The sequence below is a fragment of the Amycolatopsis orientalis DSM 40040 = KCTC 9412 genome, from assembly GCF_000478275.1.
Taxonomy (GTDB): Bacteria; Actinomycetota; Actinomycetes; order Mycobacteriales; family Pseudonocardiaceae; genus Amycolatopsis; species Amycolatopsis orientalis.
This window is the reverse complement of the sequence record NZ_ASJB01000099.1, coordinates 167,832-222,315: the sequence shown is the minus strand read 5'-3', so window position 1 is coordinate 222,315 and position 54,484 is coordinate 167,832. Positions and strand designations below refer to the sequence as shown.

The window sequence follows — 54,484 nt, the reverse complement described above, 5'->3', positions numbered from 1 at the left end:
CGGTGCCGATACCGCCGCCGAGCACGATCAGTTCGGGGTCGATCACCGCGGCCACCGACGCCACGGTGTAGGCCAGCCTGTCCGCTTCGGCTTCGACCGCGCGCAGGGCGAGTTCGTCGCCGTCGCGGGCGAGGCGGAACACTTCGCGGGCCGATTTCGCCGTGCCCAGGCCGAGTTCGCGGGCGCCGCGGACCACGGACTGCGCCGCCGTCGCCTCTTCGAGATGGCCGCGGACCGGGGGAGCGTCCTCGCCGTCGCTTCCCGCGTGCGACTGGCCGTACGGGAGGTAGCCGATTTCGCCCGCCGCGCCCGTCGCGCCGCGGAAGACCTCGCCGTTGACCATCACGCCCATGCCGACACCGGTGCCGATGGTGATGCAGCCGAACACGGACGCGCCGCGCGCGGCACCGCGTTCCCATTCGCCGACGGCGGTGAGGTTCGCGTCGTTCTCCACCATGAGGTCCGGGCCGAGGACGGCTTCGAGTTCGTCGAGCAGGCCCGCCTTGCCCCAGCCGGGCAGGTTCGGCGCGTGCCGGAAGCAGCGTTTGGCCGGGTCGGCGACCCCGGGCGAGCCGAGGACGCGCACGACGATGTCCGCCTGGCTCAGCCCCGCTTCGCGGACCGTCGCCGCGGCGAGCGCGCCCACGGCGCTGACGAGCGCGGTGCCCGAACGCGAGGTGTTCCGCTCGTCACGGCGGGCGACGACGGTGTGGCCGAGGTCCGAAACGGCGACGCGGAGGTGCTCGCGTCCGATGTCGACACCGAGGACGTAACCGGCCGTGGGATCCGCTTCGTAGAGGACGGCGGACCGGCCGGTCCCGGTCGAGGTGTGCCCGGTCGCCCTGGCGAGACCGGCCGCTTCGAGGGCCAGTAACGCTTGGCTCACCGTGGGTTTCGAAAGACCGGTGTCCTTGGCGACCTGCGGCCGGGTGGCGGGGCCGCTGCGGCGCAGGAGGTCCAGCACGGCGCGCTGATTGATCTTCCGCATCCCGGCGGGGGTGCCGACGGGCGGACTTTTTGCGCCAACCACGAGCTTCGCCTCCTGTCGAACCAAGGTGTTCCCACCAAAGTTATCCGGGTCCGGCCCGAAATGGGCAAGAAGGTTTACATTCGGTGGTTCCCGGTGACGATAAACGTGTCCGCGCCGCGAATCGCGCACGCCGCGCGCGAAAACCCGGTGATTCACCCGGTGTCCGGACGGAAGCTCCCAGTGACCGGGAGTGGTCTAGACCAAGTGGTTCCGCTGTGGATCAGGCGGCGTGGCGGCTCGCCGGTCGCCGGAATCCCCTGTGCTGGCGGGGGCGTTGGGGGGTTTCGCCGGTTTCGTGGTCCGTTTCCGTGCCGGTGAAGTCCGCGGTGTCGGCCGTCGTCGCCGGGCTGGGGCGGTTGCGCAGGCGGTGCTGGCGGTTGACCACGAACAGCAGGACCAGGCCCGCCACGACCAGGCCGTGGGTGAGCACCCGCCCGGCGGTGACCTGTCCCGCGACGAGGTCGCCCGCGGACAACGCCAGGAGCAGCGCGACGAACCCGGTCAGCGCCGGGAGCTGTCCCGCCGCCGCCTTCGTGCGCACGGCCGCCCAGCCGAGTCCGACGCCGACCGCGAGATTCCACGCGCTGCTCTCGTGCGAAAGGTGCCCGACCAGGGATTCCGCGCCGTGGCCCGCGGCGTGGTCCTCGACGCCCAGCAGCTGGGCGAAGGCGAGGCCGAGCTGGGCGATCGCGACCATGGCGAGCGCGATCCGGGCAGGCCAGCCGTCGCGGGGCGGGGCCGGGGTGCGTTCCAGGATGACGGCGGTGAGGTCCGGGACCGGCGGCGCGGGGCGCAGGAGGATCGTCCGGTGCAGCCGTTCGGCACGGGCGAGCCAGGAACGGCAGGCGGTGCAGCCGGTCACATGCCGGTCGACCGCCTCGGGCGGGGCGGGTTCGGTTTCGCCGTCGAGCCGGGCCGACAGGGCCTCGCGGCAGGTCTCGCACTTCACGTCTCACTTGTCGGGCGCGGGCCTGCCCCGGTTCCCGGGGCGCTGCTACGTTTCTCGTATGGCCGGGCCGCGCAACCACGACGACGAGCGGGTGACCGCGCTCGCTCTCGCCGCCGCCCGCGGTGACCGGCGGGCGCTCGAGGACTGGGTGCGGGCCACCCAGGCCGACGTCTGGCGCTTCGTCGCGCACCTCGCCGACGTCGGCGCCGCCGACGATCTCACCCAGGAGACGTACCTGCGCGCGTTCGGCAGCCTGCGCCGGTTCGCCGGCCGGTCGTCGTCGCGGACCTGGCTGTTGTCCATCGCCCGGCGCGTGGTCGTCGACCGCATCCGGGCGGCTTCGGCGCGCCCGAAACTCGCCGACGTCGACTGGGAAGCCACCGCCGAACGCCGCGGTGCCCGTCAGGCGGAGGGTGTCGCGGGGTTCGAAGACCTGGTGGAGCTGCGGATGCTGCTCGACGGGCTCGATCCGGAACGCCGCGAGGTCCTCGTCCTCACCCAGGTGCTGGGGCTTTCGTACGCCGAGGCCGCCGAGATCTGCGGCTGCCCGGTCGGCACCGTGCGCTCGCGGATCGCCCGCGCCCGTGAAGACCTGCTCGAAGCCGGCCGGGAGCGCGACTCCATCTAGAACGCGTTTCGTCCTCTGGAGTGTGGCGCGGCACACAAATGAGGCCTTTCGCTGTCACCTCGTCACACAGATGAGCCGACACGACTACTCCGCGTTGACTAGGCCGAATGCCGCTGCCTAGCGTGTCGCCATCCAACCCCAGGCCGCGCGAGGGTCCCCGCCTTCTCCGCGCGCTCTCGAAGGGATCTTCCCGATGGCCAGTCCCACCACTGGAACCCAAGGCGAGGCTCCGGATTCCGGCGGCCTCGGCCGTCGCCGGTTCCTGAGCTTCCTCGTCGCCGCGCCCACCCTCACGATCGCGACGAAGCTCGGTATCGACGGCTTCGCTCCCGAAGAAGCCGAAGCCGTCATCCCGACCCTGCCCGGTCCGGCCGAGATCCTCGACCTCGGTGACGTCCTGATCCTCTCGAACGCCCCCACCGCCAACCTGCTCGTGCTCGAAGTCCGCGAAGACGGCCGCGTACGGCTGGAACTTCCGCGGACCGAGGTCGGCCAGGGCATCACGACGGCGAACGCGATGCTGGTCGCCGAGGAGCTGGACCTGCCGCTCGACCGCGTCGACGTCGTGCTCTCCGACGCCCGCGCCGAACTGCTGTTCAACCAGCTGACCGGCGGCTCCAACACGATGCGCTCGCTCTACACGCCGGTGCGGACCGCGGCCGCCGCCGCTCGTACCCGCCTGGTCGCGACGGCCGCGCGCGAATGGGGCGTCAACGCCGAACGTCTGTCCACAAGGGATGGTGCGGTGCTCGCGCCGGACGGACGGCGGATGAGCTACGGCGCGCTGTCCAAGCCCGCCGCCCGCGCCGATCTGGGCAAGCTCACGGTGACCCCGAAGGCGGAGTCCGAGCACAAGCTGGTCGGCACGCCGCAGTCGCGCAAGGACGCCCGCGCGATGGTCACCGGGCAGCTCAAGTACACCCTCGACCTGGACATCCCCGGTGCGAAACCGGTGATGGTCCGCCGTCCGCCGACGATCAACGGCACGGTCGGGAAGGTCAACAACGAGGCCGCCGTGCGCGCGATGCCCGGCATCATCGACATCGCCGTGATCCAGACCGGGGTCGCGGTGATGGCGGAGACCTTCGGCCAGGCGCTCGACGGCAAGAACGCGCTCGACGTCACCTGGAACGCCGGCACCGTCGACGGCGAGAACAACGCGACGATCAAGAAGAAGCTGCGGGCCGCGGCGCTGCCGTTCGCCGTACCGCCGCTGCTGACCCAGTACGTCGACGGCGAATTCGACTTCGCCTTCGCCAGCCACGCGCCGCTGGAGACCAACTCCGCAGTCGCCGACGTCCGGGAGGACAGCGCGACCATCTGGTCCGGGATGAAGGTGCCGATCCTCGCGAAGCAGAACATCGCGCGGGAACTCGGCCTGCCGGAGAACAAGGTCACCGTGCACGTCCAGCAGGCGGGCGGTTCGTTCGGGCGCAGGCTCTTCTCCGACGGCGCGATCGAGGCCGCGCGTATCTCGAAGGCGATGAAGCGGCCGGTGCGGCTGATGTGGAGCCGGATCGACGACATGCGCCACGGCCGCGCCCGCGCCGCGAGCCACCACAAGATCCGCGCCACCTTCGCGCTCGGCCAGGTCCTCAGCTTCGAGCACCGGGTCGCCAGCGTGGAGACCGACTGGGGCCACGGGCTCGGCGAGGTCCTCACCGCCTTCGCCGCGGAGCTGCCGGTCGGCGGCAACCTGAGCTTCGCGCAGACGGTGTTCCTCCTGACCGTGAAGTCGCCGTACAACTTCGGTGTCACCACGCAGCTGCTCAACGAGGTCCCGGTGGATTTCCACACCGGCGCCTGGCGATCGGTGTACTCGTCGAGCACGCGCGGGGCGGAAGAGATCATGGTCGACGAGATCGCCGCGAAGCTCGGGAAGGATCCGGTGGCGTTCCGGCGCGAGTTCATCAAGAACGAGCGGCAGCGCGCCGTGCTGGACAAGGTCGCCGAACTCGGCGAATGGGGCAAGAAGATGCCCAGGGGTTTCGCGCAGGGCGTCGCCGTGCACGGCGAGTACAAGTCCTACACGGCCTGCCTCGTCGAAATGGACGCCCGCGACCCGAAGAAACCGCGCGTCACCAAGGCGACCATCGCGGTGGACGTCGGCAAGCCGATCAACCCGCGCGGGATCGAGGCGCAGATGCTCGGCGGTCTGACCGACGGCATCTCCACGACGCTGACCGCCGGGCTGCACATCGACAAGGGCCTGCCGCTGGAGGGCAGCTACTCGCAGTTCCATTACGCGCGTCAGAAGAACTCGCCGATGGACGTCAAGGTGTTCGTGATGCCGGAGACGGGCGAGATCGGTGGGGCCGGCGAACTCGGTGTACCGGCGCCGGTCGGCGCGATCGCAAACGCATACGCGCGGGCAACCGGCATCAAGCCGCGTAGTTTCCCGATCAACTTCCCCGTCGACTTCGAGCCGTTCCCCCGCTGACTTTCCTTCCCCGCCAAGGAGTTCCGATGCCCAACTACACCTTCACGGTGAACGGGAAGACCGTCACCGTCGACGCGCCCGCGGATCTGCCCATGCTGTGGGCGCTGCGGGACAAGCTCGGCGTCCGCGGCCCGAAATACGGCTGCGGGATCAACGTCTGCAAGGCCTGCACCAGTCACCTCGACGGCGAGGCGTTCAACCCGTGCGTGACGCCGGTGTCCGACTGTTCCGGCAAGGAGGTCACCACGATCGAAGGTCTCGCCGACGGTGAGGATCTGCACCCGGTGCAGGAGGCCTGGCTGGAACAGGACGTCGCGCAGTGCGGCTACTGCCAGCCCGGGCAGATCATGGCCGCGGTGGCCTTGCTGAAGAAGACGAAGAACCCGACGGACGCCGAGATCGACGCGATCCAGAACGTCTGCCGGTGCGGTACCTATTTCCGGATCCGCGAGGCCATCAAGAGCGCGGCCGCGAAGATGTGAAACCCCGCCGGTGCGGTGAAAAACTCGCGTTTTCGCCGCACCGGCGGAGCCTTTCGGCTTCGACGGGCCACGTTCGGGGAAGTCGTGTTAGATGACGTCCCCAGGGACTCGACGAGGAGTCCCTGCCCCGGAGGACGTCCATGCACTATCGAACTGTGCTCCGCGAAGGCTCGCCCGCCGTCGTCGCCGAACTGGCCGTCGAGGTCGAGAAGCAGCTTCCCGGGCTCATCGACAGCACTGTCGAGCAGATCCGTGCCGAGATGCCGGTGTACCGCGACGCGCAGTTCGTCTCGCTCGCCGAACTGCGGAAGTCGGTGCGGGACAACCTCGAGTACGTCATGCGGACCCTGCGCGGTACGGAGGAGCCAGACCTCGCGCAGGCGCGGGCGACCGGACGGGCGCGGGCCCTGCAGGGCGCTCCACTCCCGGAACTGTTGCGCGCGTACCGGATCGGGCTCACCGAGGTGTGGAACCGGTTCGTCGAACTGACCGCTTCGGAAGAGCATCAGGACCTTCGCGGGCTCGTCGCCGCGACGGCGGCGATCTGGGCGCTGATCGACGACTACGCCGAGGCGCTGACGACGAGCTATCGCGACACCACCGCCGAAGTCATGCTGGCGCACCAAAGCAGACGGTCCGCGTTGGTCGAAGCGCTGTTCGCCGGTGGCGCCGCCACCGAGGGGACGTTGTGGGACATCGCGCGGGTGCTCGAACTCGCGCTCGACGGGACGTACGTGGTGGTCGCCGCGGAAACCCCGCGTGTCGGTCACGAACCTTTGCCACAGATCGAAAACCGGCTCCGCGACCGGCATCACGCGTCCGCCTGGCGGCTCACCCCGGACCTGCAGGTCGGTGTCGTGTCGATGCGGGATCCGTCGGCTTCACAGGTGATCATCGAGCTGCTGCGGGACAATTCGAGCGGCCGCATCGGGGTCAGCCCGGTGTTCACCGGCCTCGGGAACACCTCCCGCGCGCTGCACCTGGCGCGGGTCGCGCTCTCCAGCATGCTGCAGGGGACGACGGGAATGGTGCAGTTCAACGAATCCCCGCTCGCCGGTCTGGTCGCCAGCGCGCCGGAGGCGTCGGTGCAGCTCGCGCACCACGTGCTGCGGCCGATCCTCGACCTGCCCGGCGACGACCGCAACGTGCTGCTGCTGACGTTGCGGGCGTGGTTCGAATGCCAGGGCTCCACGAAACTGACGTCGGAGCGGATGTTCTGTCACCCCAACACGATCCGGCACCGCCTGAAGCGGATCACCGAGGAACTCGGCCGTTCGCTGACCGATCCGGCCGACATCGCCGAACTCGGCGCCGCCCTGCGCGCGCTCCACATGTTCCCCGACACCTCGCATCTGCCTTCGCCGCGGGATCCGCTGCGCTAGGTTTCCTCCATGAACGAATTCGCGATCGGCGGAGATCTGACCGTGCACCGTCTCGGCTTCGGCGCCATGCGTTTGCCGACCGAACCCGGTCCCGGACGAGAGGCCTCGATCGCCCTCGCACGGCGTGCCGTCGAACTGGGCATCACGCTGATCGACACCGCGCACCTGTACGGCGGTGGCGCCAACGAGGAACTGCTCGCCGAAGCACTCCATCCGTATCCGGACGACCTGGTGGTCACCACCAAGGTCGGCGTCGTGCGGACCGGGGACGACTGGAAGTACGACGCACGGCCGGAATCGCTGCGGGTGCAGGTCGACGAGGGGCTGCGGCGGCTGCGGGTGGAGCGGATCGAACTGCTGCAGCTGCACCGCGTCGATCCGGAGACTCCGCTGGCCGATCAGCTCGGCGCGCTGCGGGACCTGCGTGACGAGGGCAAGATCGGCCGGATCGGGCTGTCCGAAGTCACCGTGGACGAACTCGCGCGGGCCCGCGAGATCGTGGACATCGCGAGTGTCCAGAACCGCTACAGCCTCTTCGACCGCTCGTACGAGGCGGTGGTGGACGCGTGCGAGGCGGCGGGGATCGCTTTCCTGCCTTGGCGTCCCGTGCTCGGCGCCGCGTCGGAGGCCACCGCCGGGATCGCCTCCGTCGCGAAGGAACTCGGCGTGACCACGGCGCAGGTCGGGCTCGCGTGGCTGCTCGCGCGGTCGCCGGTGATCCTGCCGATCCCGGGTACGACGAAGATCGCGCACCTGGAGGAGAACTTCGCCGCCGCGGAGATCAAGCTGACGGCGGAGCAGCTGGAGCGCCTGGACTCGTGAGTGGTAATGACGGTTCTAACCGTCATTACCACTCACGAGGCTTTGGTGGCTTCCACCAGCACCCGCCGCGAGTGCGCGACGAACTTCCCGTCGGTCTCGATGATCCGGTGGAGTTCCGCGAGTTCGTCGCGATGACCGTCCACAGTGAACCCGGGGACGATCCAGATCACCTTTCGCAGGAAATGCACGACCGCGGCAAGGTCGAAGAACTCCATCCGCAGTTTCGCCGGTTCCAGCCGTTCGACCCGCAGCCCGACGGCTTCCGCCTCGTCCCGCAGCACCTCGGGAGTCCAGCCGCCGTAGTCCTGCGGGCCGAGGAAGAACTCCTTCAGTTCCCGGACGGTCCCGGCGCCGATCTGTTGCGAGAGAAAGATTCCGCCCGGCCTCAGGACACGCGCGATCTCTCGCCACGGATTCTCGATCGGATGACGGCTGCTCACCACGTCGAAGGATTCGTCGGGAAACGGCAGCGGCGCGTCGTAGGCCGCCTCGACCACCTCACCGCCGAGGGGCGCGAGGGTCTTCCGGGCGACCTCGACGTTCGGCGGCCAGCCTTCGGTCGCGGCGAGGACCGGCGGCGGCTTCGGGATGCCCGCGAGCACCTCGCCGCCGCCGGTCTGCAGGTCGAGACCGGCTTCCGCGGTCGCCATCCGCTCGCCGAGCAGCCGCGAGTAACCCCACGGCGGCCGTTCCTCCGTGGCCCGGCCTTCGAACCAGGAGAAGTCCCAGCCTTCGACCGGGACGGCCTCCCCTTCGGCGAGCAGCTCTTCGAACGTCATGTCCGCAGTCTCGGCGCTACGGCCGGGTGGGGCAACGCGATTTCGGGTGGTCTGACAAATATGGCGTACCCCGGCGCGGGTCCGGACTGGCTGACGGAAGCCGGCCGCGACTCCAGGTGTCCACAAGAGACACCTTTTCGGATACAGGTGTCCAACTTAAGCCGTTTGCGTGGCTTCGGGATGTGGTCGTGAGTGATAAGTAGCGTTCTATTTGAGAGGTAAGGCGAACATGGCTGGGTGGTGCGCCCTGGGCCTGGTGGGGTTTTCGTGGCCTGGGGTGTCCTGAAGGCCCCCTTTCGGACGTGGAACGTCTCGAAGGTTCCCTTCAGAACGGGATCCGGGCCCGTGTTTCGGAGCCGGTGTCCCCAATGTGGCATTGGAGACCTTGAACGTCTCCAGTGCCACATTGGGGACACATTTGCCCCTACCCCTCAATAACGCTCTTTATCACTCACGACCCCCTTCAGGGCCTGCCATCAAGGTGACCTTCACAGCAGCGAGCCGATCACGCGTCCGTGGACCGCTTCCACAGGTTGATGTCGGCCTCGGTGGCGTAGCGGTCGATCTCGGCCAGTTCTTCGTTGGTGAAATGCAGGTTCTTCAAGGCGCCGACGTTGTCCTCCAGTTGCGCGACACTGCTCGCACCGATCAGTACCGACGTCATCCGCGGGTCACGCAGGCCCCACGCGAGCGCGAGCTGCGCCAGCGTCTGGCCGCGCCGCCCGGCGATCTCGTTCAATGCCCGGATCTTGCCGAGGGTGCTCTCGGTGATCGTGTCCGGGTTCAGCGATTTGCCTTGCGCGGCACGGGAATCCTCCGGGATCCCGTCGAGATAACGGCTGGTCAGCATGCCTTGTGCCAGGGGCGAGAACGCGATGCAACCCGCACCCTCGGCTTCGAGGGTGTCGAGCAGCTTGTCGCCTTCGAGCCACCGGTTGAACATCGAGTACGACGGCTGGTGGATCAACAGCGGCGTACCCAGTTCCCGCAGGAGCCGCGCGGCTTCGGCGGTCTTCTCCGACGAGTACGACGAGATGCCGACGTACAGCGCACGCCCCGAACGGACGGCGGTGTCCAGCGCGCCGACGGTCTCTTCGAGCGGCGTCTCCGGGTCGAACCGGTGTGAGTAGAAGATGTCGACGTAGTCCAGGCCCATCCGCGCGAGCGATTGGTCCAAAGAGGACAGGAGGTACTTGCGTGAGCCCCATTCGCCGTACGGGCCGGGCCACATGTCGTAGCCCGCCTTGGTCGAAACGACGAGTTCGTCGCGGTACGGCTTGAAATCCGACGCCAGCAGCCTGCCGAAGTTCTCCTCGGCCGAGCCGTAGGGCGGGCCGTAGTTGTTGGCGAGGTCGAAATGGGTGATGCCCAGATCGAACGCCCGCCGCGCGATGGCCCGTTGCGTGCCCAGCGGTTTGTCGTGCCCGAAGTTGTGCCACAGGCCCAGCGAGATCGCGGGCAGCTTCAGGCCACTGCGCCCGGTGCGGCGGTAGGGGATGCTCTCGTATCGGCCCTCGGCCGCGACATAGGTGCTCACGCGCCCGATGCTAGCTGTCCGGACGCCTGCGCGAAGAGCGCGGCGACAGAGCCGAGGTGATCCTTGAAGGCCGACGGCCGCTCGACCTCGAAGGGCGCGCCGATGGCGGCCAGGATCAGCACGGGCCAGTCGAAGGTGTCGACGTTCATCGTCAGACGGCAGCTCCGCTCGTCGATCGCTTCGAGCGCGCCGCCGAGATACCGCACCGCCGCCTCGACCCGCGCTTTCGGCGCGTCGACCCGGACGACCAGGGTATGCGTGGTCGGCCTGGCCTTGATCTGGGCCTCGACGAACTTGACCGCGTCCCCGCCCGGGATCTCCCTCGGCCGGTAGCGGGCGCCGGTGGTGCGCGGATCGGTGAGCCTGTCGACGCGGAAGGTGCGCCAGTCGACCCGGTCGAGGTCCCACGCCACCAGGTACCACCGGCGGCCGAGCGAGACGAGCCGGTGCGGTTCGACCAGCCGCGCGGACTCCTCACCACCGCGTGCCGCGTAGTCGAACTTCAGCCGCTCGTCGTCCCGGCAGGCCTGCGCGATCACCGTCAGGCTGGCCGCGTTGACCCGCGGCCCCGTGACGGCAGCCGGCGTCGTGTACGCCTGGAGCGCGTCGACGCGTCTGCGCAGCCGTGGCGGCATCACCTGGACGACCTTCGTCAGCGCCCGGACCGAAGTCTCCTCGATACCCTCGACCGAGCCGCTCGCCGCCGTCCGCAGGCCGACCGCGATCGCCACGGCCTCCTCGTCGTCCAGCAGCAGCGGCGGCATGACCGTGCCCGACCGCAGCTGGTAGCCGCCCGCGACGCCGCGGCTCGCGTTGACCGGATAGCCCAGCTCGCGGAGCCGTTCGACGTCGCGTCTCAGCGTCCGCTCGCTCACCTCGAGTTTGTCGCTCAGTTCCGTTCCCGACCAGAAGCGGTGTGTCTGCAGCAGGGACAGCAACCGCAGCATCCGCGCACTCGTGTTCGCCATGAATCCAGATTCGCTCCGATTCCGGTCAGAAAGTGGCCGGAATCGACTTTAGCGTTGGTCCCATGACGATGACAGTGGACACCCCGAGCGTCGTGACCTCGGAAAACACCCTCGCGGAGACGCCGTACCGCTGGCGCTGGCCCGCCCTGTTCGTGATCCTGACCGGTTCGATCATGGAGCTGCTCGACATGACGGTCACGAGCATCGCCGGGCCGGTCATGCGCGCCTCGCTCGGCGGCGGGACGGCGATGATCCAGTGGCTCGGCGTGGCCTACACCCTCGCGATGGTGTCCGGTCTGCTCACCGGCGGACGGCTCGGCGACATCTTCGGCCGCAAGCGCATGTTCCTGATCGGCGCGATCGGCTTCGTCGTCGGTTCGCTGTTCTGCGCGATCGCCGTGAGCCCCGAAATGATCATCACCGCGCGGGTGGTGCAAGGCCTCTTCGGCGCCGCGATGGTCCCGCAGGGCCTCGGCATGATGAAGGAGATGTTCACCGGCAAGGAACTGCAGTCCGCGTTCGGCATGTTCGGCCCGGTCATGGGGCTGGCCGCGATCGGCGGCCCGATCCTCGCCGGCTGGCTGGTCGACGCCGACCTCTTCGGCACCGGCTGGCGGATGATCTTCCTGATCAACCTCCCGATCGGCGCGCTGGCCGTGCTGGCCGCGCTGAAGTTCCTGCCCGCGTCCCGGACCGGCGGTTCGCTCACCCTCGACATCCCCGGTGCGCTGCTCGCCACGACCGGAGCGCTGCTGATCGTCTTCCCGCTGGTGCAGGGCCGTGAATACGGCTGGCCGCTGTGGACGTTCGCGATGATGGCCGCCTCGGTCGCGGTCTTCGCGGTCTTCGCCTGGTTCGAGAAGCGCAAGAGCCGCCGCGGCGGTGCCCCGCTGGTCGAACCGAGCCTGTTCCGCAAGCGCAGCTTCCTCGCCGGGATGGCGACCGGGACGATCTACTTCGCGGCGTTCTCCGGTTTCGGTCTGGTCTTCACGCTGTACCTGCAGCTCGGGCTCGGTTTCTCGCCGCTCAAGGCCGGGCTGACCGGGGTGCCGATGTCGCTGGGGATGATCGTCGGGATGGGCCTGGTGCAGGCGGTGCGCAAGCACGGGCGCAAGGTGCTGCACACCGGCGCGCTGATCATGACCGCCGGGGTGGTCGCGTTGCTGCTGCTCCTCGGCCCGGAGACCGGCCCGTGGCAGATCGCGCCCGCGTTGCTGGTGGTCGGGATCGGCTCGGGGCTGATCATGGGTCCGTACTTCGAGATCGCCCTGTCCGGGGTGGAACCTGCCGAGGCCGGATCGGCGTCCGGCGCGCTGACCTCGCTCCAGCAGGTCGGCGGCGCGCTGGGGCTCGCGCTGCTGGGCACGGTGTTCTTCGACGCCGGGACCGCCGATCCCACGGCCGCCGCCCAGCGAACGTTCTGGGTGGTCGCGGTGATGGTGATGCTCACCTTCGCGGTCGGTTTCCTGCTGCCCAAGCGGATCCGCGACGTAGAGTCGGCCGGGTAGGCGATCGAGCTGGGAGGCCGCGTGGCTGGGACCGGGTACTTCACTTCCGTCGAAGACGTCACGGCGAAGCTCGCCGACACCGGGTACCTGGCTTCGGCGGCCGTCGCCACCACGGTGTTCCTCGCGGACGCCCTCGGCAAGCCGTTGCTGATCGAGGGCCCCGCGGGGGTCGGCAAGACCGAGCTGGCGAAGGCGGTCGCGCAGGCCAGCGGCTCCCGGCTCGTGCGGCTGCAGTGCTACGAAGGCGTCGACGAGTCCCGCGCGCTGTACGAGTGGAACCACGCGAAGCAGCTTCTCCGGATCACCGCGGGCAAGGACGAGACATGGGACGAAGCCCGCAACGACATCTTCGGTGAGGAGTTCCTGCTGGCCCGGCCGCTGCTGACGGCCATCAAGGGCGACGAGCCGACGGTCCTGCTCATCGACGAGACCGACAAGGCCGACGTCGAGATCGAGGGCCTGCTGCTGGAGGTCCTCGGCGACTTCCAGATCACCGTCCCGGAACTCGGCACGATCACCGCCGGGCGCAAACCGTTCGTGGTGCTGACCTCGAACGCGACGCGGGAGCTTTCCGAGGCGCTGCGGCGGCGCTGCCTGTTCCTGCACATCGATTTCCCCGACGCGGCACTGGAGCAGCGCATCGTGCGGCTCAAGGTGCCCGGCGTCGACGACGCGCTCGCGGCGTCGGTGATCAAGGTGATCACCGCGCTGCGGGCGATGGAACTGCGGAAGGCGCCGTCGGTCGCGGAGACCATCGACTGGGCCAGGACGCTGCTCGCCCTCGGCGCCGACACCCTCGGCGAGGACGTCGTCCGCGCGAGCCTCGGCGTCATCCTCAAACATCAGGACGACGTCGTGAAGGCGGACGCGCGGCTGGAACTCGGCAAGGTCCTCGACTCGTGAGCGGCGTGCCGGGCAGGCTCGTCGAATTCGTGGAAGCGTTGCGGGAACACGGGATCCCGGCGGGTCCCAGTGAGACGGTCGACGCCGCCGCGGCACTCGAAGTGCTGGGCCTCGCCTCACGCGAGCAGATGCGGGAGGGGCTCGCGGCGGCACTGGTCCGGCGCGGCGGTCAGCGCGCGGTGTTCGACGCGACGTTCGACCTCTACTTCCCGCTCGGCGTCGGCGCGCCGTCGCAGGACCCTGTCGACGACCTGGCCTCGTTGCGCGATCGCCTCGCCACCGCGCTGGCCGACAACGACCAGACCGAACTGACTCAATTGGCCGGGCTCGCCGTCGACATGCTGGGGGAGTACGGCAGCGGCACGGCGGGGACCGGCGGCTGGTCTGCACACCAGACGCTGGAACGGCTTCAGCCGCAGACGCTCGTCGTCCGGGTGCTCGAAGCGATCCGCGCGGGAACTTCGGACGACTTCACCGACAGATTGGACCGGGACGACGTCCGCCGCCGGGTCGAAGGGTTCCGCGGCCTCGTCCGGACCGAGGCCCGCCGCCGGGTCGCGGAAGTCCGTGGCCGGGAAAGGGTTTCGCGGCACGCCGTCCCGCCCTCCGCCGACCGCGTCGACTTCCTGCTCGCCAGCCGCGCGCAGCTCGCCGAACTCCGCCGCGTCGTGCAGCCCTTGTCGCGCAAGCTCGCCACCCGGCTGGCCGCCCGGCGCCGCCGTCACGCGCGCGGGCAGATCGACCTTCGCCGGACGCTGCGGCGTTCGCTGTCCACCGGCGGCGTCCCGATGCGGCCGTCGTACCGGCGGCACCGGCCGGGAAGGCCGGAAATCGTGCTGCTGTGCGACATGTCGGGTTCGGTGGCCGGCTTCGCCAACTTCACCATGCTGCTCGTCCAGGCACTGCGCGATCAGTTCAGCAAGGTGCGGGTGTTCGCGTTCATCGACGCGTGCGACGAGATCACCCACCTCGTCGACACCGGCGCCGCGGATCCGGAGGATCTGGGCGCGCGCATCCTCGCTGACGCCGAGCTGACCAGGTGGGACGGGCACAGCGATTACGGGCACGCGCTGGGGGAATTCGCCGAGCGCTACGCGGACGCCGTGGGCCCCAGGACATCCATGCTCATCCTCGGCGACGCCAGGACCAACGGCGGAGACCCGAACCTCGACGCCGTGCGCGGAATCGCCGCCGCGGCGAGGCATACGTACTGGCTCAATCCCGAGCGGACCGCGCTGTGGTCCACCGGGGACTCCGAGGCGCACGCCTACGCGGAGGTCGTCGAAATGCACGAATGCCGGAACGTGCACCAGCTGACCCGGCTGGTGACCAGGTTGGTCTCGTGAGTGGTGATGACGGTTAGAACCGTCATCACCACTCACGAGACTTCAGGGCTTGAGTGCGGCTTTCCCGTAGGCGTCGGCGTTGCTGAACACTTCCTGCCCGTACTGGGTGGAGTTGTTGTAGGTCAGCACCGCGCTCCACCAGCCGGCGGGCTTGCCGAGGTCGCCGCCCCGCGCGCACATGTACCGCGCTGTCGTCAGCGCGGCGTCGTCGATGTTCTGCGGATCCGGCGCGGCGCCGTCACCGTTCGCGCGGACGCCGTACCGCTTCCAGGTGGCGGGCAGGAACTGCATCGGCCCGACCGCGCGATCCCATTTCGGGTCGCCGTCGAGGGCACCCTTGTCGGTGTCGACCACCGCGAGCACCCCGGGGGAGCCATCGAGCGGGATGCCGATGATCGGCGGCGTCACGACGCCGTCCTCGCCGGCGCGGGAACCGTCGTGCCGGGCGTGCTGGGATTCGGTCCGGCCGATCCCGGCGATGGTCGCCCAGGTGATCTCGCAACGCGGAGTGGCCTTCGCGGTCTTCTCGGCCGCGTTCACGTACGCCCGAAGCGTGCGTGAAGGGATATCCGTGTTCTCCGACACCTTCGCGATCCAGGCGTCCTTCGTGGCCTCCGCGGGCAGCGGTCCGGCGTCACCGGGGATCGCGGAACGCGGGGCGGGCTGAAGCGCGGGGACGACGAACTCCGGTTTGACCGGCACCGGCTCGCGGTCGCCGAGGCTGACCGCCACCCACACGACTCCGGCCATCAAGGCGCCCACCACCAGCAGCGTGAGCATCACGCAGCCACGAGGACCACGTTTCCGGGGCGGCGGTTGCCACTGGCCCACGAGGTCCAGGGTCGAAGGGGACGAAGCGGTCACCGGTTCCACGGTACGTGACGCTTGTGGAGAAGTTGTGAAGCCCGCCGTCCGCTCTGCGTTTCGTCCTCTGGATGCGGTAGTTGCACGCGCAACTACCGCATCCAGAGGACGAAACGCGGGGCTCGACGCCCGAAGCGCCCAGTTCACGCCGTTCACCCGGTTGACAGCGGTTCGGCCGGATGGTGACACTAGTCCGCGTTAGGAAGGTTTCTTAACGAGGGCTCGCCGCGCCCGGCTCCACGGAATGCATCGCAGCATCTGAAGGAGGCACAAAGTGGTACGCCCAAGATGGCGCGCGGCGCTGGTCACGGTCCTCGCGGCCGCCTCGCTCCCGCTCTCCGCCCAGTCCGCTCCCGCGGCTCCCGTCCAGTACGAAGCCGAGAACGCGCTGATCTCGCAAGGTGTGGTCGAAGCGAACCACGCGGGATTCACCGGCAGCGGTTTCGTCAACTACGACAACGTCACCGGCAGCTACGTCGAATACACCGTCACCGCCGCGCAGGCGGGACAGCACACGCTGACCTTCCGCTACGCGAACGGAACCACGGCCAACCGCCCGCTCGACGTCACCGTCAACGGAACACTGGCTGTCGACGACCTCGCGTTCGCGGGCACCGGCGCGTGGACGACCTGGCGCACCGTCGCCGCGACGGTGAACCTCGCCGCGGGCACCAACAAGATCCGCACCACCGCCGTCACGGTGAACGGCGGGCCCAACGCCGACTCCCTGTCCGTCGACGGCGGCGGTGGCGGCCCGATCGCCGGGACCCCGGTGGAGATCAACGGAAAGCTCCACGTCTGCGGCGTCAAACTGTGCAATCAGTACGGCAAGCCCATCCAGCTGCGCGGGATGAGCACGCACGGGATCCAGTGGTACAGCCAATGCGTCAAGACCGCTTCGCTGGACGCGCTGGCCACCGACTGGAAGGCCGACATCCTGCGGGTCGCCATGTACATCCAGGAAGGCGGCTACGAGAGCGATCCGCGCAAGTACACCGACATGATGCACAACTACATCGAAGAGGCCACGAAACGCGGGATGTACGTCCTCGTCGACTGGCATCAGCTCGACCCGGGCGACCCCAACGCGAACCTGAGTCTCGCCAAGACGTTCTTCACCGAGATCGCCCAGCGGCACAAGGACAAGGTCAACATCATCTACGACGTCGCCAACGAGCCGAACAACGTCACGTGGGCACGGGTGAAGAGCTACGCCGAGCAGATCATCCCGGTGATCCGCGCGCAGGACCCCGACAGCGTCGTCTTCCTCGGTACCCATGGCTGGTCGACGTTCGGCATCTCCGACGGGCGCGACGAGACCGACATCCTGAACAACCCGGTCAACGCCACCAACATCATGTACACCTTCCACTTCTACGCGGCGTCGCACCAGGACGAGCACTACGACGCGCTGGCGCGGACCGCCGACCGGATCCCGGTGTTCATCACGGAATTCGGCACCCAGACCTACACGGGTGACGGCGGGAACGACTTCACCTACTCGCAGAAGTACCTCGATCTGCTGGCCGCCAAGAAGATCGGCTGGACCAACTGGAACTTCTCCGACGACTTCCGCTCCGGCGCGGTGTTCAAGAGCGGGACCTGTGCCGGGAGTTCGTTCACCGGCACGTCGATGCTGAAGCCCGCCGGTGTCTGGGTGCGGGACCGCATCCGCACGCCGGACGACTTCCCGACCGGCTGATCCCTTGCGTTTCGTCCTCTGCTTGCGGTCCTTGCGTGTGCAACTACCGCAAGCAGAGGACGAAATGCGTCAGGTGAGCCAGGCGTCGATGCCGGCGTGGATCGAACGCTTGAGGTCCGGGGGCGCGAAGGACGCGTCGACGGACGCCCTCGCGAGGCCGGCGAGCGCGAGATCGTCGTAGGCGAACGCCTCCCGGGTGCGCAGGAACTCGTCGGTCAGCGTGGTCCCGGTGACCGACGGGACGTCGGTGCTGAGGGTGACCACGAGCCCGGCGTCGACCAGCCGGGGGAGCGGGTGCTCCTCGAACGACGGCACGAGCCCGAGCGTCACGTTCGACGACGGGCAGACCTCCAGCGCGATACCGCGTTCCCGCACCTCGGCGACCAGCGCGACGTCCTCCAGGATCCGGATGCCGTGGCCGATCCGTTCGCTGTGCCCGAGGTCGAGCGCTTCGCGGATGCTGTCCGGGCCCGCGTCCTCCCCGGCGTGGTGGATCAGGTGCAGCCCGGCCTCGTCGGCCTCGTCGCAGATCTCCGCGAAAGGTGCGAGCGGGTACTTCTCCTCGCCCGCCAGTCCGATGGCGATCACCCCGTCCGGCGCGTACCGGCGCGCGAGGTCGAGGGTGAGCCGGGCGCGGTCGACCGGTCGGCGGCGCGAGTGGTCCAGGATCACCCGGGTGACGAGCCCGTATTCGGCCGCGCCCGTCGAGAGTCCTTTGAGGACGGACGCGAGCGGCATGTCCGGCTCGCCGAGCCGTTCGCCGTGTGCCGCCGCCGTGAAGGTGACCTCGGCGTAGCGGACGCCGTCCGCGACCTGGTCCTCGCAGAACTCGCGCGCCACCCGTTCGAAGTCCTCCGGCCGCCGCAGACAGGAGCGGAGCAGTCCGTTGTAGTCACCGAACGCGCGGAATCCGTCGAAAACGGGTTGTTCGGCCGGGACGGCGACGCCGTTGGCCTCGCCGAGGTCACGGAGCGTGTCCGGCCGGATGGTGCTTTCGAGATGGACGTGCAGATGCGCCTTGGGCAGCAGCGAAAGATCCCGCATGGGCCCGAACTTAGTGCCACCGGCCCCCTGGCGCGCCCCGTTTTCCGGGGGCCTGACCGGTGTCGCCACCCGAAATGAGTGATTTGGCGCGCTACGGGGAACCCGATGACCACTACCGGTCGTTGAGCAGGACACCAGACGACCCCGAGGAAAGGGACCACAGTGCCTCTACTGCGGAAGTTGACCGCCCTGGCCGGCACCGCCGGGGCCGTGCGCGCCTACGTGCGGAAGAACCCTGAGAAGGTTTCCAAGGTCGTGAACAAGGCCGCGACCTTCGTCGACCACAAGACGAAGGGCAAGTACCACAGCCAGATCGACGGCGCGGTGCGCAAAGTCGACGGGATGACCGGACGGCCGCCCCGTCGCCCCTACGAGCACTGAGCCGCTCTGAACCGGCTTCTGAGCTAGCTCTGAGCTGAAAGCGTCTCGAGGATCTGCTCGCCGTACTTCGCGAGCTTGTTCTCACCGACGCCGCTGACCGTACCCAGCTCCTGCAGCGTGGCGGGCCGTTTGGTGGCGATCTGGCGCAGGGTCGCGTCGTGGAAGATCACGTACGCGGGCACCCCCTGCTCCTTCGCCGCCGCGGCTCGCCACGAACGCAGCAGCTCGAACACCGGCGCCGCCTCGGCCGGCATGTCGGCGGCCGCCGCCTTCTTCGCGCTGGACCGGGCCGCCGCCTTGGCCGCCCGCTCCGGCTCACGCCGCAGCTGGACCTTCCGCTGGCCGTTCAGGACCTCGGCGCTGCCCTCCGTGAGCACGAGCGAGCCGTAGTCACCCTCGACCGCGGCGAGCCCCTGCGCCAGCAGCTGCCGGACGACGGCCCGCCACTCCTGCTCCTTCAGCTCCGTGCCGATCCCGAAGACCTTCAGCGAATCGTGGCGGTGCTGGGTCACCTTCGGTGTCGACTTGCCGAGCAGGATGTCGATGATCTGCCCCGCGCCGAACTTCTGCCGCCGCTCGTTCTGCAGCCGGACGATGGTGGAGAGGAGTTTCTGCGCCGGGATCGTGCCGTCCCAGGTCTCCGGCGGCGCGAGGCAGGTATCGCAGTTCCCGCACGGCTCACTGCGCTGCCCGAAGTAGGTCAGCACCTGCACCCGACGGCATTCGACCGTCTCACACAGCGCGAGCATCGCGTTGAGGTGGGCACTCTGCTGCCGCTTGTGCGCCTCGGAGCCCTCCGACATGTCGATCATCTTGCGCTGCTGCACGACGTCCTGGAGGCCGTACGCCAGCCACGCCGTCGACGGCAGCCCGTCCCGGCCCGCGCGCCCTGTCTCCTGGTAGTAGCCCTCGACGGACTTCGGCAGGTCCAGATGCGCGACGAACCGCACGTCCGGCTTGTCGATGCCCATACCGAACGCGATCGTCGCGACGACGATCAGTCCGTCCTCGCGCAGGAACCGCGACTGGTGCTTCGCCCTCGTCCGCGCGTCCAGCCCCGCGTGATAGGGCACCGCCGGAATCCCGTTCTCCACCAGGAAGTCCGCGGTCTTCTCCACCGAGTTCCGCGACAGGCAGTAGACGATCCCCGCGTCACCCTTGTGCTCGGTGCGCAGCAGTTCCAGCAACTGGCGCTGCGGTGAGTTCTTGCCGACGATCCGGTACTGGATGTTCGGCCGGTCGAAGCTCGCGACGAAGTGCCGCGCGTCCTCGAGGTTGAGCCGGGACGCGATCTCGGCGTGCGTCGTCTTCGTGGCGGTGGCGGTGAGCGCGATCCTCGGCACGTCCGGCCAGCGTTCGTGCACCGCGGACAGCATCAGGTAGTCGGGCCGGAAGTCGTGCCCCCACTGGGAGACGCAGTGCGCCTCGTCGATCGCGAACAGCGAGATCTTGCCGCGGTCGAGCAGCCGTACCGTCGATTCGACCGACAGCCGTTCCGGCGCCAGGTACAGCAGATCGAGATCACCGGAGAGGAACGCGGCTTCGACCCGGTTGCGCTCGGTGTAGTCCTGCGTCGAGTTGAGGAAACCCGCGCGCACGCCGAGGTTGCGCAGCGCGTCGACCTGGTCCTGCATCAACGCGATCAGCGGCGAGATCACCACCCCGACACCCGGCCGGACCAGCGCCGGGATCTGGTAGCACAGCGATTTCCCGCCGCCGGTGGGCATGAGGACGAGCGCGTCACCACCTGCGATGACGTGTTCGACGATGGCCTGCTGGTCACCGCGGAAGCTGTCGTAGCCGAAGACGCGGTTCAGCGTTTCGAGGGCTTCCGAGGTACCGATGTCGGGGGCTGCCACCCGGAGGATTCTAGGGGCGGGGTCCGACACGTTTTCCGGCGACATCGCGGCGGCCGCGCGCGATCTCGGTGGCGAGCGCGTCGAGCGGCCCCGTCCAGAACCGGCGGTACTGGTCGAGCCAGCCGTCGATCTCCTTGAGCGGGCCGGGATCCACCGAGTACAGCCGGCGCGCGCCTTCGGCCCGGACGGTGGTGAAACCGTTCTCGCGCAGGACACGCAGATGCTGCGAGACGGCGGGCTGCGAGATCCCGAACTCGGCGCGGACCACCGCGGTCACGTCGCCGGAACTCTGTTCCCCGTCCACCAGCAGTTCCAGGATCCGGCGGCGCACCGGATCCCCGAGGACGTCGAACGCGTGCATCCGGCAACTATCACGGCCCGAACTTATATAAGTCAAGGTTGCCAGGTCTTGGTCACCTTGTGGTGGCATCGTTTCCGGTGGACGGCGTGCGGGTAGTCCGCACCGGGAAACGCCGGAAGGGGAAGCGATGAAACTCGCCGAGGTGCTGGCCGACGGGTTCGGCCGTGTCCAGGAGGTCGTGCACGAGGCCGTCAAGGAGTTGAGCGCCGAGCAGCTGACCGAGAGCCCGGGGCCTGGTGCGAACACGATCGCCTGGCTGGTCTGGCATCTGACCAGGGTCCAGGACGATCACGTCGCCGACCTCATGGGTACCGAGCAGATCTGGACCTCGGGAGGCTGGCTGGACCGGTTCGAGCTGCCGTTCCCGGCGGCCGACATCGGGTACGGGCACCGGCCGGAGGACGTCGAAGCGGTGCGTGTCGACTCCGCCGACCTGCTGACGGGGTACTACGACGCGGTGCACGAGGCGACGACGGCCTGGATCGCGGGTCTGGACGAAGCCGCTCTCGACCGTATCGTCGACGACGCGTGGGATCCGCCCGTCACCCTCGGGGTACGCCTGGTCAGCGTGCTTTCCGACGATCTCCAGCACGCCGGGCAGGCCGCGTTCGTCCGGGGACTCGTACTCCGCGCTACGTAGGGCAGGTGCCGCTCCACGACGGACGACGGGGGCTCGGCGCGCGGAAACACTGGTCGCATGAGTACTCCCGCAGTGCGGCGACGGCCGAAGACGCTCACCCCGCGGTGGCGGAAGCCCGTCCTCGTCGTGCACGTCGTCTCGTCCCTCGGCTGGCTCGGGATCACGCTGGTGAACGCGGTACTGACCTTCACCTCAGTGTTCACCGACGACCCCCGGCGCCAGCACGCGGCCATCCTGATGATGGACCAGATCGGCGGTTCCCTGCTGCTGCCGGTGAGCCTGGTCGCCCTGGTCAGCGGGATCGTGCTCAGCGTCGGCACGAAATGGGGGCTGATCCGGTACCACTGGGTCGCGATCAAACTGGTGCTGACGCTGATCGCGACGGGGCTGACCCTGTTCTCGCTGTTGCCGGGTCTCCGGGAGCTGGCCGCGCTCACCGTGTCCACTGTGGACGGAGTGTTCGTCGAGGCCGGGCGACGCCCGGACGGGTTCTACCCGATCATCGTGTCCACGACGATGTACCTGACCATGACCGTGCTGTCGGTGTACAAGCCGGGCGGGAAGACACCGTACGGCCGGCGGATGACCGCCGCGCGGGTCCGTGAACCGGTCGCGTCCTAGAACTCTTCGAGGGCCTCGTCGATCCGCTTCGCTTCGGAACGCAGATCGTCCAGGGTGGCTTGGGCGGCGGTGGTCTCACCGTTCGCCGCCTCTTCCTCGAGTTCGGCGTCGGCGAGCCGCCGCCGGAGTTCGTTCGCCTTCTCCGTGCTCTTCTCGGCGCGGCGTTCGGCACGGGCGAGATCGATTTCGGCCTGCTTGCAGGCTTTCGCGAGATCGGCGGCCTCACGCCGGAGCCGGTTGAACTCCGCCACCCGCTTGTGCTCGCGCTCGGCTTCCTCGCGGGCCTTCGCGATCCGCTCCTGCTCGGCCTTCGACGCGGCGGCGTCGGCGGCTTCCCGCTTCGCCTTCCGCCGATCGTCCAAATGCGACACGGTGGCGGGTTTCTCCCGTTCCGGGGCGGGTTCCCGCTTCGGGCGCGGAATGAATCCGCTCGTCAGCCACTGGTCGCCCGCGCTGTCCGCGCCGGTGCTCAGGCGTCCGGCCAAGGCCAGCGCCGCCACCTCGGGATCGGCCACGATGGCTTCGAGGGTCGCCTCGACCTCTCGGGCGACCGGCTCGCTCATGGAGCGTTCGGCCTGCAGGACCTGGTTCACCAGTTCCTGTCGTCGCCGGGTGAGCTTGCGCAGGTCCGCACCGGCCAGCGCCGAATGCGCCTTCCGCAGGTCTTCGCCCAGCCTGGCCAGTTCCTCCAGTTCGGGGGAACCGGCCCGGCGGTTGAGGATCGTGGCCGCGAGCGTGGGTTTCCGGAGCGCGCGGATACGTTCGGCCAAGGCGGCGTCACCCGCCGCCTTGGCCTCTTTCGCCCGCTGGTTGCGCACCGCGACGAACTCCGCCGGATCACCGGCGTAGAGCTCGTCCGCGACCTCGTCGAAGTCCATCGTCCTCCGCGGATCCGGTGCTCAGCTGTCGGTCAGGCTCGGGATCAGGTGGCCGTGCTCGCGTTTGGCCTCCAGGTATTCGCGAGCCGCGTCACTCACCGGCACGATCGACGGCTCGCGTTTGACGATGATCCCACGGGACTCCAGCGCGTTCACCTTTTCGGGGTTGTTGGTCAGCAGCTTGACCCTGCTCAGGCCCAGGCTTTCCAGCAGATCGGCGGCGGCGGCGTAGTCGCGGGAGTCGTCGGGGAGGTGCAGCGCGCGGTAGCTGGTGAAAGTGTCCGCCTGGTGCAGCTGGCTGTATTCGTACCCGCGTGCCTTGGCGAGCAGTCCGGAGCCGCGGCCCTCCTGGTCGAGGTAGACGATCACGCCGGAGCCTTCGGCGGTGATCATCGCTTTCGCCTGCTGCACCTGGTCGTGGCAGTCGCAGTCGACCGAGCCGAGGATCTCGGAGTAGACGCAGCGCGAATGGATCCGCACCAGGCAGTCGTTCACCGGCTCGCCGTAGATCGCGGCCACCGGGGGGTTGCCGGTGGCCAGCGCGTCGTCGAGGACGCGGACACGGAAGGCACCCTCGATCCGGCGAAGCGAATGTTCGACGAAAAGCTGTTCAGTCATGGTCTTGCTCCGGGGTGACCTTGAGAACGCGGTCGACCTGCTGGGCGACCGGCATGGAGTCGGCGACGCCGCCGAAGGATTGCGCTGCGGTCATCGCGGCGGTCGCCCATTCGAGGTCGGACCGGTCGATCTTCCTGTCCTTCAACAGGAGACGGTGGATCAGGGCGGCGCTGAACGCTTCGCGCGCGCCCGGGGTGTCCCGCAAGGCGGTCGGGAAGCGGGCGATGTCCACCCGTGTGTGCTCGGACCGCACCATGCAGCCGAACTCCTCGGTGATGCAGACGCCGTGCACGCCGAGCAGGAGAAGGCTCGACGCCAGTGCTTCCATGGTGATCTCGTCGGTCGCACCCGACAGCAGTTCCCGGAGCTCCCACTGCGTACCGACGAGGTAGTCGATGTCGGCGAAGTGCTCGTACAGGAACTGAGGACTTGCGATCGGTGGCGAGGGCCGGACCACGACCAGCGGCTTCTTCTCCAGCGTGCTCACCACGCGCAGCACCTCACGGGTGGCCACCATGGGCTGCTCGAAGGTGATCACGACGGCGTCGGACGATTCGAGCACGCTGCGCAGGGAATGGGTGTGGAAGTCGGCCGGGTCGAGCCGGATCTCGCCTTCGTTCATCCACGGCAGCAGGACCGCACCGCCGTTGCGGGTCATGAACACCCCGACCACCGGTGTCTTGGCGTTCGGCACCACCTTGACCAGGTTCAGCCGGAGCCCCTCGGAAGCCATGTAGTCCAGCAACATCTGCCCGGGCTGGTCGTCGCCGACCGCGGTGACCATGTGCACGTCCATGCCGAGACGCGCGTTCGCCACCGCGTGGTTGAGGCCCTTCCCGCCGGGATGGGTCTCGTAGGAGATCAGCGGGGTCGACGATCCGGGGGAGGGGATGTGGTCGACAACGTAGATGTGGTCGACCACGGCCGAGCCGATCACGCTCACGGTCGCGGCGCGGGTCGCCGGGTCCGTCGTGGTGCTGGGTTCGGGGAGGGCGACGTCGAGAACGGAACTGCTGACACAGAGTTCGGCCAGCTTGGCGAGTGCGGAGCTTTCCAAAGTGGACCGGAGCGCCCGTACGGTCAGATGCCGCTCCGGAAGGCTCACGCCGAGTAGCCGGTGAATCGGTTCCCACAGCTCCACGAGACGCTCACGGCGTTCGCCGACATCGGCCGCGTACAGGGTCTCGATCTCGGGCTCGTCGGGGAACCGCTGCGCGAGCAGGCCGAGGGAGAGCGCCATGTCGACGATCACGAGGTCTTCGGTCGGGAGCTGGCCGGCGATCCGCCGCACCGCTTCCAGCGCGGCCTCGGGGGCCGCTTTGTCCGTGGTGCTGACGATCTGCCGGACCACCGGGAGATCCAGGATCGGCCGGACCCCGACTTCGGTGGAGCGCAGCCTTTCGGCGCTCAATCCGGTCCGCGTGCGCAGTCTCACCAGAGCACTGCGGACGCCGTCCACGCCGGGCACCGGACCACTCATCGGAATAGATTACTCCGTTCGCATCGGCAGTTGCCATCGCGCTGGGTCTGTTCCGTGGCTATTGCCGCCACGTTACTCCTTGTAGCTACTGCGCGGGGAGCATACCGCCGCGCCCTGGTGGACCGGTCGCGACTCCCTGCACGGGTCATTCACTCATTCGAACCAGTGTGACTCGGGGATGGGCTGGGTATCTCTCAAGTTCGTATCTGCCAACTGCCTATATCGATTGGCAATTGACGCTTGTTACCGGCAACTGCCACACTGGGCTTGCCTTCAAAGTCGGGGAGGTCGTCATGAAGCGTTCGCAAGCCGCACCACCGATCTTTTTGCTCCTCGCCGCGCTGGTGACGTCGCTGGTCAGCGCCTGCGGACACCGGGCGGGAGCGGCCGCTGGCGACGGCGATCGGATCGTCATCCTCGCCTCGGCGACCTCGAACGAACCTCGCCCGTCGCTGCCCTCGGCGATCGAAAGCCTGCTCGCGGAGACCGCGAACAGCCGGGACGCCACGGACGGGAAGAACGGCAAGGGCGCCCTCGCCATCGTGACCACGGCCGACGGCGACAGCGCGCGGACGTTGCCGCTGACCCCTCGCCGGGCCAATGGCGCCGTCGAGCACGGGTTGCAGCGCGAAAACCTGATCGAGGGCAACGTCCGGCGGGTCACCGAGGCCGTCGCCGGACTGGCCGCCACCAAGCCCGGCCTCGACCTCCTGGCGGGTATCGACAACGCCGTCCGCGGCGTCGGCCCCGGCACGCTGGTCGTGCTCAGCAGCGGGTTGTCGACCGCGGGCGGTTTCGACCTGCGGCGCACCGGATGGCAGCTCGAACCTGGCGCGCTGGCGGCCGAACTGAAGTCGCGCGGTCTCCTGCCGCGACTGGACGGCCGCCGGTTCGTGATGACCGGGATCGGTGCCACCGCGGGCCTTCAGGCGCCACTCTCCTTGCCGACCAGGGAACGGCTTGTCGCGTACTGGCGCGAGATCTGCCGTGCGGCGGGCGCCGCCGAATGTCTCATCGACGACGCGAGGCCCGACCTCCGGCCGCCGAACGGGAACGTCCCCACCCCGGAGGTCCCGGTACCCGGGATCATCTCGGTCAGCGGACCGGACGGGACGACGAAGACGACGTTGTCCAACGACGTGCTCGGTTTCGCCGGGGACTCCGCCGCTCTTTCCCCTGCGGCACAAGGAGTTCTGACGGAGCTGGCGTCGAGGATCGACGCGGAACGGGAGGGCCGGACCGCGGCGAAGATCGTCGTCCGCGGGTTCACGGCGGATCCGCCGGGCTCGACCGAACAGGGCAGGGCCGAACTGTCCGCCGCGCGGGCGAACGCGGTGGCAGGCGCGCTGCGGGCGGCCGGGGTGGACGGTCCGATCGAAGCGAGTGGAGGGGGGACCGCGCCAGGGATGACGGCGATGTCCGGCGGCGTCTTCGACGAGGGTGCCGCCGTGAAGATGCGCCGGGTCGACATCACGTACTGAGAAAAGAGGGAGGCACAGTCATGGACGGCTTGGACCGGATCACGCCCCGTCTGCCCCTGCCACGGGCGGCGGCGGAGGAGTACCACGACGACTACCAGCGGGCGGCCGCCGGGACCCGGGGAAGGCTGGGCGCGCGGATCACGGAGCTGAAGCTCGCCGCCGACCGTGTCCTGCGCACCCCGGTGATCGGGCCCCGCGGACAGTTCATGACCGTGCACGAGGCCAAGCACCGCGCGGAGATGCTGACCGAGCAGATCGACACCGACGAACTGCGCGGCAGCCTGCGGCACTACCGGGTGTCGCGGTCGGCGAAGGTGCTCACCCTCTTCGGACTGGTGGTCGTCGACTTCCCGGTGATGCTCTGGCTGGCGAGTTCGGTGTTCAACGTCGACTGGACGAATCCGCTCGGCCTGCAACTGGTGATCAGCTTCGTGATCTCGGTGCTGGCCACCGGCGGCGCGGCGACGGCGCTGTATCACCTCGGGCACAACCAGCGGGAGAACAAGGACGACCGGCGACGGCTCACCTGGCGCACGCTGTCCCGCGGCTCGAAGCTGAGCATGCTGGCCGCGGTGACGCTGGTGGGGCTGATCGCGGCGGTGATGTTCGTCCGGGTCTACACCGAAGGGGAGCTGAGCGGGCTCGACAGTCTCGCCTTCCTGCTGGCGGTCCTCGTCGCCTTCGTGATGCTCATTTCGGCCGCGCTGGTGTTCTGGACCGCGTTCCGCGACGGCTCGCTCGAACAGGACGATCTCCGGTGCTACAGCGCGATGATCATGCGCTGCGAATCGCTGCGCCGCGAGTACGAGGTCCGCATCGGCGAGCTGACGGCGCAACTGCAGCGGCTCGAAGGCGAGTATCCGTTCCACGCCACGGTCGACACGACCTAACGCCACGCGGGGGCCGCCGTAGCGGATCGAGTCGCTCGGTGGCACCCGCCGGACCGGTGAATCTTGATTACCCGGAGCCGGTCGGACCAAACGAGGATCGGCACTTTGGAGGTGGCGCGCCCCCGGTGGCGGAACGACGATGAGCACGAGGGATCCCGGATCCCGGGGGAAGTCATCTGCCGCTGGAGGTCCGAATGTCCGTCACCGAACGCGTTCCCGTTACCGCGCAAGCGAATTTCCTCGGTTCCGGACCCTATCCGGAGCACCGCTGGCGGGTGGTCCTCTGGTCCGTCCTCGCCGGTTTCGCACTGACGGTGATCTGGTCCGCGCCCTTTGTGGACAGTGTGATCGGCGACAGCGTGGCCAACACCCTCCTGGGGCACAACGCCAAGGAGACCCCGATCGGCGGTGTACTCGCCGGGACGTTCTTCGCGTTCGTTTCGGGACTCGCCGGAACCTTCACCGCGTGCAACATCGCCGCCTTCGGCGCCGTCGCCCCGCTCGTCGGAGGCGAAACCGCCGGACGGCCGAAATTCGTCAACACGCTGAAGCCGCTCGGCTGGATCGCGGCGGGCATGCTGACCGTTTCCGTGGTGTACGGCGTCATCGTCGCGCTCGTCGGCACGCGGATGCCCCAGTTCTCGACCGTGTCCTCACCGGGCGGGCTCACCCCGCGCAACATCCAGTCGATGATCGTCTACGGCGTGATCGGGATCGTGTTCATCGTGCTGGGCCTCGCTTCCGTCGGTATCGTGCGCAATCCGATCGCCGGGCTCGCGCGCCGCTTCCCGCCCGCCCCGCTCGTCCTGATGGGCGCGCTCATCGGCGGGTTCCTCATCGGCCGTCCGTTCCCCCTGTTCCGGATCATGTTCCGCAGTGCGGCCGAAAGCCACAATGTCTTCTACGGCGCCGCCGCGTTCGCCCTGCAGTCTGTCGGCAACATCCTGGTGATGGCGTTGTTGTTCCTCTTGCTCACGCATGGCACGGGCGGACGGCTGCAGCGGTGGATGCTCGCGAAGCCGGCCAGGATCGCCGTGGTGACCGGCGCCGCGCTGCTCGTCGCCGGCACCTTCACGTTGCTGTACTGGGATCTCCGGGTGCTGGGCCGCACCGGCGTCATCTGGTATCCGACCATCAAGTGGTGAAGATCCGCTCCAGGACCTGCTCGACCGAATGCCGAAGGCACCTCGCCGCGTCTTCCCGGCCGGCGAGGTGTTTCAGCAGGCCTTGCTGGAACAGGCCGTCGAAAAGCGCGTACGCCGTCGACGGAGCGAGATCCAGCGGACGGCCGAGCAGTTCCGCGTACCGGGAGACGATCCGCCAGATCATCCGTTCGAGTGTCTCGTCGATGGCGAGGACGTCGGCCCGGAACACCTTTTCGAACAGGCTCTGATTACGAAGGTCGTACCAGAGCCGGTGCAGCGGAGCGTCTTCGCACAACGTGGTGGCCATCGCGGCACCGAAGGCCAGCTTCAGTTCTTCCGCCGTTTTCGCGGTTTCGGCTATCCGGTCGTACCGGGTGACGCATTCGGTCTTGTACTGCTTGACGCAATAGGTGATCAGCTCGACCTTGTCACGGAAGTAATAGTGCAGTACCCCATGGGAGAACTCGGAGTTCTGCGCGATCTCCCGCAGACTCGTCCTGGCATAGCCCAGTTCCGACAACGTGACCAGCGCGGATCTCGCCAGCTGCGCCCGTCGTTGGTCGAACCTGTCCACCTGTCGGGTTTGGTCACCGCTGCGGTCCGCCACGTCGGTCACAGTTCCCCGGTCCCGTCGCCTAGAGTGCCCGCCCGCCGCCGGCACGTCGTGGGATTCTAGCCCGGGAAAGGGTTTTCTTGCGTACGACAGAATTTATTCGAGCCACTCGGTGATGAAATGGTCGCTTTCGTGGATGTGGACGGCTTCGTAGACTTCCGGTCCGATCACGGCGAACTTGTGCGGGGTGTCCGCGGGCACGACCAGGACGTCGCCCGCCGAGCCTTCGCGTTCGACGGCTCCGATGGTGAACCTGGCCCGGCCGTGGATGATGACGAACGTTTCGCCGTACGGATGCTTGTGCAGCCTCGGTCCGGAACCGTCGACGTCGGTCCGCTCGCGGATGATCGAGATCCCGGAGCCGATGTCGCGGCCTTCGACGTTTTCCAGGGTTTCGGTACTCATCCGGCCACCTTAACCCCGGCACCGGGGTCAGAAGGGCGGTTCCGGGCTCCCGGCCGCCACCGGTGTTCGCTCCCACGCGCCGTCCGACGGCGTGCCGCCCGAACTTCGGCCCGCTTTGTTCACCTTCGCCGTGGCATAGCGCAGTGAGGGGCCGATCTCGTCGACGTCGAGTTCCACCACCGTCCGTTTCTCGCCTTCCTTGGTTTCGAACGATCGCTGCTTCAGCCTGCCCTGAACGATCACCCTGGTGCCCCGGGTGAGTGATTCGGTCAGGTTCTCCGCGGCCTGTTTCCACAGCGTGCAGCGCAGGAACAGCGGGTCGCCGTCACGCCATTCCCCGCTCGCGCGGTCCAGCACTCGCGGTGTCGACGCGACGGTGAAGTTCGCGACCGCCGCACCTGACGGGGTGAACCTCAACTCGGGATCGGTCGTCAGGTTGCCGATCACCGTGAGCACCGTTTCTCCGGCCATGGGACTTCCTCCTCGCTTCCGCGCGCGGGCCCCGGACGGGCCCGCTGTCGCCTGGGAAGAGGAGACCACCGGGGTACGACAGTTTCTCCACGCCCCGCGGCGCTCGGACGTCGTGAGAGGGAGGTTCAAGCCGGAAAGTGCCGTGAAGTTCCCTCTCACGACTCCTGTGCGGCCGAGACGCTCGCGCCGAGCCGGGCGAGCCCTTCGTCGAGCCGATCGGGGCCGACCAGCCCGTAACCGATCACCAGCCCGCCTCGCGTTCCCCCATACGTGGAAAGGCTTTCGACGGCCACCCCGGCGCGCGCCGCCGCCGCGATCACACCGTCCACAGTGACCGTCGCGTGTGGAGTGACCGGCGCGCACAGATGAAGTCCGGCACTGGAAGGAACGATTTCCAGCACGTCCCGCAGCTCGTCGCGAACGAAGGCCAGGATCCGGTCGCGCCGCACCGCGTACTCCCGGGTGGCCTTGCGTACGTGGCGGGCCAGGAGGCCCTCGTCGATGAAACTCGCCATCGCCGACTGGGTGACGAGGTCACCGTGCCAGTCCATCAGCTGTTTCGCCTGCCGCAGGGCCGGGCGCAGTGAGGCGGGGGCGACCAGGAAACCGAGACGCAACAAGGGAAGCAGGGTCTTCGAGAAGGAGCCGACGTAGAGCACCCGCCCGTGGTGGTCCAGGCTTTGGAGCGGCTCGAGCGGGCGATCCGAGAACCGGTACTCGCTGTCGTAATCGTCCTCGACGATCACCGCGTCGTTCCGCTCGGCCCACGCCAGCAACGCCGTCCTCCTGGCGAGGGACATCGCCGTGCCGAGCGGGAACTGGTGCGACGGTGTCGTGTAGATCAGCCGGGTGCCCTTGGGGAGCGCGGTGACGTCGAGTCCCTCGGCGTCCACGGGGACCTTCACGACCCGGGCGCCGAGCGAGGCGAACAGCCGCGCGGCGGGCGGATAGCCGGGGTCTTCGACGGCGACGGGTGTACCGGGCTCGATCAGGACCCGGCCGATCAGGTCGAGAGCCTGCTGCGCCCCTTGCGTGACCAGGACGTCCTCTCCGCTCGCCCGCACCGACCGCGCGGCGCCGATGTGCCGGGCGATCGCCACCCGCAGCGTTTCGAGCCCGGCCGGATCGGCGTAGCCCGACCGCGGCGGCAACGAGGGCCGCAGCGCTTGGCTCACCAGCCGTCGCCAGGTCCGCAGCGGGAACAGGGCCGGATCCGGGACGCCGACGCGGAAGTCGAAGGCGGGCACGGACCGGTCGGCGCCGAGCGGGGGCGGGAGCGAACGCCACCGCGCCACGGGCCGGACCCCGGCACCCGCGGGGGCGGCACGATCCGCCCGCGCCACGGGATCGGCGCTGACGAACGTCCCCCGCCCGACGTGCCCGCTGAGGAAACCCTCCGCGGTGAGCCGCTCGTACGCGACCGCGACGGTGTTGCGTGAGACGTCGAGTTCGCGGGCCAGTTCCCTGGTCGGCGGCAGGCGTTCCCCGGCGCGCAGGCGTCCGTCGAGGATGCCGTCGCGGAGCTGCCGGTAGATCCGCGCCGCCAGGTCGGTGTGACCGTCGAGGCTGATGTGGAACGGCACGCCGCGAGCCTACATTGGCCCAATCAAAGTGTCGTGTAATGGAGCTGGGATGTGGCCAATGCGGTGCCTAACTTGAGACCATGGAGTCCACGAAACGACTGGCACTGGCCCAGCTGATCAGCTCCGTCGGCGACGGCGCCTACTACGTCAGCTCAGCCCTGTACTTCACGCTGATCGTCGGGTTGTCGCCCGCGCAGGTCGGCCTCGGGCTCACCGTGGGCTGGGCGATCGGCTCGGTGGCCGGGGTGGCGCTGGGGCATCTGGCCGACCGGCGCGGGCCGAGGGGGACCGCCGTGCTGCTGGGCCTGGGGACGGCGGCGTCCGTCACCGCGTTCCTCTTCGTCGGTTCGGCCGTCGCCTTCGTGCTCGCGGCCTGCGTCTACGCCTGCTTCCAATGCGGACTCGGCGCGGCGCGGCAGGCGCTGCTCGCCGGGCTGGTCGACCCGGCCGGGCGCACGACGTTCCGCGCCCGGCTGCAGGCGATGTCCAACGCGGGGATCGCGACCGGCGCGGCCCTCGGCGGGATCGCGCTGGCCATCGGTACGCGGGAGGCATTCCTGACCGTCTTCGTCATCGACGCGCTCAGTTTCGTCGCGGCGGCCCTCATCCTCCGCGAGGTGCCTTCGGTGGCACCGGCGCCCGTGCGGACCGGCGAGCCGTCCGTGGCCGTGCTCCGCGATCGTCCGTACGCGCTGTTGGCCCTGCTCAACATGATCATGTTGCTGTACATGCCGCTGTTCAGCCTCGTCCTGCCGCTGTGGATCTCGACCCGCACGGCTGCCCCGAGCTGGCTGGTTTCGGCGATGCTGGTGCTGAACACCGCCAGTGTCGTGGTCTTCCAGGTCCGGGTGGCACGGGGGGTGACCGGTCTGCGCAGCGCTTCCCGCTACGCCCGGCACGCCGGAGCGCTGCTTTTCGTCTCCTGTCTCGTCTTCTCGTTCTCCGCCATGAGCAGTTCGGCATGGACGGCGGCGCTGGTCCTGCTCGCGGGGGCCGCGTTGCAGGTGGTGGGGGAGATGGCCCAGGCGGCGGGCTCGTGGGAGATCGGCTTCGGTCTCGCGCCCGAGGGCAGGCAGGGCCAGTACCAAGGACTTTTCGGGGCCGGGACGGCCATCGCCCGGATGCTCGGCCCGGTGCTGCTGACCAGCCTGATCCTGGTCGGCGGGGCGCTGGGCTGGGTTGTGCTGGGCGGGCTGTTCCTGCTGGCAGGCGCGCTCATCGGCCCTGTCGTCCGCTGGGCCGAACGGACCAGGCCGGGTCAGTCCTCGAGTGACTGCCGGAAATGGGAGGCGAGGTCGAGTACCGCGGCCTCTTCCGGGGTGTACCAGGCGAAGGCGTCGTGTTCTTCGGGATTGAGCACGACTTCGCCCGGCTCGTCCTCGGCGAGCGCGTAGACCCTCGCGTGGATCCGCATCGGCCTGCCCTCGACGTCGTCCCAGCTGTGGGCACCGCGTTCGCCGGTGATCCGCACGGTCAGCCCGGTCTCCTCGGCGAACTCGCGGACCGCGGTTTCCGGTGGCGGCTCGCCCGGCTCGACGGTCCCTCCCGGCAGTTCCCAGTGGCCGCCGAGGAAGGAGCCCGGCCGTCGCCGGAGGAACAGGATCTTCCCACCGCGGATGAGCCTGCCGTAGGCCAAGTACTTGTCCGTCACCAGCGCATCTTCCCGTATCCGGAGGACTTTTCCGATCGAGGACCGAACCTGTCCGCAATGGCTCGTAGCGTAAGCGTCATGGACAACACGGAGATCCGCCCCTTCCGCCTCGACATCCCCCAGGACCAGCTGGACGAACTGCACGCGAAGCTCGACAGCGTGCGCTGGCCCGCCCCGCTCCCCGGCGACGGCTGGGACGCCGGGGTGCCGGTGGCCTGGCTGCGCGGACTCGCCGAATACTGGCGCGACGGCTACGACTGGCGCGCCGCCGAACGCGAGATCAACGGTTTTCCGCAGTACACCACGGAGATCGACGGGCAGCGCATCCACTTCCTGCACGTCCGCTCGCCCGAAGCCGACGCGACACCGCTGATCCTCACGCACGGCTGGCCGGGTTCGGTGGTGGAATTCCTCGACGTCATCGGCCCGCTCACGGACCCGAAGGCGCACGGCGGCGACCCCCGGGACGCGTTCCATCTGGTGATCCCGTCGCTGCCGGGGTTCGGTTTCTCGGGCCCCGTCTCGGATTCCGGCTGGACGATGCCGAGGATCGGCCGTGCCTGGGCGGAGCTGATGCGCCGGCTCGGTTACGAACGCTACGGCGTGCAGGGCGGTGACCTCGGTGCTTCCGTGTCGCCGGAGGTCGGCCGCGCCGAGCCGGACAAGGTGATCGGGGTACACGTCAACGGCGGCCTGACGCCGATGCCGCCGATGTCGCTGCCCGAGGAGGAACTCGCGTCGCTGACCGACATCGAACGTGATCGCATCCGGCGGATCGCGGCCTTCATGCGGGAAGAGGCCGGATACATCGCCATCCAGTCGACGCGGCCGCAGACCCTCGGCTACGGGCTCGTGGACTCGCCGGTGGCTCAGCTGGCCTGGATCATGGACAAGTTCCGCGAGTGGACGCATCCGCGCCCGACGCTGCCGGAAGAGATCATCGACCGTGACCGGTTGCTGACCAACGTCATGTTCACCTGGCTCACCGGCACGGCGGCTTCGTCCGCGTACGTCGGCTACGCGCAGGCGGAAACCTGGGGAGCCGTCGAGAAGAACTCAGGCGTGCCGACGGCGGCGCTGATCTTCGCGCACGACGTCGGGATCCGGCGGTATTCGGAAGCCGCGCACACCATCGTGCGGTGGACCGACGTCGACCGTGGCGGGCACTTCGCGGCTCTGGAAGAGCCCGAGATCCTGGTCAATGATGTGCGAGAGTTCTTCCGGTCCCTCAAATGACGAGGACGGCCGCTTCCCCGAGGAAGCGGCCGTAATCGTCCACTTCGGACTCGAGCCCGGAGATAGTGGACCGCGAAAGCGCGGCGAAGGGTTCGACGACGACCTTCGTTTGCTTCGCGGCTCGCTTGACACGCCAGGTTCCGGCGATCCGGCCGTCCACCAGTACGGTGGGCGCGATCATCCCGCCGCCGGAGTTGACGCGTTTCGCGTGTGCCGGGTCGAGAAGCAGATCGCGGTCGGTGTAGCCCAGCAGGTACGGGTCGAAAGCGCCGAGCAGGCGAGGGGGACAGCGGGGAGCGGAGAGATCGGTTTCCCGGAGTGCGAAGCCGACGCCGGCGGGCACGAGATCCAGTACGTCGAAGGCCTTGCGGCAGAGACCGAGCGGGAGCCCGGACCAGGTAGCGAAGTCTCCGGCCGTCGCGATGCCATACGCGGTCAGATAGCGGTGGGCCAGTTCCGCGTGAGGGTCGGGCGGATCGTTTCCCTCGGTGGTCCACTCGTCGAGGAGGACGTACGTCGGCTCCGCCCCGTCGTCCGGGCCTCGGCAGAGCAAACCGCGATTGGCCGCGTACGCCAGCAGATGAGGCGGCGCCTGTGACGTCGCGTCGAGCACGATCCCGGCGGCCGCCAAGCCTTTCAGGATCTCTTGCCGGGTGAGTGCCTTGCCGGGCAAGAGATCCTGGAGGTGCTTCAGCGCGCGTTCGCAGAGTTCGTCGGTGAGGTCGAGTTGTCTGCGCCGTCCCTTGCCCGCCTGGGCGTTACGTGGGCCGAACAGCCGGTTCAACCAGCGGAGATCCGCTGTCGGCACCAGATGGAGCGTCTTGCGCATCAGCCAGGTGCGGGCCACCTCACGGGAGGTGTCGACGTCCTGCGGGGTCAGGCCCCGGCCGCGGACCCGGACCGCGAGCCTCGCCGCGGGACTCGACTGTGCCTGGATCGCGGCGACCGCCCTGGTCACGGAGAGTACGTCCGGGGCGGGGGCGGAGAGCAGTTGAGCGCGGGCGCGGATCGCCCGGATGTCGTCGTCGGACAGCGTCACCCGTTGACGATCTCATGGGCGTGCACGGGTTCCGTGTGCACGACCGCTTCCGCGAGCCGCGGCAGGACCTGGCGCAGCCGCTGTTCGACTTCGTGGGCCAGATGGTGCGCCTCCGTGACGGTCAGTCCGGGCTCGACCGAAACCGCCAGCTCCGCGCGCTGGCTGTGGCCGATCCAGCGCATCCGCAGATCCCGCGTGCCGAGTACTCCAGGGACTTCGGCGGCCGCGCGCTCGGCGCGATCGACGTCGGCCGGGTCCACCGCGTCCATCAGGCGGCGGAAGACCTCCTTGGCGGCGTCGCGCAGGACGAACAGGATCGCGACCGTGATGGCGAGGCCGATGATCGGGTCGGCCTGCGGGAACCCGAACGCGACGCCGGCGGCCCCGAGTACCACCGCGAGCGACGTGAACCCGTCCGTCCGCGCGTGCAGCCCGTCGGCGACCAGCGCGGCGGACCCGATCTCCCGGCCGACCGTGATCCGGTACCTGGCCACGAGTTCGTTCCCCGCGAAGCCGATGACCCCCGCCGCCGCGACCACCCACAGATGCCGGACCGGCCGCGGGTCCAGCAGCCGCTCGATCGACTCGTATCCGGCGAGGAAGGCCGAGGCCGCGATCAACAGGACGACGAGCACCCCGGCGAGGTCTTCGGCGCGCCCGAGTCCGTAGGTGTAGCGGCGGGTGGCGGCGCGACGGCCGAGCACGAAGGCGATCCCGAGCGGGACGGCGGTCAGCGCGTCGGCGAAGTTGTGGATCGTGTCGCCGAGCAACGCCACCGAACCGGTGACCAGCACCAGCGCGAGCTGCGCGACGGCGGTGACGAACAGCGCGGCGAATGACCAGATCAGCGTGCGGACGCCGCGTTTGCTGGTCTCCAGCGCGGTGTCGACGCGGTCGGCGCTGTCATGACTGTGCGGGGTCAGGAGATGGCGGAGGCGGCTTTTCGCCGGCTGGTGGCCGTGGCTGTGTCCATGGCCGTGCCCATGCCCGTGTCCGGTCATCGCTCACCTCGTTGTCGTGCTGCCTGCGTATTCGTTGTCATGCTACCTGCGCAGTCATGCAGATACGCAGGCAGAAGGGTAACCGGTACCCTGCGGGTATGCACGAGTCGGTCCCGGATTTCGAGATGCCCACCGAGGAACAGGTCCACCTGGCCGCGGAGACCTTCCGGCTGCTCGCCGATCCGACGCGGATCAAGGTGCTCTGGGCGCTCCTGCAGGGCGAGTCCTCGGTCGCCTGTCTCGCGGACCTGGCGGGCGCGGCGCCGACCGCGGTCAGTCAGCATCTCGCGAAACTGCGGCTCGCCGGGCTGGTCAAGGGGCGCCGCGAGGGAACGTTCGTCTACTACTCCGCGGCCAACGACCACGTCCGCGGCCTGCTCGCGCAGGCGTTGTTCCACGCCGACCACATCGATCGCGACATCCCCGCGCTGCACACCGCGGCGAAACCCCACCGTCCGGCGGCCCGCTGAATCCGGCTACGGTGGAGCCGTGACCCAGTCCTCGTACCCGGCCGCCCTGCGGTGGCTGTTGTTGTGCGTGGTGGCACTGGGTCTGGTCGGGATGCATCACGTCACCGCCGAGTCCGGCCACGGCGCCGGGCACGGGACAGCCGCGGTCGCGATGGCGGATCCCTGCTGCCAGGACGTTCCTGCGCACCACGACGACGGTGACCACAGTGGACTGCACCTGTGTCTCGCGGTACTCGCCGCGGCCGTGCTCCTGATCGTCACCTGGCTGCTCGTCCGAAATGGACGGACCGCGGCGACCTGGCCGTCGTGGGAGGCGGGCGGTTCGGCCACGGGACGTGATCCTCCGCGCTGGAGACCGGTTCCGGAACGGTTGGCCTTTCTCTGCGTGTCTCGGGTGTGACAGGCGGGTACGTCCCGCCCAACCTGAATCCGACCTGAGGAAGAACCATGACCAGCAAGAAACTGGTCGGGGCGGCTCTCGCTGCCCTGGCCTCCTTCAGCGTGCTCACCGGATGCGCGAGTTCCGACACCGCTTCCAGCGGGCACGCCATGTCCTCGATGAACGCGCCCGCGCCGCGGCAGGGTGACCACAACCAGGCCGACATCACGTTCGCGCAAGGGATGATCCCGCACCACGAACAGGCGATCGCGATGGCGAAACTCGTCGACGGGCGCACGCGCGACGCGAAGGTCGTCGATCTCGCCACGCGGATCCAAAAGGCGCAGGATCCGGAGATCCAGCAGCTGACCGGCCTGCTGAAGGGCTGGGGAGTGGCGCCGTCCGGTGATCACTCCGGGCACGGCTCGATGTCCGGCATGATGACCGAAGAGGACCTCGCGAAACTCGGGCAGGCCAAGGACGCCGCTTTCGACCGGCAGTGGCTGGAGATGATGGTCAAACATCACGAGGGTGCGCTCATGATGGCGAAGACCGTGCTGCAGCAGGGAAGTAATGCGGAGGTGAAAGCCTTGGCGCAGAAGGTGATCGACGGTCAGCAGGCCGAGATCACGGAGATGCGGGCACTGCTCGGCTGAGTCCTGTGTCGCGAGGGCGCATCCGGGCGACTCGGCAGCACAACCAGTCCACCGGGTGGCGCGTGAAGGCCCCCTTCCCTCGGCTCAGCCGAGGAAACTCGACCTTCACACCTTGCCCAGTACATGATGGCCCCCTTCCTTGCGCCAGGCGCAAGGAAGGGGGCCATCATGTACTTCGAGGTCCGCGCCGGGGTGTGGCTCGCTGCTGTGAAGGGCCCCTTGCCTACCTCAAGGTAGTGAAGGAGGCCTTCACTACCTGGCGGCTGGTGAGGGACTCCTCGATGAAGCAGGGCGTATCCCGAATGTGCGGTTCGCGTGGGTTGTGAGTGATAAGTGGCGTTCTATTGAGAGGTAAGGCAAACGTGGCGTGATCGACTCAATGCCGTGAAGGTCCCCTTGCCTACCCTCAAAGTAGCGAAGGAGACCTTCACTACTCGGCGACCTACGCGGGACTCCCTCGCGAGACGGGGGCTGTCCGCAAAGGACAGATTTCGGCGACTCGGCGGCCGGTTCGTGCCGCGGTCTGATGTCTCCAATGTGGCATTGGGGGCACTCAGCGTCCCCAATGCCACATTGGAGACATGCCCGGCTCCCGGAGTCTTCACCGACATGATCGGCAGCTGCGGCTTCGGGAGAACGCGGAGTTGGGGTGTTGGTTACGACAACTTTGCCTTACCCCTCAATAACTCAGGTCCGAGTGCCTACCACCGACATCCCCAGTACCAGTTCGCTCGCGGGGTCACAGCCGAGCAGATCCTCCACCAGCTCGTCGCGAAGCGCCGCGGTGAACGTGACGTTCAACCCGAGCGCGGTCGCCAGCAGGTAGACGGTCTGGCTGAGGTGCCCGACGTCCATCAGCAGGACCCGGTACGTCCGGCTCACCGGGTACTTCCACTGGTTCCGCTCGATCACGCTGGTGTAGATCAGCAGCGCGCCGGCGTTCCTGGTCCACTCCTGGTCGCCGGAGAGCGCGACGAGTTCGTCGTCGTCGATTTTGCCGTCCAGGGGGATGAGCCCGTGCCGGAAGCCGTCATAGTGGTAGATCCCGCGATCCAGGTCCTCGACGTTCCGCGCGTAGACGTACACCTCGGTCGGATGCCTCGCCCCGCCCGACGGGCTCGTCTTGAAGACGTTGCCGGTGGCCGGGATGTCGGCATGCGTTTCCGGTCTGGTCGGCCGGCCTGCGGTGAGGAGAGCGCTCAGATCGCGCAGCGGTACGGGATCTTCGCCGAACTCGCGTGTGCTCCTGCGCTTGCTCAGCGCTTCGCCGAGCCCGATCGCGTTCAGTGGCTCCGGTGAAGGTTCGGGCAGTGGTATCGCGCCGGACTCGTCCGACGGCCGTACCGGAGAAGGCGGAGGGCTGGCCTTCGCCTTCTCCAGCAAGGTTTTCGCGGTTGTTTCGCTGGTCGTGAACTCGGTGTCACGCAAGGATCGGGTGCCGAAGTGGAACGCCCGCGCGGACGTTCCCCAAGGCCCCCAATCCCGAAGGATCTCTTCTTCCCTACGCTGACGGGAAGAACCTTTGACCACCAGCACGTCGTACCGGATCATCGCTCGCGCGATACGGACGAGTCTTTCCCCCGTCTCGGGATTTTCGTCCGCGTCACGCACCGATTCCGGTTCTCGCCAGGAACTGAACCATCGCAGTACTCGTTCGGTTCCTTCGGCGAGTTTGAGCTGGCGATGCCCGAGGTGATCGTCCCAGATCACGTCACCGTCGGACCAATAGAGCGTTCCGCAAGTGGAAACCCTTACCAGCATCGAATGTCTTGCGCCCCAGTCCCCAGTTAAGTGAATACGTTACGAATACGCCCGGTCATTCAGTGTCGCGAGCGGAAAGGAGGCCCGCCGTGTGGCGGCGGCTCGAACCCGCCCCAAGTGCTCTGCGCCTTGTACTCCGCTTCGAGTTCCAGCAAGAACTCGTCTTCTTCATCGTCGTGCATGTGGCCGATCCTCTCCGTGAGCGGTTGGTCCGGTCAAGTGAATTTACCGACACCAACAGAGTACCGGAGCAGTACGACAAATTACGCCGAGTGATCACTCAGGCGCTGTTTGAGTTCGCGTACATCGGCGGAGTCCGAAATGCCGAGATCCGTGTACAGCCGCAAAGCGAAGCGTCGATGACGTTCCGCTTTCGATCGCTCACCGAGAAGATCGAACGCGGCCGCCATCTCCTTGTGGGCGATGGTCAGCATGCTGCGATTCCCGGTCGAGTCGAGCACTTCCATCGCGGTGGTGAACTGGGTGACCGCGAGCGCGGCGTCCCCGAGTTCGCGCGAATTGATACCGAGGGCCAGAAAGCATTCCGCCTCGAGATCGGGTGATTCGTTCTCGTGAGCCAGTCGCAGTGCCTGGTCGAGTTCCGCGGCGGCCTCGGGATAGCGCCTGTTCTCGGTGTGGATCAGGCCGATCCGGTGCCTCGCACGGGCTTCGATCAGCACGCTGCCATGGGCATGGGCGGTTTCGCGGACCCAGCCGAGGTGTTCGATCGCCTCGTCCGACTCGCCCTTCAGCCAGTGGGTGACACCCGAATTGCCCCTGGCCCGGCACTGCATCCGCACGTCGCCGGTGGTCGACGCCAGTTCGAACACCTCGTTGAACAGCCGGTTCGCCTCGGTGAATTCGTTGAGCCGCCACAGGGTGAGCGCGTACATGTGCAAAGCCTGGTACTCGAGGACCACGCTGCCCGTGACCCGGGCGGCGGACAGGGCGAGGGTCTCGAGTTCTCTGGCCTGGCGGTAATAGCCGCGGTTGTCGAAGTAGCGCCAGACCGACGAGCAGAAGGGCACGAGGTCCGAATAGTGCTGGTGGTTGTTCATCGCCACGGCCACCGGCAGGACGTTCTGCCATTGGGCGTCCATCCAGTGCGCTGCCTGGTCGTAGTCGACGAAGGACTGGGTGAACTCGCTCTTCGGCACTTCGAGGCCGCCGCCCGATTCCTCTTCGGAATCCGGGTCGATGAATTCCATCGCGGCGGCGACGGTGGAGCGGTAGTAGTCGAACAGCCGTCGCATCATCGCTTCGCGCTGGTGTTCCGGTTCCTCCGCGAGCAGCAGTTCGCGGCCGTAACTGCGGAGAAGGTCGTGCATCTCGTACCGGTCCATCGACGGTTGGCGCAAAAGATTCACGTCGACCAGGCGCTCGGCCAGACGGCGGGCCTCGCCGAGGTCCACTTCCGCCAACGCCGCCGTCGAATGGAGATCGAACGCGGCGCCGGGATGATGGCTCAAACGTCGGAAGACCCGACGTTCGGTTTCGGTCAGGTTCAGATAGGACACCCGGAACGCGCCCGCGACGTCGCGTTCCCCGGCGGTGAGTTCGCTGAACCTGTTCCGTTCGTCGCGCAATTGCCTGGCGACGAAGTCGAGCGTCCAGGACGCCCTCGCCCGCAGCCTGCTCGCCGTGACGGCGAGCGCGAGCGGGAGATCGCCGCACAGGCTCGCGACCTGGTCGACCGCGTCGGGCGATTCCCGCCTGAGCCGGGACGGCCCGACGATCCGGCCGAGCAGGTCCACCGCGTCCGCGCGGCTGAACGGTTCCAGGGAGAGCAGTTCGGCGCCGTCGAGATCGGCGAGCCGGGTCCGGCTGGTGATCAGCACGCAACAGCTGGCCGCGCCGGGCAGCAGCGGGCTGACCTGTGTCGCGCTGATGGCGTTGTCCAGCACCAGGAGGACGCGCTTGCCCGCCAGGCAACTGCGGAACAGGGCCGCGCGCTGACCGGTCCCGGCGGGGATGTCCGAACCCTGGATGCCGAGTGAGCGGAGCAGCGCTTCGAGCGCCACGGCCGGGTCGACCGGATCGCCCGCCGGCGAGAATCCTTCGAGGTTCACGAAGAGCTGCCCGTCGGGGAACAGCGGCGCGAGCCGGTGCGCGGCGTGGACGGCCAGCGCGGTCTTGCCGACCCCGGGCATCCCGTCGATCGCGATCAGCTTCGGCCCGGTCAGCGAGTCGTCCCGGCCGATTTCGAGGACCGTCCGCAGCTCGTCGGCGCGACCGCCGAACGCGGGGAGATCCGCGGGAAGCTGCGCGGGCCGGGGGAAGAGCGCCTTCTGCGCGTCCGCGTCCTCGCGACGCCCGCCGGTGTCCGCCCCGGCGCGGAGTCCGCCGACGCCGTACCGGACGAGGGCGCTGTCCTCCATCAGCTCCGGGTCGGTGCGCAGGATCTGCTGGTGGAGCGTGCTCAGTTCGGTACCCGGGTCGACGCCGAGTTCCTCGGCCAGCGCGATCCTGCTCCGGTCGAAGGCGCGGAGCGCGTCCGCGCCGCGGCCCGCCCGGTAGAGCGCCAGCATGGTCAAGCGCTGCAGGGTCTCGCGGGTGGGATGCCAGGCGGCGAGGTCGAAGGCCTGGCGGGCCGCCGCGTCGGTCTCGCCGAGCCGGAGCCTCGCGCCGATCAGGAGTTCGCCCGCGGCGAGCCGTTCTTCGTCGAGCCGGCGCGCCGTCTGCTCGATGGCTTCCCCTTCGAGACCGTCGAAGGCCGGGCCGCGCCAGAGCGCGAGCGCGTCCGCGAGCTTGGCCGCCGCCTGGGAGATCAACCCGGCGGCCAGGAGTTCGGCGCCCTCGCGATAGCCCGCTTCGAAGCGGACCGAGTCGAGCGAAGCGCTGCTGATGACGATGCGGTAGGCGGAGCCGGTGGTGACCACCGCGGACCGCGCCACGCCGAGATCGTGCCGCAGCCGCGCGATCGCGTTGCTGACCTGGCGGACCGCGGTCTTCGGTGGATTGTCCGGCCACATCGTGCCGATCAGGTACGACGCCGGGACGAGCCTTCCCGCGTTGATCAGCAGGCAGGCGAGCAGACGTTGTTCACGACGTCCGCCGAGCCGGACTGGGACGCCGTCGACCTGGGCTTCGAGCGGGCCGAGGACGGAGAAACCGAGCTGAGCGGGAGGACCGGTATGCGTCGGATCGCCGCCGAGGGAGGGCGATCCCGCCGATTCAGGTAACGGACCGGCGGTCATATGCCACTATGTCGTCCGAGACCGTGAGCGTGCTCACGCACTACCTCCCAGTCCGCTCGCCCGGTGACCGGCACCCTAGCCCACCGCGGCGGCCTCAGCCAGGTCGGCGCGGGGTCGCCATCCGGCATTCGGCCTAACGGGCGGGCGTGTGCCTGCCTTGGAACCGGTCCTGATTCTACTCCCGGTGATCCCTGAGCTGCGCGGATGTCCGCCGGTGAAGAGCCGATGTAATTCCGATGCAGGGCCTTGGAAAGCTGAAGACATCAGCTGACGGGTTCGGCGCGACGGGGCAGCGTGCCGAATCGAATGCAGGGGCTCCGCGGCGGTTGGCCTTTCTACTGGGGGTGGCCAACCGCCCTGGGAGCCCTTTTCCGTCACAGGTCCTCTCGCGTTCAGCCTCTGACCAGGTGTGATCGGCCGCCGTCGCGGGTACCCGGGCGAGGGAGGAGAGGAGTACGCCCATGCGCCCGGTCTGGAGCGGTTCGCTTTCACTCGGCCTGGTGACGGTGCCGGTCCGGTTGTACAGCGCGGTCGAGGACCACACGGTGCACTTCCGCCAGTTCCAGCGCGGGACCGAGGACCGCATCCGGTACCGGCGGGTGAACGAACGCACCGGCAAGGAAGTCGACTACGACGACATCGTCAAGGGTTACGAGCTCGACAGCGGCGAGTACGTGGTCGTCGAACCCGAGGAACTCGACGAGATCGCCCCCGGCCGCTCGAAGTCGCTCGACATCGAGAGCTTCGTCGAGCTGGACGCCATCGACCCGATGTTCTTCGACAAGACGTACTGGCTCGCGCCCGCCAAAGCGGAATTCGAGCGGCCGTACGCGTTGCTCCTCGAAGCGATGCGCTCGTCGGGCCGGGCCGGGATCGCGAAGTTCGTCATGCGCGGCCGCGAGTACCTCGCCCTGGTCCGCTCGGGGGACGGCGTCATGGTGCTCAACACCCTCCATTTCGCCGCCGACCTGCGCGATCCCGCCGAGCAGCTGACGGACCTGCCGGGCAAGGCGCAGGCGCGCGGCAAGGAGCTCGACATGGCCCTCAACCTCATCGACGCGATGAGCGACGACTGGCGGCCCGAGGAGTACCACGACACCTACACCGATCGCGTACGGAAGCTGATCGCGGCCAAGAAGAAGGGCGAGACCATCACACCCGCGACCGAGCCCGGTGAGCCGACCAAGGTCGTCGACCTGTTCGAGGCGCTTTCGAGGAGCGTCGAGAGCGGGAAGGCCAAGAAGCGCTCCGGCTCCGGCGCCAAGGCGGGCACGGCCAAGAAGTCCCCGGCGAAGAAGGCTCCGGCCAAGAAGGCGCCGGCTGCGAAAGACCTCTCCTCGCTGTCGAAGGCGGATCTGGAGAAGCTGGCGCGGGAGCGGGACATCAAGGGCCGGTCGAAGATGACGCGAGCCGGGCTGGAGAAGGCGCTCAAGGCCTCGTGACCTGGACGTCCGCCGCGGTCAGTTCGTCCGCGACGGCCTCGATCAGCAGCCGGACGTCCTCGGCCGCCGTCGCGTGCAGTCCCTCCGAAACGATCAGGATGTCGGACGTCGTGGCGGAGACCGCGGAGTGCCCGCTCTGCCGGTTCGTCCAGCGCCGCGCGTGGGCTTGGCCGTCCTCGTCGGCGAAGATCACCTCGCCCGGGTTCGGATGCTCGACGGTGCCCGCGAAGGTCACGTATTTCTCGTCGCCCCGGGCGTGGCGGACCACGAGCGAGCCACTGATCTTCGCGATGTCGAGTACCGCGACCGGGATGGCGTACGCGACCGAGACCGCGTTGCAGAGGTCGATCACCGGATGGATGCGGGGGAGGGTGCCCTCCTTGCGCAACCTGCGCAGCAGGGATTCCGACGCACAGCGATACTGCGTCGGTTTCAGGCCCATCTTGGCGAACGCCCGGCGCCACGCCTGGATCTCGGGGAACTCCGATTCCGGGCCGTCCGCGAGCCGTCGCGTCGCCCGCGCGAGGAACTTCTCGAGGTCGACCGGCATCGCGGGGGTGATTCCGGTGGCCGAGAGGGTGCCGACGGCCAGGCCGGGGTGCTCGGCGCGGACCGCGGGATCGTGCTGGAGTCGCATACGGGACCTGTCTACTGGGTGGTGAACGCGAGTTTGGCGCCGAGCGCGGCGAAGGAACCGGCGAAGATCCGCCGCATCCAGGCGAGCACGCGCGGCCGGGAGATGACGTGGTGGCGCACGCCGGCGGCGAGGACGCCGTAGACGCTGAACACCACGAACGTCGCCAGCATGAACACCCCGCTCAGCAGCAGCATCCGAGGCACCGAACCGGGCTCGCCCGCCGGGACGAACTGGGGCAGGAACGCGAAGAAGAACAGCGTCAGCTTCGGATTCAGGACGTTGATCAGCACGCCCGAGGTGATCGTCCGCAGCGCCGACCTGGGTTCGGGATCGCCCTCCACGACGATCGCCTCCCGGTCCCTCAGCGTCGCCCACGCCATGTAGAGAAGGTAGGCCACGCCGAGGTATTTGATGATTTCGAACGCCACCGCGCTCGCGTGCAGCAAGGCCGCGAGGCCGGTGATCGCGGCGACCATATGGGGGATGATGCCGAGCGTGCAGGCTGTCGCGGCGAGGACGCTCGCGCGTCTCCCGCGGGCCAGTCCGGCAGACAGGGTGTAGACCACGCCGGTGCCGGGCGTGGCGACCACGACCAGCGTGGTGATCAGGAAGGCGATGCTCACGCCGATCACTCTGCGCGGTCTTTGGTCCGATGAACAGAGCCAAAGCGGCGCAACTGCACTGGACCAAAACCGCTGCGGGAGCCGGCGCCGAGGCGGTGTGAGCCCGTCACCGGATGGAGTGGCATGATGCACGCTCGCACGTCGACGAGGAAGGCCAAGGTTTGAGCGCGCGCACCTCGCAGATGGACGACCTCCGGCTGGTGGCACAACCGAACGCCCTGTTGTGCTCCGAGCTCTTCGTCCGTCTCATCCTCTCGGATTGGTCCTTGCGGCCGTTGCTCGATCAGGCGAAGACCGCCGCGGCCCGATTGGTGGGCGCGCTCGTCGACGCGGCCGATCCGAAGGAGCCGCCGTTCTTCACGCTGAGACTGCGGCTGCGGTCGGACGTCCTGGCCATCGAGGTCGACCACGAACTGGACGGTCTTCCCACGCCGACACCGGCGCCGGGGGAGCGGACCGGGGTGGCGCCGAGTGAGACCGGCGGCGTCACCACCTGGTGCGAGCTGCCGCTGCCCGGTGGCCTGTCCGCCGGGCAGGTGCGGCTGCCGCGCCGCGGCGACCGCCGGACGCTGGTGGACGAGCCGGTCTCCGGTGAGCCCGTCGGCGCCGATCCCGAGGTGCTGGAACGACTTCTGTCCCGGCTGAGCGGCTGGTCCGGCTGATCCTCGTGAAAGGATCCGAGGATGGGCTCAAAGCGTGTGACGACACCGATTCTGGAGATCGAGTACGAGCACACTGGTGACGCGCACGCGTCGCCGGTGATCTTGCTTCACGGGTTCCCCTACGACGTGCGGGCCTACGACGAGGTCGCGCCGGTCCTCGCGGCGGGCGGCGCCTCGGTGTACGTCCCCTTTCTCCGCGGGTTCGGTGGGACCCGGTTCCTCGACGACGCGACGCCCCGCTCCGGGCAACAGGCCGCACTCGCGCGGGACCTGCTCGACTTCATGGACGCGCTGGGGCTCGAAAACGCCGTCGTCGCCGGATACGACTGGGGTGGTCGCGCGGCGTGCATCGCGGCCGCGCTGTGGCCGGAACGTGTGCGCGGGCTGGTCTCGGTGGACGGCTACAACGTCCAAAATCTCGCCTATGCCGGGGAACCGGCGCCGCCCGAGTGGGAACGCACCTACTGGTATCAGTTCTATTTTCATTCCGAGCGAGGCCGCCGCGGGCTCGCGGAGAACCGCGACGAGCTGTGCGCCCTGCTGTGGCGCACCTGGTCGCCGACCTGGGCAGGCGCCGACGCGGCCTTCACGGCCAGCGCCCCCAGCCTGCACAATCCGGACTTCGTCGACGTCGTCATCCACTCCTATCGCCACCGATTCGGTCTGGCGGAAGGGGATCCCCGGTATCAGGCGCTCGAAGACCTGATCGCGAAGGAACCGGTCATCACGGTTCCGACGGTCGTGCTGGAAAGCGGGGACGACGGCGTCGGCGGGCCCAGTGCGGAGGGCGACCGCGAGTACTTCACGGGCGCGTACGAGCACCGTGTCCTGCCGGGTGTCGGGCACAACGTTCCTCAGGAGGCCCCGGAGGCGTTCGCCGCCGCCGTCGCCTCTCTGCTCTAGGACAAGACGGCGGCCGACGGCGTGAGAGTGATCACCCGTCCGTGTGCGTGACGATTCTTGATCAAGGGTTGTCCTTCCCATGTACGGCGCACGATCCGGGCGCCACGGACGGAGGAGGACCCGATGTCGTTGGGCGACAAGATCAGCAACAAGGCCGAAGAGTTCGGCGGTAAGGCCAAGGAGGCCGCCGGCGACGCCACCGGCAACGACGAACTGCGTGCGGAGGGCCAGGCCGACCAGGCGAAGGCCGGTCTCAAGGGCGCGGTCGAGAACGTGAAGGACGCCGTCGGTGAGGCCGCGGACAAGATTCGCGACACCTTCAAGAAGTAGCGGTGCCTTTCCGGGCCGGGGCAGCGGGATTCCCGCGCCCCGGCCCGTCGCATTTGAATGCGGTAGGTGGCCGGCCCCGCCCGTTCGGGTGGTCTCGGGTGACGACCAGTCCGCGGCCGCCCCGGCACCGAATCCCTTCCAGACGTCCAGGCACCGCGTAGCCGGGCGTCGGGTGAGGTGGAGGCGGCTTGATGGTCGAGGGTGTGCGGACGAGTCTGCGCGAAAACGGCGGCACCGGAGCGGAGCCTGCCGAGACGAGCCTGATGCAACGGGTCGCGGCCGGTGACGAACAAGCGTTCGCCGACCTGTACGACGTCGTGGCGGGGCCGGTCTGGGGAGTGGTGAACAGGGTCGTCCGCAACGGCACGTTCGCCGAGGAAGTGACCCAGGAGGTCCTGGTGGAGGTGTGGCGGACGGCGGCCCGGTTCAAACCGGGCAAGGGAAGCACGCTGGCCTGGGTGCTCACCATCGCGCACCGGCGGGCCGTGGACCGGGTGCGCTCGCATCAGGCGGCGCTCGATCGCGACGACCGCGCGGGAAGACTGGATTTCCGGCGCCCGTTCGACGAGGTCGCCGAGTCGACGATCAGCAATCTGGAACAGCAACGGGTGCGCCAGTGCCTGTCCGCGCTCACCGATCTGCAACGGGAATCGGTCGTGCTGGCTTATTACAACGGATACACCTACCCGGAGGTCGCGGAAGTGCTCAAAACCGCGCCCGGCACGGTGAAGACCCGCATCCGCGACGGTCTGATCCGGCTTCGCGACTGTTTGGGGGTGGGACAATGACGGTCGAACCGCACACGCTGACCGGCGCTTACGCCGTGGACGCCGTCACGGAGGAGGAAGCCGCGGCGTTCAAGCGGCACCTGCGCGGTTGTCCCGCTTGCGGACAGGAGGTCCGGGAACTGCGGGAGACCGCGGCGCGCCTGGGCGCGGCCCTCGCCGCCGCGCCGCCGCCGGGGCTGCGGGAAGCGACGCTGACCGAGGTCGCCCGAACTCGCCAATGGCCGCCGCTGGTCGCGGCCGTCCGGCGCGCCCGGTCGTCGAAGCAGCCGCCTGTGCGGATCGCCCTGTGGGGCGCCGCGGCGGCCGCCGTCGGGGCGCTGGTGTTCGGCCTGGTCACCACCAACAACGGGCCGGAGTCCGATCCGGCCCAGCAGCAGCTCGCCTCGGTGAACTCGGTGCTGACCGCTCCCGACGCGTCGACGGTGAAGGACGCCGCGCCCGGTACGACCACGGTCGTGACTTCGCGGAGCAGGCAGAAGGTCGTCGTCCTCGCGGGTGATCTGCCGCCGCTGGCGCCCGGCAAGGCGTACCAGGTCTGGCTCATCGGGGCGAGCGGCGTGCATTCCGCCGGGCTGCTCGTTTCGGACGGTCCACATCGGACCCGGCCGGTCCTCGCGGACCTGCCGGGAGCGATCGACCGGGTCGGGATCACCGCCGAACCCGCCGGAGGTTCGCGGACGCCGTCCACCCCGGCGGTCGCGATGATCCCCCTGGTCTAAAGACCGGTGAGCCGCCCGCAGGACCGCCACAGTTCCCGGCGCTGCGCGGCGGTTTCCCGGGTCTTGCCGAGGTAGTGCGTCGGGCGCGGGGCACGGTCGTGCCAGAACATCCCGTTGTACCGTCCCGGTTCTTCGGCGGCCGCGAGCCAGACGAAGGTGTCGGCCCCCTGCTCGGCGTCTCGCAGGATCGGCCGGGTCAGCTTCCGGAAGGTCGGCAGCGAGGTCGCGACGCCGGGGGTGTCGGCCCAGCCCGGATGGGCGCTGTGCACGACGACCCCGGAGCCGTCCAGTTCGTCGGCCCAGAGTTCGGCGAGCACCACCTGCATACGTTTGGTGCGCGCGTACCCGGCCGCCGGTTTGTAGTCGCCCCGCCGGTATTGGAGGTCGTCGGTGCGCAGCGGCTGGCCGTACATGCCCCCGGAGCTGACCCAGATCACCCGTGCGCCGTCGGCGAACTTCGGCCGCAAGGACGCGGTCAGCAGATGCGGGCCGAGTACGTGCGTGGCCAGCATGACTTCGTTGCCCTCGGCCGTTTCCGTCCGTTCGGCGGGCATCACGCCCGCGTTGTGCACGAGGATGTCGATCTCGCCGTCGAGGTCTTTCGCGTAGTCCCGCACCGACGAGAGCAGACTGACGTCGCAGTGGTCGACGAGGATCCGCGCGCCGGGCGCGGCACGCTCGATCTCGGCGCGGGCGGCGTCGCCGTCGCCGCGGACGGCGATCCGGACGGTCGCGCCCAGTTTCGCCAGCCCGATGGCGGTCGCCTTGCCCAGCCCGGCCTTCGCGCCGGTCACCACGGCGACCTTGCCCGCGAGCGCGTCCGGCGCCGGGTCCTCGGGCCACCATCGCCGTCGCAAGAGGTGCCCGAGGCTGCTGTAGCCGAGCAGAGTCCGGTCGAGCACGGTGTCGGCTGCCCTGGTCACGGCTGACATGGGGTACTCCTCTGATCGGGTGGGCGGTTCAGCGCTCGTAGTACAGCTGAGCGGGAACCAGTGCCCACATCACCTTCCCGGTCCGCTCGCTCCGGAAACCCCAGTCGAGGGAGAGCTGGCTGACCAGGCGGAGCCCGTAGTGGGCTCTGGGAGGTGCGGTGCGGAGGGGTTCGAGTTCCGGATCCTCGTCGAAGACCTCGACCATGAAGCCGGGGATGCGCCGGGTGACGCGCAGTTCTCCCGGCCCTTCGGTGTGCCGGTAGGCGTTGCTCACCAGCTCGTCGATCACCAGGAGCACGGCACCGAGCGGTTCTTCCTCGCGCCTGCCGAAGCCGAGACGGCAGGCGACCACGGAGCGGATCCGGCGCAGGTCGGGACGATCCCGCAGGTCGACCGTGACCTCCGCGGCACCGGCGACCCGGCTGCACAACCGCTCGAGTTCCGCTTCCAGCTCGGCCTGATCACCGTTCATCGCACCCAGCTCCCCTCACCGAACACCTCTCGCGAGGTGTTCGGTGCCGAGGGGGCCGCGGACGGGTCCTAGTGGATCCGGGGACCGGCCTTGGCGGAGAAGCGGAACTCGATGGTCGTCGGAAGCTCGCCGAGGTCCAGCGCCTGGCGCAGCCGGGGCAGCCCCTCCTGGGTGACACGCTCGCGGATGGCGGCCAGATCGCCGTCCTGTTCGGCGCTCAGCACCACGGCCAGTACCGGCGCGTCCTGGGTGCCGCCCAAAGTGGCGTGCGCGGCGTGGACGCCGGGATAGGTCGCGACCTCGGCGGTGAACGGCTCGACGGCGGTGCTCGCGGACAGCGCCGTCTGCCCGGTTTCCTGCTCGAAACGCCAGGTGCGGGACTTGGGTTTGCGGACGGGTTGCGCGATGAGCCAGCGCAGCGTCAGCAGCCCGACGACCACCGCGCCCCCGGCGACGGCGTACCAGGCCCAGCCGGGCGGCATCGCGGTGCCGGGCACGAGCGCGGTCCCGGGGTCGAGCAGGGGGATCCTGCCGAAATGGGTGCCGACGGCGAACACACCACCGGCGAGCAGCACGATCCCCGTCAGCACGAGCAGGGTGCGGTTCAGCCGGGCGGGACGGTTGAGGTCGGTCATGACACGCTCCTGGTGGCCTTGACCCGGACCCGCACGGCCGGGACGGTGGCGGGACCGATCTGGGCGAGGCGGCGCTCGATGGCGTCGCGGACGGCGTCGGCGAGTCCCGCGGTGTTCGTCCGGCCGGTGGTCACCACCGAGACGATCCTGCGCCGGGTGACCTTCAGCTTCGCCCCGGAGACGCCGTCCACAGTGGACGCGGCGGTGCGCAGCGTCGACCGGTAGCTGCGCCGGGAAGCGCCGGAGTCCGGGTCGCCGTCGAGCGGCAGCACGGTCGGCTTCCCGGGGACGAGTGCGCTCAAGAGCAGGAGGAGGCCGATCAGGGCGACACCGCCGCCGGCGAGCGCGGTGACGGTGTCACTCCATCGGGCACCGTGCAGCGCGGACGCGACGGCGTCGTAGCTGACCCACGGTTTCTCCCCGAGGATCGTCTGGACCGCGACGACGGCGGCCAGGACACATCCGGCGAGCACCACGAGGGCGACGAGCACCGCCGGGACAGTGCGGCGGGGGCGCCGTTTCATCGGACCCTCCTCGTTTCGGTTTCCGCGGAATGCAGGGCCGTGACGGTGATGTCGACCCGGGTGACGGTCAGGCCCGAGAGTTCGCCGACGCGGTGGATCAGATGCTCCCGCGCGGTTTCGGTGGTGGCGCGCACCGAAAGCGGGTATTTCACCGAGAGCCGGACGTCCAAAGTGGCCGTCGTGCCGGTGACGCGCGCGCTCACTTTGGCGCCCTGGTCGAGGTCTTCACCGCCGACCGCGATCCCGAGCACCCGGGAGGCCGCGCCGCCGATGCCGTCGAGTTCGGTGATCGCCTGCGCGGCGATCCGCTCGACGGCACCGCCGGCCACGGTCAGCCCGCCGCGCCCCTCCGTTTCCGGCGCGGCGGCGGTCATGGTCGTCATGGCGGTCAGCCCCTGTCGCGGCCCGCCAGGGCCGAAAGGTCGAGTTTGCCGTCGAGGAACCGGCCGACCAGCAGGCCGAGGGCGGCCAGGACGAGCACGACGAGGAAGGCGCCGAAGCCGCCGAACGCGCCGGCCACGCCGAGCACGAGACCGGTCAGCAGGCCGAGATGGGTGGCGTTCATGAACGTTCTCCTTGCGGTAGGGCGCGGACCGGCGCCGGTGGTCACTGGACTCGGCCGGACTCGGTGTTCTCGTCGGTGTCGTCGTCACCCGGGATGTGCACGTCGGAGACGTTGATGTTGACCTCGACGACCTCGAGTCCGGTCATCTGCTCGACCGCGCCGATCACGTTGCGGCGCACCGACTTGGCGAGATCCGCGATCGCGACGCCGTATTCGACGACGATCTGCAGGTCGACCGCGGCCTGGCGCTCGCCGACCTCGACGGACACGCCCTGCCCGGCGGACGCGGTGGCACCCGGGATGCGCTCACGCAGCGCGTTGAAGGCCCGCGCGGCGCCGCCACCGAGCGCGTGGACGCCGGTGATCTCCCGGGTCGCGAGGCCCGCGACCTTCTGCACGACGGTGTCGGCGATCGTGGTCACGCCCTGCGTCGTGACGAGAGCGCTGTTCTCGGCGGGGGAGGCGGAGTTGGAGTTCGAGTTCGGCTTGGCGGTGGTGGCGGTGTTCGTCATCGTTATCTCCTGGGATTCGGATTCCGTTGCCTGTGGCGGAAGTTCGCGGGCTGCCCCGTTCTGCTTCCACACTCCATAGACCCAGCCGCACCAAGATCGTCACGACCCGATCGTGTGGTCTGGATCTCACCGTGCGTGGGTATCTCTCCTGGACGGTTCTCGCGGTTCGCGTCGCTGCCGGGCCTCTGGTCTTCGCCTCGATTCTCTGTTAGGAAAGGTTCCTAACTAATGGGAGGCGACATGCGCGGACGCGGTCTGGCGGCGGCGACGGTTCTGGTGGTCCTGTGCGGTGGCTCGGCCGCCGTCGCGCAGACGACGGCGGCGGAGTCCGGGGCGCGGGTGGCGCGCAACATCATCTACATCCAGGGCGACGGCCTCGGCCTCGGCCAGCGTGACCTCCTCCGGCTCGCGTTGAAGGGCAAAAGCGGCGAACTGGCGATGGACGGCCTCGCGGTCACCGGCCTCGTGCGGACGGCCTCGGCCGACCCGGACGAGATCGTCACCGACTCGGCCGCGGCGGCCACCGCCCTCGCGACCGGGCACAAGACCCGCAACGGCGCCGTCGGGATGGACGTCCACGGCCGCCCGGTGGAAACGATCCTCGAACGGGCGAAGCGGGCGGGTAAGTCGACCGGCCTGGTCACCACCGCGCAGGTGACGGGCGCCTCGCCCGCGGCGTTCGCGGCGCACGTGCCGAGCCGGGATTCGCAGAGCGACATCGCGAAGCAGTACATCGAGAACAGCCGTCCGGACGTCCTGCTCGGCGGCGGCGAGGATTGGTGGTACCCGAAGGGGAATCCCGGTCTCTGGCCGGACAAGCCGGGGGAGGAGAGCCGCAGCCCGTACGGTGATCTGGTCGACCGCGCGCGGCGAACGGGCTACACCTACGTGCGGGACGGCGACGAACTGCGGAACACCCGGGCGAACCGCATCCTCGGCCTGTTCGCGAACGAGGACATGGTCGACTACGGACCGGACGGCGTCGGCAAGTACGCGCCGCGGGTCCCGCTCCAGCAGATGGCGCGCAAGGCGCTGGACACGCTGTCGCAGAATCCGCGCGGCTTCTTCCTGTTCCTGGAGGAAGAGGGCACCGACGGGATGTCGCACGAGAACAACGCGCACGGCGTGATCGACGCCGGCCGCGCGCTCGATGCCACGATCGCCGAGGTCATGCGCTTCGTCCGGGCGCATCCCGACACGCTGGTGATCATCGGTGGCGACCACGAGACCGGCGGATTGAGCATCGAGAACTACGACGCCTCCGACACCGATCCCGACCAGGACGGCCCGTTCGGCGTACCGGGCTCGAAGCTCGAGTTCAGTGTGGACTGGACGACCCACGACCACACCGGCGCCGACACCCCCGTCACCGCCGAAGGCCCCGGCTCCGCCCGCCTGGGCGGCACGGTCGACAACACCGACGTCTATCGGGTGATGCGGGTGGCAAGCGGCCTGTAAAGCCGAAAAGGGCCACCTCCATCGACGGAGGTGGCCCTTTCCGGAGGTTTCGTCAGCCGCCGATGCTCTCGACGACGGCCTC

58 protein-coding genes and 1 pseudogene (2 of these 59 only partly in view) are annotated in these 54,484 nt (G+C 68.8%); 27 read left to right on the top strand and 32 right to left on the bottom strand.

What is annotated here, in order from left to right:
- Together L324_RS40510 and L324_RS40505 are read right to left on the bottom strand one after the other, a co-directional pair.
- Positions 1–988, bottom strand: the 5' portion of a protein-coding gene (locus L324_RS40510) for an ROK family transcriptional regulator (RefSeq protein WP_438938483.1). 173 nt of this gene lie to the left of the window's left edge; the window shows 988 of its 1,161 coding nt (coding positions 1–988); it begins with the start codon at positions 986–988; its stop codon lies off the left edge, out of view.
- A 262-nt stretch (positions 989–1,250) separates the two neighbouring features.
- Positions 1,251–1,979, bottom strand: a complete 729-nt coding sequence (locus L324_RS40505; RefSeq protein WP_037321623.1) for a zf-HC2 domain-containing protein — start codon at positions 1,977–1,979, stop codon at positions 1,251–1,253.
- A 58-nt stretch (positions 1,980–2,037) separates the two neighbouring features.
- Here L324_RS40505 and sigC point away from each other — a divergent pair, with 58 nt between their 5' ends.
- The 5 genes from sigC (at position 2,038) to L324_RS40480 (ending at position 7,733) form a co-directional block, all read left to right on the top strand.
- Positions 2,038–2,607 carry an RNA polymerase sigma factor SigC gene (gene sigC, locus L324_RS40500; RefSeq protein ID WP_037321621.1) on the top strand — a complete coding sequence of 190 codons (570 nt, stop codon included), beginning with the start codon at positions 2,038–2,040 and terminating at the stop codon, positions 2,605–2,607.
- A 193-nt stretch (positions 2,608–2,800) separates the two neighbouring features.
- Entirely contained in the window at positions 2,801–5,047 is a 2,247-nt protein-coding gene (locus L324_RS40495) for a xanthine dehydrogenase family protein molybdopterin-binding subunit (protein WP_037321619.1), read from the top strand.
- A 26-nt stretch (positions 5,048–5,073) separates the two neighbouring features.
- A complete protein-coding gene (locus L324_RS40490) occupies positions 5,074–5,529 on the top strand; it encodes a (2Fe-2S)-binding protein (protein ID WP_007030011.1) in 456 nt (151 codons plus the stop codon).
- A 140-nt stretch (positions 5,530–5,669) separates the two neighbouring features.
- A complete protein-coding gene (locus tag L324_RS40485; RefSeq protein ID WP_037321615.1) occupies positions 5,670–6,911 on the top strand; it encodes a PucR family transcriptional regulator in 1,242 nt (413 codons plus the stop codon).
- Positions 6,912–6,920: 9 nt separating this feature from the next.
- Positions 6,921–7,733, top strand: coding sequence for an aldo/keto reductase (locus L324_RS40480; protein ID WP_037321613.1), 813 nt, complete (start codon positions 6,921–6,923; stop codon positions 7,731–7,733).
- Between the two features lie 32 nt (positions 7,734–7,765).
- Here L324_RS40480 and L324_RS40475 read toward each other — a convergent pair whose 3' ends face one another.
- The 3 genes from L324_RS40475 to L324_RS40465 all read right to left on the bottom strand — a co-directional run bounded on the left by L324_RS40475 (position 7,766) and on the right by L324_RS40465 (position 11,017).
- The gene (locus L324_RS40475) at positions 7,766–8,512 is read right to left on the bottom strand and encodes a class I SAM-dependent methyltransferase (RefSeq protein WP_037321609.1); all 747 of its coding nucleotides are present in this window, start codon (positions 8,510–8,512) and stop codon (positions 7,766–7,768) included.
- Between the two features lie 505 nt (positions 8,513–9,017).
- Positions 9,018–10,049 carry an L-glyceraldehyde 3-phosphate reductase gene (gene mgrA / locus L324_RS40470; protein WP_037321607.1) on the bottom strand — a complete coding sequence of 344 codons (1,032 nt, stop codon included), beginning with the start codon at positions 10,047–10,049 and terminating at the stop codon, positions 9,018–9,020.
- A complete protein-coding gene (locus L324_RS40465; RefSeq protein WP_235783793.1) occupies positions 10,046–11,017 on the bottom strand; it encodes a helix-turn-helix transcriptional regulator in 972 nt (323 codons plus the stop codon). Before L324_RS40465 ends, mgrA begins: the two co-directional genes overlap by 4 nt.
- Positions 11,018–11,079: 62 nt before the next feature.
- On the opposite strand from L324_RS40465, the gene L324_RS40460 reads away from it, so the two are divergent.
- Genes L324_RS40460 through L324_RS40450 form a run of 3 tightly spaced genes read left to right on the top strand, consistent with a single transcriptional unit; the run spans position 11,080 to position 14,774 of the window.
- Positions 11,080–12,525, top strand: coding sequence for an MFS transporter (locus L324_RS40460; RefSeq protein WP_037321605.1), 1,446 nt, complete (start codon positions 11,080–11,082; stop codon positions 12,523–12,525).
- Between the two features lie 21 nt (positions 12,526–12,546).
- Positions 12,547–13,428, top strand: coding sequence for an AAA family ATPase (locus tag L324_RS40455; protein WP_037321603.1), 882 nt, complete (start codon positions 12,547–12,549; stop codon positions 13,426–13,428).
- A complete protein-coding gene (locus tag L324_RS40450) occupies positions 13,425–14,774 on the top strand; it encodes a vWA domain-containing protein (RefSeq protein ID WP_037321600.1) in 1,350 nt (449 codons plus the stop codon). Before L324_RS40455 ends, L324_RS40450 begins: the two co-directional genes overlap by 4 nt.
- 42 nt (positions 14,775–14,816) lie before the next feature.
- Here the strand turns inward: L324_RS40450 and L324_RS40445 are convergent, their stop codons facing one another.
- Positions 14,817–15,638 (bottom strand): lytic transglycosylase domain-containing protein, encoded by an 822-nt coding sequence (locus L324_RS40445; RefSeq protein WP_235783792.1) that lies wholly within the window; start codon positions 15,636–15,638, stop codon positions 14,817–14,819.
- Between the two features lie 274 nt (positions 15,639–15,912).
- On the opposite strand from L324_RS40445, the gene L324_RS44045 reads away from it, so the two are divergent.
- A complete protein-coding gene (locus L324_RS44045) occupies positions 15,913–17,340 on the top strand; it encodes a cellulase family glycosylhydrolase (RefSeq protein WP_037321598.1) in 1,428 nt (475 codons plus the stop codon).
- Between the two features lie 69 nt (positions 17,341–17,409).
- Here L324_RS44045 and add read toward each other — a convergent pair whose 3' ends face one another.
- Positions 17,410–18,384 carry an adenosine deaminase gene (add, locus tag L324_RS40435; RefSeq protein WP_037321596.1) on the bottom strand — a complete coding sequence of 325 codons (975 nt, stop codon included), beginning with the start codon at positions 18,382–18,384 and terminating at the stop codon, positions 17,410–17,412.
- Between the two features lie 162 nt (positions 18,385–18,546).
- Between add and L324_RS40430 the strand changes: the two genes are divergently transcribed.
- Positions 18,547–18,765 carry an antitoxin gene (locus L324_RS40430; protein ID WP_016335889.1) on the top strand — a complete coding sequence of 73 codons (219 nt, stop codon included), beginning with the start codon at positions 18,547–18,549 and terminating at the stop codon, positions 18,763–18,765.
- A 23-nt stretch (positions 18,766–18,788) separates the two neighbouring features.
- Here the strand turns inward: L324_RS40430 and recQ are convergent, their stop codons facing one another.
- Positions 18,789–20,624, bottom strand: a complete 1,836-nt coding sequence (gene recQ / locus L324_RS40425; RefSeq protein WP_037321591.1) for a DNA helicase RecQ — start codon at positions 20,622–20,624, stop codon at positions 18,789–18,791.
- Between the two features lie 10 nt (positions 20,625–20,634).
- Positions 20,635–20,985: an ArsR/SmtB family transcription factor gene (locus L324_RS40420; RefSeq protein ID WP_037321588.1), complete on the bottom strand. Its 351-nt coding sequence runs from the start codon at positions 20,983–20,985 to the stop codon at positions 20,635–20,637.
- Between the two features lie 127 nt (positions 20,986–21,112).
- On the opposite strand from L324_RS40420, the gene L324_RS40415 reads away from it, so the two are divergent.
- Together L324_RS40415 and L324_RS40410 are read left to right on the top strand one after the other, a co-directional pair.
- Positions 21,113–21,625 (top strand): mycothiol transferase, encoded by a 513-nt coding sequence (locus L324_RS40415; RefSeq protein WP_037321586.1) that lies wholly within the window; start codon positions 21,113–21,115, stop codon positions 21,623–21,625.
- Between the two features lie 57 nt (positions 21,626–21,682).
- Positions 21,683–22,246, top strand: coding sequence for a hypothetical protein (locus L324_RS40410; RefSeq protein WP_037321584.1), 564 nt, complete (start codon positions 21,683–21,685; stop codon positions 22,244–22,246).
- Here L324_RS40410 and L324_RS40405 read toward each other — a convergent pair.
- The 3 genes from L324_RS40405 to L324_RS40395 are packed head-to-tail and all read right to left on the bottom strand — an operon-like array spanning position 22,243 to position 25,222.
- Positions 22,243–23,124: a hypothetical protein gene (locus L324_RS40405; RefSeq protein ID WP_037321581.1), complete on the bottom strand. Its 882-nt coding sequence runs from the start codon at positions 23,122–23,124 to the stop codon at positions 22,243–22,245. The two genes, L324_RS40410 and L324_RS40405, sit on opposite strands and share 4 nt — an antisense overlap.
- A gap of 21 nt (positions 23,125–23,145) precedes the next feature.
- Positions 23,146–23,742, bottom strand: coding sequence for a GTP cyclohydrolase II (locus L324_RS40400; RefSeq protein ID WP_037321579.1), 597 nt, complete (start codon positions 23,740–23,742; stop codon positions 23,146–23,148).
- A complete protein-coding gene (locus tag L324_RS40395) occupies positions 23,735–25,222 on the bottom strand; it encodes a PfkB family carbohydrate kinase (protein ID WP_037321576.1) in 1,488 nt (495 codons plus the stop codon). Before L324_RS40395 ends, L324_RS40400 begins: the two co-directional genes overlap by 8 nt.
- A gap of 293 nt (positions 25,223–25,515) precedes the next feature.
- Between L324_RS40395 and L324_RS40390 the strand changes: the two genes are divergently transcribed.
- The 3 genes from L324_RS40390 (at position 25,516) to L324_RS40380 (ending at position 28,738) form a co-directional block, all read left to right on the top strand.
- Positions 25,516–26,703 (top strand): OmpA family protein, encoded by a 1,188-nt coding sequence (locus L324_RS40390; protein WP_081736633.1) that lies wholly within the window; start codon positions 25,516–25,518, stop codon positions 26,701–26,703.
- 20 nt (positions 26,704–26,723) lie between these two features.
- The gene (locus L324_RS40385; RefSeq protein ID WP_051174412.1) at positions 26,724–27,593 is read left to right on the top strand and encodes a hypothetical protein; all 870 of its coding nucleotides are present in this window, start codon (positions 26,724–26,726) and stop codon (positions 27,591–27,593) included.
- Positions 27,594–27,787: 194 nt separating this feature from the next.
- Complete coding sequence (locus L324_RS40380; protein WP_037321574.1) at positions 27,788–28,738, top strand: hypothetical protein; 951 nt, start codon at positions 27,788–27,790, stop codon at positions 28,736–28,738.
- On the opposite strand, the gene L324_RS40375 is transcribed toward L324_RS40380, so the two are convergent.
- The 4 genes from L324_RS40375 to pdxR all read right to left on the bottom strand — a co-directional run bounded on the left by L324_RS40375 (position 28,728) and on the right by pdxR (position 31,810).
- Positions 28,728–29,354, bottom strand: a complete 627-nt coding sequence (locus tag L324_RS40375) for a TetR/AcrR family transcriptional regulator (RefSeq protein WP_037321572.1) — start codon at positions 29,352–29,354, stop codon at positions 28,728–28,730. The genes L324_RS40380 and L324_RS40375 overlap by 11 nt on opposite strands.
- Positions 29,355–29,447: 93 nt before the next feature.
- Positions 29,448–29,756 (bottom strand): cupin domain-containing protein, encoded by a 309-nt coding sequence (locus L324_RS40370; protein WP_037321570.1) that lies wholly within the window; start codon positions 29,754–29,756, stop codon positions 29,448–29,450.
- 27 nt (positions 29,757–29,783) lie between these two features.
- Complete coding sequence (locus L324_RS40365; RefSeq protein WP_037321569.1) at positions 29,784–30,227, bottom strand: single-stranded DNA-binding protein; 444 nt, start codon at positions 30,225–30,227, stop codon at positions 29,784–29,786.
- 155 nt (positions 30,228–30,382) lie between these two features.
- Positions 30,383–31,810, bottom strand: a complete 1,428-nt coding sequence (gene pdxR, locus L324_RS40360) for a MocR-like pyridoxine biosynthesis transcription factor PdxR (RefSeq protein ID WP_037321567.1) — start codon at positions 31,808–31,810, stop codon at positions 30,383–30,385.
- 80 nt (positions 31,811–31,890) lie between these two features.
- Between pdxR and L324_RS40355 the strand changes: the two are divergent.
- Positions 31,891–33,063, top strand: a pseudogene (locus L324_RS40355) (MFS transporter); the annotation flags it as partial.
- Between the two features lie 5 nt (positions 33,064–33,068).
- On the opposite strand, the gene L324_RS40350 reads toward L324_RS40355, so the two are convergent.
- Complete coding sequence (locus L324_RS40350) at positions 33,069–33,461, bottom strand: NUDIX domain-containing protein (protein ID WP_037321565.1); 393 nt, start codon at positions 33,459–33,461, stop codon at positions 33,069–33,071.
- 78 nt (positions 33,462–33,539) lie between these two features.
- Between L324_RS40350 and L324_RS40345 the strand changes: the two genes are divergently transcribed.
- Positions 33,540–34,697, top strand: a complete 1,158-nt coding sequence (locus tag L324_RS40345; protein ID WP_037321562.1) for an epoxide hydrolase family protein — start codon at positions 33,540–33,542, stop codon at positions 34,695–34,697.
- Here L324_RS40345 and L324_RS40340 read toward each other — a convergent pair.
- Both L324_RS40340 and L324_RS40335 read right to left on the bottom strand, forming a co-directional pair.
- Complete coding sequence (locus L324_RS40340) at positions 34,690–35,736, bottom strand: winged helix DNA-binding domain-containing protein (protein ID WP_037321559.1); 1,047 nt, start codon at positions 35,734–35,736, stop codon at positions 34,690–34,692. The genes L324_RS40345 and L324_RS40340 overlap by 8 nt on opposite strands.
- Positions 35,733–36,737, bottom strand: a complete 1,005-nt coding sequence (locus tag L324_RS40335; protein WP_037321556.1) for a cation diffusion facilitator family transporter — start codon at positions 36,735–36,737, stop codon at positions 35,733–35,735. The genes L324_RS40340 and L324_RS40335 overlap by 4 nt, the downstream gene beginning before the upstream one ends.
- 98 nt (positions 36,738–36,835) lie before the next feature.
- On the opposite strand from L324_RS40335, the gene L324_RS40330 reads away from it, so the two are divergent.
- The 3 genes from L324_RS40330 to L324_RS40320 are packed head-to-tail and all read left to right on the top strand — an operon-like array spanning position 36,836 to position 38,242.
- Positions 36,836–37,207 (top strand): ArsR/SmtB family transcription factor, encoded by a 372-nt coding sequence (locus L324_RS40330; protein WP_037321553.1) that lies wholly within the window; start codon positions 36,836–36,838, stop codon positions 37,205–37,207.
- A 19-nt stretch (positions 37,208–37,226) separates the two neighbouring features.
- Positions 37,227–37,607, top strand: coding sequence for a DUF6153 family protein (locus tag L324_RS40325; RefSeq protein WP_037321550.1), 381 nt, complete (start codon positions 37,227–37,229; stop codon positions 37,605–37,607).
- A 47-nt stretch (positions 37,608–37,654) separates the two neighbouring features.
- A complete protein-coding gene (locus L324_RS40320) occupies positions 37,655–38,242 on the top strand; it encodes a DUF305 domain-containing protein (protein WP_037321547.1) in 588 nt (195 codons plus the stop codon).
- Positions 38,243–38,929: 687 nt separating this feature from the next.
- Here L324_RS40320 and L324_RS40315 read toward each other — a convergent pair.
- The 3 genes from L324_RS40315 to L324_RS40310 all read right to left on the bottom strand — a co-directional run bounded on the left by L324_RS40315 (position 38,930) and on the right by L324_RS40310 (position 43,200).
- The gene (locus tag L324_RS40315; protein ID WP_235783791.1) at positions 38,930–39,952 is read right to left on the bottom strand and encodes a SagB/ThcOx family dehydrogenase; all 1,023 of its coding nucleotides are present in this window, start codon (positions 39,950–39,952) and stop codon (positions 38,930–38,932) included.
- Between the two features lie 110 nt (positions 39,953–40,062).
- On the bottom strand, positions 40,063–40,185 hold the full coding sequence (locus tag L324_RS43945) for a hypothetical protein (protein WP_256376517.1): 123 nt from the start codon (positions 40,183–40,185) through the stop codon (positions 40,063–40,065).
- A gap of 81 nt (positions 40,186–40,266) precedes the next feature.
- Entirely contained in the window at positions 40,267–43,200 is a 2,934-nt protein-coding gene (locus L324_RS40310; protein WP_037321542.1) for an AfsR/SARP family transcriptional regulator, read from the bottom strand.
- A gap of 461 nt (positions 43,201–43,661) precedes the next feature.
- Between L324_RS40310 and ku the strand changes: the two genes are divergently transcribed.
- On the top strand, positions 43,662–44,642 hold the full coding sequence (ku, locus tag L324_RS40305) for a non-homologous end joining protein Ku (protein WP_037321540.1): 981 nt from the start codon (positions 43,662–43,664) through the stop codon (positions 44,640–44,642).
- Here the strand turns inward: ku and L324_RS40300 are convergent.
- On the bottom strand, positions 44,629–45,279 hold the full coding sequence (locus tag L324_RS40300; RefSeq protein WP_037321537.1) for a B3/B4 domain-containing protein: 651 nt from the start codon (positions 45,277–45,279) through the stop codon (positions 44,629–44,631). The two genes, ku and L324_RS40300, sit on opposite strands and share 14 nt — an antisense overlap.
- A gap of 11 nt (positions 45,280–45,290) precedes the next feature.
- Positions 45,291–45,902, bottom strand: a complete 612-nt coding sequence (locus L324_RS40295; protein WP_037321813.1) for a LysE family translocator — start codon at positions 45,900–45,902, stop codon at positions 45,291–45,293.
- Between the two features lie 161 nt (positions 45,903–46,063).
- Between L324_RS40295 and L324_RS40290 the strand changes: the two genes are divergently transcribed.
- The 5 genes from L324_RS40290 to L324_RS40270 all read left to right on the top strand — a co-directional run bounded on the left by L324_RS40290 (position 46,064) and on the right by L324_RS40270 (position 49,304).
- Positions 46,064–46,564, top strand: coding sequence for a hypothetical protein (locus tag L324_RS40290; RefSeq protein WP_037321534.1), 501 nt, complete (start codon positions 46,064–46,066; stop codon positions 46,562–46,564).
- A 21-nt stretch (positions 46,565–46,585) separates the two neighbouring features.
- Complete coding sequence (locus L324_RS40285; RefSeq protein ID WP_037321531.1) at positions 46,586–47,467, top strand: alpha/beta fold hydrolase; 882 nt, start codon at positions 46,586–46,588, stop codon at positions 47,465–47,467.
- 123 nt (positions 47,468–47,590) lie between these two features.
- Positions 47,591–47,797, top strand: a complete 207-nt coding sequence (locus L324_RS40280; RefSeq protein ID WP_037321528.1) for a CsbD family protein — start codon at positions 47,591–47,593, stop codon at positions 47,795–47,797.
- Positions 47,798–47,988: 191 nt separating this feature from the next.
- A complete protein-coding gene (gene sigK, locus L324_RS40275) occupies positions 47,989–48,585 on the top strand; it encodes an ECF RNA polymerase sigma factor SigK (RefSeq protein ID WP_037321525.1) in 597 nt (198 codons plus the stop codon).
- On the top strand, positions 48,582–49,304 hold the full coding sequence (locus L324_RS40270) for an anti-sigma factor (protein WP_037321522.1): 723 nt from the start codon (positions 48,582–48,584) through the stop codon (positions 49,302–49,304). The genes sigK and L324_RS40270 overlap by 4 nt, the downstream gene beginning before the upstream one ends.
- Here L324_RS40270 and L324_RS40265 read toward each other — a convergent pair.
- The 7 genes from L324_RS40265 to L324_RS40235 all read right to left on the bottom strand — a co-directional run bounded on the left by L324_RS40265 (position 49,301) and on the right by L324_RS40235 (position 52,944).
- Entirely contained in the window at positions 49,301–50,236 is a 936-nt protein-coding gene (locus tag L324_RS40265; protein WP_037321519.1) for an SDR family NAD(P)-dependent oxidoreductase, read from the bottom strand. The genes L324_RS40270 and L324_RS40265 overlap by 4 nt on opposite strands.
- A 28-nt stretch (positions 50,237–50,264) precedes the next feature.
- Positions 50,265–50,708 (bottom strand): ATP-binding protein, encoded by a 444-nt coding sequence (locus L324_RS40260; RefSeq protein ID WP_037321516.1) that lies wholly within the window; start codon positions 50,706–50,708, stop codon positions 50,265–50,267.
- A 68-nt stretch (positions 50,709–50,776) separates the two neighbouring features.
- A complete protein-coding gene (locus L324_RS40255) occupies positions 50,777–51,343 on the bottom strand; it encodes an Asp23/Gls24 family envelope stress response protein (protein ID WP_037321513.1) in 567 nt (188 codons plus the stop codon).
- Positions 51,340–51,867, bottom strand: coding sequence for a DUF6286 domain-containing protein (locus L324_RS40250; protein ID WP_037321509.1), 528 nt, complete (start codon positions 51,865–51,867; stop codon positions 51,340–51,342). The genes L324_RS40255 and L324_RS40250 overlap by 4 nt, the downstream gene beginning before the upstream one ends.
- Positions 51,864–52,250, bottom strand: coding sequence for an Asp23/Gls24 family envelope stress response protein (locus tag L324_RS40245; RefSeq protein WP_037321506.1), 387 nt, complete (start codon positions 52,248–52,250; stop codon positions 51,864–51,866). The genes L324_RS40250 and L324_RS40245 overlap by 4 nt, the downstream gene beginning before the upstream one ends.
- Before the next feature lie 5 nt (positions 52,251–52,255).
- Positions 52,256–52,432 carry a hypothetical protein gene (locus L324_RS43190; RefSeq protein WP_037321503.1) on the bottom strand — a complete coding sequence of 59 codons (177 nt, stop codon included), beginning with the start codon at positions 52,430–52,432 and terminating at the stop codon, positions 52,256–52,258.
- A 41-nt stretch (positions 52,433–52,473) separates the two neighbouring features.
- Complete coding sequence (locus L324_RS40235; RefSeq protein ID WP_037321500.1) at positions 52,474–52,944, bottom strand: Asp23/Gls24 family envelope stress response protein; 471 nt, start codon at positions 52,942–52,944, stop codon at positions 52,474–52,476.
- Between the two features lie 240 nt (positions 52,945–53,184).
- Here L324_RS40235 and L324_RS40230 point away from each other — a divergent pair, with 240 nt between their 5' ends.
- Positions 53,185–54,402 (top strand): alkaline phosphatase, encoded by a 1,218-nt coding sequence (locus tag L324_RS40230; RefSeq protein WP_037321810.1) that lies wholly within the window; start codon positions 53,185–53,187, stop codon positions 54,400–54,402.
- 52 nt (positions 54,403–54,454) lie between these two features.
- Here L324_RS40230 and L324_RS40225 read toward each other — a convergent pair whose 3' ends face one another.
- Positions 54,455–54,484, bottom strand: partial view of an ANTAR domain-containing response regulator gene (locus L324_RS40225; protein ID WP_037321496.1) — the end only. It continues 585 nt past the right edge of the window; 30 of the gene's 615 nt are visible here — the last part of the coding sequence; its start codon lies beyond the right edge, outside the window — the gene reads right to left on this strand; its stop codon occupies positions 54,455–54,457.

Excerpts from the sequence above, each read along its gene's own strand:
- sigC (WP_037321621.1), top strand. The coding sequence starts at position 2,038 with ATGGCCGGGCCGCGCAACCACGACGACGAGCGGGTGACCGCGCTCGCT.
- L324_RS40460 (WP_037321605.1), top strand. The coding sequence starts at position 11,080 with ATGACGATGACAGTGGACACCCCGAGCGTCGTGACCTCGGAAAACACC.
- L324_RS40300 (WP_037321537.1), bottom strand. The coding sequence starts at position 45,279 with ATGCGACTCCAGCACGATCCCGCGGTCCGCGCCGAGCACCCCGGCCTG.
- L324_RS40245 (WP_037321506.1), bottom strand. The coding sequence starts at position 52,250 with ATGACGACCATGACCGCCGCCGCGCCGGAAACGGAGGGGCGCGGCGGG.
- L324_RS40230 (WP_037321810.1), top strand. The coding sequence starts at position 53,185 with ATGCGCGGACGCGGTCTGGCGGCGGCGACGGTTCTGGTGGTCCTGTGC.
- L324_RS40385 (WP_051174412.1), top strand. The coding sequence starts at position 26,724 with ATGGACGGCTTGGACCGGATCACGCCCCGTCTGCCCCTGCCACGGGCG.
- L324_RS40265 (WP_037321519.1), bottom strand. The coding sequence starts at position 50,236 with ATGTCAGCCGTGACCAGGGCAGCCGACACCGTGCTCGACCGGACTCTG.
- L324_RS40420 (WP_037321588.1), bottom strand. The coding sequence starts at position 20,985 with ATGCACGCGTTCGACGTCCTCGGGGATCCGGTGCGCCGCCGGATCCTG.
- L324_RS40345 (WP_037321562.1), top strand. The coding sequence starts at position 33,540 with ATGGACAACACGGAGATCCGCCCCTTCCGCCTCGACATCCCCCAGGAC.
- L324_RS40370 (WP_037321570.1), bottom strand. The coding sequence starts at position 29,756 with ATGAGTACCGAAACCCTGGAAAACGTCGAAGGCCGCGACATCGGCTCC.
- L324_RS40380 (WP_037321574.1), top strand. The coding sequence starts at position 27,788 with ATGTCCGTCACCGAACGCGTTCCCGTTACCGCGCAAGCGAATTTCCTC.
- L324_RS40405 (WP_037321581.1), bottom strand. The coding sequence starts at position 23,124 with ATGGACTTCGACGAGGTCGCGGACGAGCTCTACGCCGGTGATCCGGCG.
- L324_RS40465 (WP_235783793.1), bottom strand. The coding sequence starts at position 11,017 with ATGGCGAACACGAGTGCGCGGATGCTGCGGTTGCTGTCCCTGCTGCAG.
- L324_RS40475 (WP_037321609.1), bottom strand. The coding sequence starts at position 8,512 with ATGACGTTCGAAGAGCTGCTCGCCGAAGGGGAGGCCGTCCCGGTCGAA.
- L324_RS40395 (WP_037321576.1), bottom strand. The coding sequence starts at position 25,222 with ATGAGTGGTCCGGTGCCCGGCGTGGACGGCGTCCGCAGTGCTCTGGTG.
- L324_RS40390 (WP_081736633.1), top strand. The coding sequence starts at position 25,516 with ATGAAGCGTTCGCAAGCCGCACCACCGATCTTTTTGCTCCTCGCCGCG.
- L324_RS40280 (WP_037321528.1), top strand. The coding sequence starts at position 47,591 with ATGTCGTTGGGCGACAAGATCAGCAACAAGGCCGAAGAGTTCGGCGGT.
- L324_RS40250 (WP_037321509.1), bottom strand. The coding sequence starts at position 51,867 with ATGAAACGGCGCCCCCGCCGCACTGTCCCGGCGGTGCTCGTCGCCCTC.
- L324_RS40485 (WP_037321615.1), top strand. The coding sequence starts at position 5,670 with ATGCACTATCGAACTGTGCTCCGCGAAGGCTCGCCCGCCGTCGTCGCC.
- ku (WP_037321540.1), top strand. The coding sequence starts at position 43,662 with ATGCGCCCGGTCTGGAGCGGTTCGCTTTCACTCGGCCTGGTGACGGTG.
- sigK (WP_037321525.1), top strand. The coding sequence starts at position 47,989 with ATGGTCGAGGGTGTGCGGACGAGTCTGCGCGAAAACGGCGGCACCGGA.
- L324_RS40255 (WP_037321513.1), bottom strand. The coding sequence starts at position 51,343 with ATGACCGACCTCAACCGTCCCGCCCGGCTGAACCGCACCCTGCTCGTG.
- L324_RS40490 (WP_007030011.1), top strand. The coding sequence starts at position 5,074 with ATGCCCAACTACACCTTCACGGTGAACGGGAAGACCGTCACCGTCGAC.
- L324_RS40410 (WP_037321584.1), top strand. The coding sequence starts at position 21,683 with ATGAGTACTCCCGCAGTGCGGCGACGGCCGAAGACGCTCACCCCGCGG.
- add (WP_037321596.1), bottom strand. The coding sequence starts at position 18,384 with ATGCGGGATCTTTCGCTGCTGCCCAAGGCGCATCTGCACGTCCATCTC.
- L324_RS40480 (WP_037321613.1), top strand. The coding sequence starts at position 6,921 with ATGAACGAATTCGCGATCGGCGGAGATCTGACCGTGCACCGTCTCGGC.
- L324_RS40310 (WP_037321542.1), bottom strand. The coding sequence starts at position 43,200 with ATGACCGCCGGTCCGTTACCTGAATCGGCGGGATCGCCCTCCCTCGGC.
- L324_RS40415 (WP_037321586.1), top strand. The coding sequence starts at position 21,113 with ATGAAACTCGCCGAGGTGCTGGCCGACGGGTTCGGCCGTGTCCAGGAG.
- L324_RS40320 (WP_037321547.1), top strand. The coding sequence starts at position 37,655 with ATGACCAGCAAGAAACTGGTCGGGGCGGCTCTCGCTGCCCTGGCCTCC.
- L324_RS40235 (WP_037321500.1), bottom strand. The coding sequence starts at position 52,944 with ATGACGAACACCGCCACCACCGCCAAGCCGAACTCGAACTCCAACTCC.
- L324_RS40335 (WP_037321556.1), bottom strand. The coding sequence starts at position 36,737 with ATGACCGGACACGGGCATGGGCACGGCCATGGACACAGCCACGGCCAC.
- L324_RS40285 (WP_037321531.1), top strand. The coding sequence starts at position 46,586 with ATGGGCTCAAAGCGTGTGACGACACCGATTCTGGAGATCGAGTACGAG.
- L324_RS40495 (WP_037321619.1), top strand. The coding sequence starts at position 2,801 with ATGGCCAGTCCCACCACTGGAACCCAAGGCGAGGCTCCGGATTCCGGC.
- L324_RS43190 (WP_037321503.1), bottom strand. The coding sequence starts at position 52,432 with ATGAACGCCACCCATCTCGGCCTGCTGACCGGTCTCGTGCTCGGCGTG.
- L324_RS40330 (WP_037321553.1), top strand. The coding sequence starts at position 36,836 with ATGCACGAGTCGGTCCCGGATTTCGAGATGCCCACCGAGGAACAGGTC.
- L324_RS40260 (WP_037321516.1), bottom strand. The coding sequence starts at position 50,708 with ATGAACGGTGATCAGGCCGAGCTGGAAGCGGAACTCGAGCGGTTGTGC.
- L324_RS40400 (WP_037321579.1), bottom strand. The coding sequence starts at position 23,742 with ATGACTGAACAGCTTTTCGTCGAACATTCGCTTCGCCGGATCGAGGGT.
- L324_RS40365 (WP_037321569.1), bottom strand. The coding sequence starts at position 30,227 with ATGGCCGGAGAAACGGTGCTCACGGTGATCGGCAACCTGACGACCGAT.
- L324_RS43945 (WP_256376517.1), bottom strand. The coding sequence starts at position 40,185 with ATGCACGACGATGAAGAAGACGAGTTCTTGCTGGAACTCGAAGCGGAG.
- L324_RS40270 (WP_037321522.1), top strand. The coding sequence starts at position 48,582 with ATGACGGTCGAACCGCACACGCTGACCGGCGCTTACGCCGTGGACGCC.